We start from the raw sequence: 54,510 nt of genomic DNA, 5'->3' as shown, positions 1-54,510 counted from the left end.
GGCCGCCGCGCCCACCGCGCCGTGTGGACGCTGGTGTGCCGCGGCATCGTCCAGCCCGCCGCCACCCTGTTGGGGGACGGACCCCTCTACCGCCATCTGTGGCGCAGCGTCGTCCACTTCGACCCGGCCGACCGGTTCGCCGCCCGCCTCCACGAAGCCGGCTTCGAAAGGGTCCGCGTCCTGCCCCTGCCGGGCTGGCAGACCGGCATCACCCACACCTTCGTCGCCGCACGCCCGGAAGACCCCCGGTGACCGCCCCAGCGCACCGGCCCCCCGCGCGTCGTGGCAGGGACCGACGAGCACGCATCCTGCTCGCCCGCCCAGGCGCCCGTCACGCAGCCGGCCGCCACACGGCAGCCGTGATCGGCGGCGGGATCGCCGGCCTCGCCGCCGCCACCGCGCTGGCCGAACGGGGTGTCAGGGTGACGCTGTACGAGCGCGAGCCCTACTTGGGCGGCCGCGCGGGCGGCTGGCCGACCCGCTTGCGCGACGGCAGCACCGTGACGATGAGCCGCGGCTTCCACGCCTTCTTCCGGCAGTACTACAACCTGAGGGGCCTGCTCCGCCGAACCGACCCCGCCCTGGCCGCCCTCACCGGACTCCCCGACTACCCGCTCCTGCACGCGGACGGCCTCTGCGACAGCTTCCGGCACGTGCCGCGCACCCCGCCGTGGAGCGCCCTGGGCTTCGTCGCCCTCAGCCCCACCTTCCGACTGCGGGACCTGCGCACCATGAATCCGGCCCCGGCCCTGCCGCTGCTCGACATCCGCGTGCCGGAGGTCTACCACCGGCTCGACCACATCAGCGCCCACGACTTCCTGGAGGCCATCGGCTTCCCGGCACAGGCACGGCATCTGGCCTTCGAAGTCTTCTCCCGGAGCTTCTTCGCCGACCCGCGGCAGCTGTCGGCAGCAGAGATGGCCCTCATGTTCCACATCTACTTCCTGGGCTCCGCCGAGGGCCTGCTGTTCGACGTGCCCCGCTCGCCCTACCCGGCGGCGCTGTGGGAGCCCCTGGCCGCCTACCTGGAGCGGCACCGCGCCGAAGTGCGCACCGGAAGCGCCGTCGAACACGTCGAGCCCACCCCTGCGGGCCCGTTCGAGGTGACCGAGGACGGCGCAACGCGCCGGTACGACGCTGTTGTCCTGGCCCTGGATGCCACGGGCCTGCGGTCCCTGGTGGCCCGCTCCGACCGGCTGGGCGACCGAGCCTGGCGGGAGCGCGTGGCGCAGTTGCGCGTGGCCCCGCCCTTCCTCGTCACCCGGCTCTGGCTCGACCGGCCCGTCGATGCCGGCCGCCCGGGCTTCCTGGGCACCAGCGGCTTCGGCGGCCTCGACAACATCAGCGTCCTGAACCGCTGGGAGGACGAGGCCGCCCGCTGGGCGGCACGCACCGGCGGATCCGTCGTGGAACTCCACGCCTACGCCGTGGATGCGGACCTGCCGCGGACCGTCCAGGAGCAGCAACTCCTCCAGCAGCTCCACCGCGTGTACCCGGAAACCCGTGCCGCCGAGGTCGTCGACGTCCGCCACGAATGGCGCGAGGACTGCCCCCTGTTTCCCGTCGGCGGCTACTCCGACCGCCCCACCGTCCGCACCCCCGACCCCGGGCTGGTCGTCGCCGGCGACGTCGTCCGCACCGACCTTCCGGTCGCGCTGATGGAACGGGCGGCCACGACCGGGTTCCAGGCCGCGAACGCCCTGCTCGAACGCTGGGGCCTCCGCGGGCAGACCCTCTGGACGGTGCCGGACCGCGGCCGCGTTCCTGTGCTGCGGAAGGCGGCCGCATGGGCGGGGCACCGAGCCAGGTGACGCTCGGTCACGGCCGCGGCGTGCGGCACACGGCTGCGCCGTCCCAGGACTCACGGTCGGCCGCGGCCGCCGGCCCGCGGCCGCCGAACGGGCCCCAGGCCTGACCGGCCGGCTTTTTCCAGGTCGGCTGGGACGCGCGCGCGTCGCCCCCCCCCGTCGCCCGGCCACCGCCGCAGTCGTCGGCCCCGGCAGCCGCTGGAGGCTGCCGGGGCCGGCTTCTCGTGCGCGGTCACGCAGGGCGGCCGCCGAAGGGGGCTCCGGTGCCGTAGTACGTGCCCAGCTCCTCGCGGTAGCCGGGGTCGCCCAGGTGCTTGTCCCGGTGGAACTCGGGCGCGTCCTTGACCTGCTCCTTGGTACGGTCGACGTACACCTTCTCCTCGGCGTCGTCGATCCGGATCACGGTGCTCGCCGGGAGCAGGACCTCCTTGCCGAAGATCCACACCCCGGTGTCGACGACCAGGTAGGCATCGCCGGCCTCATCGGAGTGCTTGTCGACCTTGCCGATGCTGCCGTCCGTCGCCTCGACCTTGTAGCCGGTCAGGTCCGTGGTCGAAAGGCGGCCGACGGTCGACTTGTAGCTCCACACGTTCTCGGTCATGCGAGACAACTCCTTCGAGTATGCGAAGGCGGAGAACAGTTCCGTCCCTCGAATTCCGTGCTGTGGCCCTTCCGCCCGTGCCCCCGTCGTGCAGTTTCATTCATGGGGCGGAAGCCGGGATGCGAGGCGGCGCCTGCCTACCACCGGTACCAGCGGCCGCCGCCTGTCTTCGGACGGGCGAGGAATCCGAGCAACCACACGACCAAAAGCGCGGACGGCCCCGCTGCGCGCGACGCGACGGCATGTCAGCCGACAGTACGTGCCTCCGCCTTGCGGCACGGGGCGACGGCCCGCACGGACGCTGCCCGCCTCCGCTCCATACAGGAACGGGCTCCGAGCAGGGCCTTCCGATGCGCCCTTTAGCCGAAGTTGCTTAACCGGCTCCGTCCTGGGATCGGCAGCACTATCGTCCACATCCCGTCTGTGCCGCCGCTGACGACCGCCACTTCGGAGACTGACTGTTCATGCGCCTTGGATCGCCTCACGCGAGGACCTATCTGACGGTCCTGGCGCTGGTCGCCGCCCTGCTCGCCCTGGTCCTCGGCGGCGCGGGCCCAGCCGTCGCGCACGCCGGCCTCAAGGGCTCCGATCCTACGGAGGGCAGCATCCTGGGCACGGCACCCAAGCAGGTCACGCTCACTTTCACGGAGTCGGTGGGCTTCTCCGACGACTCGCTGAGAGTGCTGTCCCCGGAGAACGAGCGTGTCAACCCGCGCCCGGCCCAGCACGTGGACGGCAAGGAGCACACCGCACGGGTGGAGCTGGCGAACGAGCTCGCCCAGGGCACCTACACGGTGGCCTGGCGCGTCGTCTCCGCCGACGGCCACCCGATCTCGGGCGCGTTCATCTTCTCCATCGGCAAACCGTCCGGCACCGCCGCCGTGGTGGAGACAGGCTCCCTCGAGGCCACGGCGGCCGGCCGTCTGTACGGCCTCCTTCGCTACGTCGCCTACGGCGGACTGGCCCTGCTGGTCGGGGCTGCCGCCTTCGTCCTGGTGTGCTGGCCCGCCGCAGGCGCGGTTCGCCCGGTACGGGGGGTGCTGGCAGTCGGCTGGGTGGCCCTGGTGGTGTCCACCGCGGCCCTCCTGCTGCTCCGCGCCCCGTACGAGACGGCCGGAGCGCTGACATCGGCGTTCGACCCGTCCCAGCTGGGTCGAACCATCACAGGGCGACCCGGGATGGCACTGGTCGTACGGCTCGTGCTGCTCGTGAGTGCCGCGGTGCTGCTGAAACGGTGGGCCTCACGACCGGACCGGTTCGACGACGGAACGACGCCGGGTGACCTCGGTACCCGTGTCCGAGCCGTGGGGGTGGGACTCGCCCTGGTCATGGCGTTGACCTGGGCCGCCGCGGAGCACGCCTCCGCGGGCATCCAGGTGCCGCTGGCGATCCCCGTCGCCGTGCTGCACCTGCTGGCGATGGGAGTCTGGCTGGGCGGCCTGATCACACTGGTGACCGTCCTGCGCCGACGAGACCCCGGCGGCCTCGATGTGCCCGCGTCCGCGATCGGGCGATTTTCCACCCTGGCCTTCACCGCCGTCGCGGTTCTGGTCGGCACGGGGATCTACCAGTCCTGGCGGCAGGTCGGATCGTGGGAGGCGCTGTCCACCACGTCGTACGGCAGGACGCTCGCCGTCAAGCTCGCCGCCGTGGTTCTCGTGCTGGGGGTGGCGTTCCTCTCCCGCCGTTGGACGGCCCGCCTCGATCACGACGAGCCGTCGGCCGCCGCGCAAGGGCAGGCGGTGCCCGAGCCCGAGCGGGTGAAAATCGTGGAGACGGTCGGCGCACCGGCGCCGCCCCCACCGGTGGCACCGGCCTCCGGCAGTACGCCGCCCGGCGAACCCGCCGCGGGAGAGCGGGACGGCACGGAGCCGCCGGTCCTCACCACCGGCGCGTACCGCCGCAGGCTTCGGCGCACGGTGGCCGTGGAAGCCGTACTCGGTGTCGTGGTCCTGGGGATCACGACTCTGCTCACCGCGACCCAGCCCAGCCGCGCCGCCGACACGGCGGCGGCCGGCGCTCCGGAGCCACAGGCGAAGGTGGTCACGGTCCCGTTCGACATGGGCACGGCCAACCAGAAGGGTGCCGTCCAGGTCACGCTGGAACCGGGACGCGTGGGACAGAACACGGTGGAAGCCGTCGTGTACACCGCGGACGGCGGCTTCGCCACCGTCCCCGAACTCCGCCTGTCCCTGACGCAGGACGAACTGGGAATCGGCCCGCTGGACGCCAAGCTCAAGAACCAGAAGGGGTATTGGGCCGCCTACGATCTGCAGCTGCCCATGCCCGGTGCCTGGACGCTCAACATCACCGTGCGCACCACCGACATCGATCAGGTCACCGTGCGCGAGACCATCCGCATCACGTAGCCACCTCCGTCGCCGCAGCGGGCTGGCCCCACTGTCCACCGACGGAGATCCGCAGGCGCGGTCGGCGTCGCGGACGGCCCCGGCCACCCGGACCGCGCTCGTCGATCCGTAGCGGTGCACCGGGACCGGGAATCGGGGATCGGTACGGGCGTCGTGGGCCGCCGCACTGCACATGCCGTGCGACGGCCCCCTGTCGTTCGCGTCAGGTCCGGCTCCGGCTACGGCGTACCCACCAGAAGGTGCCGCCGGCGAGTAGCAGCAGGGCCGCGACCACACCGACGGTGGCGCCGGCCGCGCTGCCCGCTTCCTCCGAGCTCGCCGCCTGTGCGCCAGGGGACGCGCCCGGAGCCGAAGGAGCTGCGGACTGCTCGGGAGACGGAGCGCTGCTCGGGGTCGGAGTCGGAGACGACGCCGGGCTCGGGGCGATGGGCCGGGCTCCGGGGGCCGCCGGCTGAAGCTTCAGCACGGGGGCAGGGTTGTCGACCTTCTCCCCGCTGGCGGGCACTTCGATCCAGCGGGAGATCTTCCCGTCGCTGTACGTCTCCAGCGTCTTGAACACCAGGGACCTCTCATCGGGCAACTGGCGCACGGTGATGCTGTACTCGGCATCGGTGCCGGTGTCCAGGGCAGGCCCACCGATTGCGTAGCCATCCGGGGTGGCAGCCAGCTTCCACTCCGCGGGGGCGGCCTTGAGCATCACGGCGTCCGGAGCGATGCCCTTCGGGAGCACGACTCGCAACTCCGCGATACCCGCGGTGTCCGACTCCGCCTCGGAGGTGAAGGACAGCGTGACGTTCTCGGCGAGCGCGCGCGGGTCGGAGGCGGTGACCCCGGCGTGTGCAGCGGCCGGCCCGGCAGCCACGCCCACGACCACCAGTGCGCATGCCGCCGCGAGGACCGGCCTGGAGAGCTCGAGACGGGTGTGCGACCTGTTCATCGGGACTCCTCGGGTGAAGCGAAGCGCCCGCATAGCGGGGCAGGGGTGATGGCCTACGACGGCGAAGGCCGAGCCGAGCGGTGCGGACACGGCAGCCCGCAGCCGCCGACCGTCCCGCCATGGGGGCTGGGGACGCGAGCGCATCCCTGCAGGGGCTCCGGCCATATCGGGGTCATCATCCCTCGCAAGCCGGTGCGGTCAGACCCCAACTGTCAATTGCGGAGCACTTTTCCAGCTCCCGCGTGGTCCCGTTCGCCGCCAGGGTCGCCGGCCCGGGGCCGGCGTGTCCGGCGGGGGCGGGGTGCTGTCCCGGCGGCCGGTGTCCTCCGGTGATGTCGCCGCGCTGGGGTCGGGCCGCCGAGCGGGGGTGGCCGCAGCACCTCCCGGCCGCCGAGCGGGGACACCGAGGACGGACACGGCCCGGTGTCGGGACACCGAGGGCCGGGCACGCGCTGCCCCCGAGCACGACCCGGGGTCAGGGGGCGGGAGGGCGGCCGGCGGGGGCGGGGAGGGTCGCGATGATGGTCTTTCCGTTGCGGTGGGAGCGGACGAAGGTGCTGGGCGCGAGTGCCTTCACCACCCGCCATCCGAAGCCGCCGGGAGTGGGCGGGGAGGACGGCCGAAGGTGAGGCAGGAGCGCAGAGCCGTCCGACACCTCGACGACGACCTGGTCCGCCCGGACGGAAACCTGGAAGCCGGTGACCCCGCCTGCGTGCCGCACGGCGTTGGAGACGAGCTCGCTCACCACCGTCAGGACGTCGGCGACCAGCGGCGGGGGCGCGCCCTGCTCGGCCAGGACACGGCGGGCGTTCTCCCTCGCCTGCGCGCAGCTCATCCCGGCCGGCACATTCGGCTTGCCGATGTTGGCCCTCATACCTCTCGGCTTCCCCACGCGCAGCAGGAGATGCCGGCTCCGCTGCATGCAGCGGTTCATCTTGCCTGTTCGGTGGTGTCGCGGATGTCGAACAGGGGCAGCGCCCCGGTCATCTCCATCATCCTGCGCAGCTGCTTCGGGAGCGGGCCCTGGAGGGCCAGGGGGCGGGTGTTGCGCAGCCGGATCAGGGCGTTGAGGAAGCTGGAGTCGCCGAAGGCCACCTGTCTCACGTCGACGACCAGGAGGGCGGCCGGTACCGGCCTGACATCGCAGGCGTCCATCAGCAGTCCCGTGCTGTCCAGGTCGAACTCGCCGGAACAGACGACCACCCGCACACCGTCGGCCTCGGCCCTGACCGTCACCTGGGGCGTCTGCACACTGCCTCCTGGAACCCGAGCGGATCTGACCGGACTGACCGTACGAGGCGTACCGCCTCCGCCGAAAGCCATGAAACGAAGATCACGTGTTCGCAAACGGACCTTCGACACTGGTACCTGACGGGCACGGCCTGCTCGCGCGAGAGGCTCACACGCACGGGGGCCCGGCGCGGAGGGTGAACAGATGACGGGTGCCGGTGAGGTCCAGCAGGCGCAGGGCCTGATCGGGCAGGCCTGCCAGCGCCAGGGATCCGCCGGTGAGGCCGATGCGGTGGCGGAGGGCGAGGAGCGTGTTGAGGCCGCAGGAGTCGATGAACGTCACGGCCGACAGGTCCAGGGTCAGGTGCTGCTGCAGGTCGAGGAGATCGAAGGCTTCGGTGAGGTGCGGCGCGGTGTCCATGTCGAGTTCACCGCTCACGGTCAGGACCGTACTGCCGGAACCGGCGGCAACGCCGAGTTCAAGGGTGGGGTACATGGCGTGACAGCCCCGTTTCCATCGGAGCCCATTACGGTCGGCTCCCCGTTCGGGGCGCGGAAGGCCGTCAAGCGCACGGTATACGGGCCGCGCACAGCCGATCGAGACCACCCGAACCCTCCGGGCGGCCACTCGCCGGTGACCGTCCGGCAGCGCGGGGTTTCCCACCGACCAGGCTGGATACCTTCGAGGGTGGCACGTCCTCACCTGAAGGACCAGGGGAACGCCGCACACACCTCACGCGGAACGCCGCACACACCTCACGGGGAACGCCGCACACACCTCACAGGCCCGCGGCAGATCACGGTCCCATGGGCCCCTGCCGGCGTGCTCGCGGCCGTCGACCTCTGAGCGGTTCGGGCCGCCGTCGGCTGCTGAGGGTGACCGGACTCCCCGACAGGACCTCCTGCCGAGCGCAGCGTCAGTCGATCACGCCGAGAGCCGTGTCGGGGCGGCAGTGCGTGCAGGCCCTCACACCCTCGGACAGCGCCTGGCGGGCCTCCTCGGCGGTCAGCGGACGCCAGCGCCTGCCGCGGTCCCAGCAGTCCCCGGCGTGGATGCTGACCGGCGGGCGCCCGCCCCCGATGCCGTGCTCGACCACCCACGCCGGCGGTTCCGGAAGGGGGCGGCTTCGCGCAGCCGCGGCTGCCGTGGCTTCCGCGGCGGCCAGCGCGCGCTCGGCGCGTCCCAGCTCGTAGCGCAGATAGGTCACGATCGTCCGCAGGCGCAGCGGATCAGGCGGAAGTTCGGACACGTGTTCTATTCTATATCCGCGGCCTTGTCGAAGTTCGGGGCTCGGGCCCTGGGAGCTGGGCGACGGATCCAGCAGGGAGCGGCCCGGCGGGTCGCCATCCGGGCCGCCCCGCAGCCTGCCAGCCCCATCCCGCCCCGCCGCGGCGTCTCCGCCTCCGGGCAGACCCGGCCCGGCGCGGCGCTGGGGGCAGGCCCCGCGACCACCTCGTTTCCCGCAGTGGTGACAGCGGCGGCCGCGCGCCCACAGGGCGAAGCGTTGCTGGTCGCCCTGTCCCGGATGACAGTCGGCCCGCGGCCCGGTCCCGTGGCTGAGGCTCGACCGGGTCGTCCCCGTCGAAGGCGCCCTCCTCGAACCGGCCCGTCCCCGCGAGCCGTGTCTCCAGCCACGCCGCGAGGCCGGCGGAGTGGAGGAACCAACACCGCTCCCACGATCCGCCGCTGTGCGGGTTCGGTTCGAACACGTCGGAGCCCGCAGACATGTCGGCGGGCCGGCCCGGGCAGGGCCGGCCCGGGCAGGGGATCACGCGTGCCGGTGCGAGCGCCGGTTGCCGATGACGAGGCGGTAGAGGGCCAGCAGGATGATCGAGCCGATGACGGCGGCGATCCACGTGGACAGGTCGAAGAATCCGTCGATGGAATCGACCCCGAAGATGACCTTGCCCAGCCAGCCGCCGAGCAGGCCGCCGGCGATGCCGATGAGCGTGGTGACGATGATCCCGCCCGGGTCCCTGCCCGGCATCAAGGCCTTGGCCAGAAGCCCGGCCAGCAGACCGATCAGGATCCACGCGATGATGCCCATGATGTGCTCCTGCCTTTATGTCAGGTATCTGTCATGGCGCTTCTGCGCGCTCTGCCGCATCCCAAACAGGCGTTGTCGGCCAGTCCCTCGTCCGCGAGTCCGGCGCCGGCGGCAGGTGGCGCAGGCCCGGTTCCCGTCCGTGCTGCGCTGCCCGGCATGAACCGCCGGCGTGGGGGAAGGCGCTCCGGACACGCTCGACGTGTGCGAGGCGCACCGGTGCAGAGCCGGACGACGGATCCCAGAGGTGGACCATGACCTCGAAACGAGCGGGCGGAAGCCCGACGGGCCCTTCGGCGGACGAGCCGGACCGTGCGGCGTCTCCGTGGAGCGACTTCCGGAAGGTGATCGACGAGATGTTCGGTCTCCTGGAGGGGGCGCGCCCGGCGGGCGGGGTCACGGCGCCGGTCAGGGCGCCCCGGCGCGCACCCGCCGACGGCGGCGGAACGCCGTGAAGGTGCGGCAACGGCGGTGATGAGCTCGCGCCCGCTCGTGCCTCGCCGGGCAAGCGCCCGCTTACGAAACTCCAGGCCGGGCAGACGCCGTACAAGTCGACCGCCCGTTCGGACCGGCTCGCACGTGCAGGCCGAACCGGCAACAGGAGTGCAGACGCATGGTGTACGCGACCTTGTCCTCTGTGAAGAGTGGGGCCCACCGGACGCTCCGAGGCGCCGAGGCGCGAGGAGGTGCCCCGTGTGCGGCCTGAGCGGGGAGGTGCGTTTCGACAGCAGACGGCCGGACCTGGCCGCAGTCGAACGCATGACCGATGCGCTGGAGCTGCGGGGGCCTGACGGCAGGGGGGTGTGGTCCCAGGAGGCGGTCGCCCTCGGGCATCGTCGCCTGCGGATCATCGACCTGTCGGAGCGCGGCGCACAGCCGATGACCGACGCGCAGCTCGGCCTCACCGTGGTCTTCAACGGTTGCATATACAACTTCCGTGAGCTGCGCACACGCCTCGAGGGGCTCGGGCACCGGTTCTTCTCGGACTCAGACACCGAGGTCGTCGCCAAGGCGTACGCGGAGTGGGGACGGGAGTGCGTCCGGTCCTTCGTGGGCATGTTCGCCTTCGCCGTGGTCGAGCACCACACGGGCCGAGTCGTCCTGGGCCGTGACCGGCTGGGCATCAAGCCCCTCTACGTGACCGAGGACTGCGACCGGCTCCGCTTCGCCTCTTCGCTGCCCGCCCTGCTGGCGGGCGGCGGAGTCGATACCTCCATCGACCCGGTGGCCCTGCACCAGTACCTGAGCTGGCACGGCACGGTGGTCGCGCCCCGCACGGTGCTGGCGGGCGTACGCAAGATCCCGCCGGCCACCGTGCGAGTCGTCGAGCCCGACGGCACCAGCCGCGACCACTGCTACTGGCAGCCCTCGTACACCCGGCACTCGGGGCTCGGGGACGACCCCGTTGCCTGGCGGGAGGCCGTTGAGGCCGCGCTGCGGACCGCCGTGAGGCGGCGTACCGTCGCGGACGTTCCTGTGGGCGTGCTCCTGTCGGGCGGCCTGGACTCCAGCCTGATGGTGGCGATGCTCGCCGAGGACGGACACGACGACATCCCGACGTTCGCGATGGGCTTCGAGGAGGAGAACGGCGAGGACGGCGACGAATTCCGGTACTCGGACCTCGTCGCCCGTCGCTACTCCACCGACCACCACCAGTTCCTGATTCCGTCGGACCGGCTTCCCACCGCCCTGGAGGCCGCGATCGGAGCCATGAGCGAACCCATGGTCAGCCATGACGCCGTGGCCTTCCACATGTTGTCCGAACAGGTCTCCAAGGAGCTGAAGGTCGTGCTGTGCGGCCAGGGCGCGGACGAGGTGTTCGCCGGCTACCACTGGTACCCGCAGATCGCCTCGGCCCCCCGCACGGGCGCGGCCGACGCCTATGGCCGCGTCTATTTCGACCGCTCGCACGCCGACCTGACCGCCATGGTCCACCCGGACCTGGCCGTCGCCCACGACGCTTCGACAGACTTCGTCCGCACCCACATGGCCGCCCCCGGAGCCGACACGGCCCTCGACGCCGCCCTGCGGATGGACGTGCACGCGCTCATGCCCGACGACCCGGTCAAGCGGGTCGACAACATGACGATGGCCTGGGGGCTGGAGGCACGGGTGCCGTTCCTGGACCAGGACCTCGTCGAGCTGGCAGCGGCCTGTCCGCCGCGGCTGAAGCTGGCGCAGGGCGGCAAGGCCGTGCTGAAGGACGTCGGACGCACGGTGCTGCCCCGGGAGGTCGTCGACCGCCCGAAGGGCTACTTCCCCGTCCCGGCGGTGCGGCACATGGCTCAGCCCGTCCTGGCCCGCGTGCGGGCGGCCCTCACGGCCCCGGAAGCACGCCGGCGCGCCATCTTCGACGAGCACCTCGTGGACGAACTGCTCGCGGCGCCCAACCGTCACCGTGCCCGGCGCGGGGCGAACACCTTGTGGCAGGTGGCGACGCTGGAGATCTGGCTCCAGGCGCACGGCATCCGGTGAGTGGATCCACCGGGTGGTGGGAAGACCCCGGAAGCGGAAGCCTGGGAGAGGTGGCCATGCCCCTGGAGCAGACGAAGCCCGTGATTCACGCATGGGGTACGGCGGGCCCGGCGGCCGCTCCGTCGCCGGCGCCCGTGCCGGTGCGGCTGCCCGACCATCTCAGCGCCGACCCGCCGACCCTGCTCACCGCCCACGGCTGCTGGTACCCGTCGGTCGACCCCACCGGTGAGCACGTCGCCTTCATCTGCGACCGCGCCGGAGTCCCCCAGCTGTGGAGCGGACCGGCCGGCAGGCCCGAAGCCCACGTTCTCGACGGAGATCCCGACCCGGTGACCGAGGTCTCCTGGTCTCCCGACGGGCGTTGGATCGCCTACACGTCCGCGCCGGGCGGCGGCGAGCACACACGCGTCCTCGCCGTGCGCCCGGACGGCACCGGACGGCAGGTGCTCGCGGGCGCCGAGCCCGGGAGCTCCGCCCACCTCGGATGCTGGACCCGCGACGGCGCCGCCCTCGCGGTCACGGTCGCCCAGCCCTCCCTGTCGGGCTCGGAACACACCGGTGCGGGCCACCTCGCGCCGGACGCCGACGCTGCCCCTTCGACGCCCGCGAGGACCCCCGGCGCGGCCTGGTCCGAACGCGGCGGCCCCGCGACCCTGCTCGGACCACCGTCCGCGCAGGCGGCCGTCCGCCCGCTGCCCGATCCGGGCCCGGTCCGAAGCGGCGGGCTGGCCGCCTACCTGGTCGATCCGGACGGCGCCCGCGCGCCCGTGCTGCTGTACGGGGAGGAGGGCGCGGCTTCACTCCGCGTGTGCGACACGAGCCCGGACGGCCGCTTCGCGCTCATCCGGCGCGGCCCGCGCGGCAGGCGCGAGGCCCTCGTGCTCGACACGGCCTCCGGCCGCACCACCTTCTTCCTGCACGTCGCCGACGGAGACCCCTGGATCGGACGGTTCTCCGCAGACGCCCGCACCCTGTGGCTGCGCAGCGACACCGAACGCGAGTTCGCCGCCCTCCTCCGGGTGGGACTGGACGAGGAGGGCAGCGGCCGGGGAGTGTCCGTGGCGGCCGAACGCGACACGTCCCCCCTCGACCTGCTGAACCTCCCCGACCACGGCCGGTGGGCCGTCCTCGCCTGGAACGTGCACGGCGCGACCGAGCTGGAGAGCGTGGGGCTCACCCTCACCGACGCGGACGCGGACGCCGGACCGCGGGGCGTCGGGCCGGTACACCGAGCGGTCCTGCCCCACGAAGTCGTGACACGCGTCGCACCGCTGGAACGCGGCGGCCTGTTCGCCGCGCTGGCGGGCTCGCGGCGCAGGCCCGGCATCTGGGAACTCGACCAGGTCCTTGCGCCCGCACGCGCGCTCTGGTCGGCGCGGGACGAGGACGCGGTCCCGCCCGGGCGGCCTCCCGTACGCCCCGTGCCCCTGCGCTGCCGCGCGCGGGACGGGCTGGAGCTCGGAGGGTGGTACTACAGAGCGCCGGAGCGGGACCCGGGCCGGCCGGGCCCGTGCGTCATCCACCTGCACGGCGGGCCGGAGGAACAGGAACGGCCGGTGTTCAGCCCGCTCTACCACGAGCTCCTCGGCAGAGGCTTGGACGTGTTCGCCCCCGACGTCCGCGGCTCGTCCGGCTGGGGGCGGTCCTTCGTGGACGCCGACCTCGGCGCCGGCCGGTTCGCGGCGATCGACGACGTGGCCGACTGCGCCGCGCACGTGGTCTCGCTCGGCTACGCCGACCCCGTACGGCTGGGGGTGATGGGCCGCTCATACGGCGGCTACCTCACCATGGCCTCCCTCGTGTGGCATCCCGACCTCTTCCGCGCGGGGGTCGCCGTCTGTGGAATGTCGGACTTCGCCACGTTCTTCGCCGGGACGGAACCCTGGATCGCGCAGTCCGCCACCGCCAAGTACGGCCACCCGGAGCACGACCGGGAACTGCTGCGCGCGCTGTCCCCGATGAGCCGCATAGATCAACTGCGCACTCCGGTGCTGGCGGTGCACGGCGAGCACGACACCAACGTGCCGCCGACGGAGTCGGAACAGTTCATCCGCGCGGCACGTGGCCGCGGGGTACCGGCGCGACAGCTGACGCTGCGCGACGAGGGCCACGAGTTCCTGCGTGCGGACAACAGGAGGCTCTACCGGCGGGCCGCCGCGGACTGGCTGGAGCAGTACCTCGGCCCCAACCCGGCCCCCTGACGTCCAGGGCCGCCGCCACCGGTCGTGGCCCATGTGCGATCCGGCCATGGGGTCCCATCCGCAGCATGCCGGCGTCCACGCTCCACGACGCCCCGAACACGTACGACGCCTCAGTCCGGCCAGGAAGACGAAGACAGCGGCGACCTCACGGGCATCGCCGGGCAGTCGCGGGCGGAGCTGCGGCGTGCTGGTGCGCTCAGGAGTGCCGACGGCGGGGCCGGGTAGGCGCCCCGCGTAGGCCTCGGGCGAACAACCACCCGGAAGAGCAGGTGATGATCATGAGTGGAAAGTCGGACAAGGACACGTCGCAGCACAAGGCGAGCCGGCATGAGGGGGCTGAGCACGGCTGGTCACCGGACATCGACGAGGAGCGACAGCAGGACAACCCCAGTGCCCACCGGTCCTTCCACCCCGACCGGTACGCCCCCGCGGCGGGCCCGGGCAGGACCGTGTCGAAGGAGGAATCCGGCAACCCCCACGGCAGGCCCACCGAGAGCAGCAGCCGCGGCGGAGAGGAAGTGGCCCGGAAGGGCGAGGACGGGATGCGTGACAAGGGGCCGAGGGGCAAGTCCCAGCGCCCGAGCGGCGACAAGGACGCCTCCGCGTTCACCGGCGTACGTCCCGAGGACCACCGGACGGACGGGCCCGCCGGCCGGTGAAGGCCGTTCTGCGCGCCCGCCGGTGCCGCGCCGGTGACTGACGCGGTACGGACCGCATGGCCGGGAGCGGGCAGGGCAGGTGCGGTGCGTACGACACGTCGAGCCGCGGACGGTGACATGCGAAGTGTAGGTGTGGAGGAAGAGCTGCTGCTCGTGGATGCGCACAGCGGTGCCCCACGGGCCGTTTCGGGGGCGGTCCTGGCCTCCGCCGACCGTCCGGCCGGGCAGCGTCCCGCCGCCGGGAGGCGGGAGCACGAGTTCGAGAAGGAACTGCACAAGGAGCAGCTGGAGTTCGCGACGAAGCCGGTCACGGAGATGGCCGAACTCCACGAGGAGATCGTACGCATCCGCGGCGAGGCGGCGCGCCACGCGGCGAGCGCCGGTGCCATGGTGGCGGCGGTCGCGACGTCACCGCTGCCCGTGCAGCCGTCGCTCAACGTCGGCCGGCGCTATCGGTGGATCGGCGAGCAGTTCGGGCTCACCGCGCAGGAGCAGCTGACCTGCGGGTGCCACGTCCACGTGTCGGTGGCCTCGGACGAGGAGGGCGTGGCGGTACTGGACCGCATCAGGCCCTGGCTGGCGGTGCTCATGGCGATGAGCGCGAATTCGCCCTTCTGGCAGGGGGAGGACAGTGGCTACGCCGGCTACCGCAGCCGGGTGTGGAACCGCTGGCCCTCCGCGGGCCCCGTCGGGATATTCGGCTCCGCCGACCGCTACCACGAGCAGGTCCGCGCGATGATCGGCACCGGCGTACTGCGCGACGCGGGCATGATCTACTTCGACGCCCGACTGTCGGCCACCTACCCCACGGTGGAGGTCCGGGTTGCCGACGTCTGCCTGGAGGCCTACACCCCGGTCCTGCTCGCGGCTCTCATTCGGGGCCTGGTGGAGACGGCGTCCCGCGCCTGGCAGGACGGACAGCCTCCGCCACGGGTCGGTACGAGTCTGCTGCGGCTCGCCTCCTGGCGGGCCGGCAGGTCCGGTCTGGACGGGCCCCTGCTCCACCCCGAGACCATGCAGGAGACGTCCGCCGAGCACGCGGTCGAAGCCCTGTACCAGCACGTTCGGGAAGCACTGAAGGACCACGACGACGACGAGCGGGTCCGCGAAGGCATTGCACGGCTGCACGAACGCGGCAACGGCGCGCGCGTGCAGCGACGACTGCATGCCGGCGGGCAGGGTCTCGAGTCCGTCGTCACCCGCTGCGCGGAGATGACGGTCGAGCCCTGACGGCGGGGCCGACGCCGGCCAGGACGACGCCGAGGCAGACGATCGGAGCGCGCGATGAGCAAGAAGAGGCAGCACACCCGGGCCGCCGCCGCGGCGCCGCAGGTACCCGGCGAAAGCGGCGATCCGCACCCCCGCCAGGCAGCGCAGGAGGCGATGCCCGCCGACACGAACGAGGGCGAGGCCGCCGACGCCCTGACTCCGGACACCGCCGCCCAGCGCCGGGCCGCCGAGAAGACGGGGGAGCCCGCCGTACCCGAGTAGGAGCCCCCGGCCGACTGCTGCGCACGGGTCGGGCCCGTCATAGGAGTCGGCCCGGTCGGTACATGGTCCGCTCCGTCGCGGGCAACCGCACGTAGGACCGAGGACCAGGGGAGGGGCCGATGGCCGGCAGCGAACTGACGCCGCGAGAGACGGCGGCCTGGGACCAGCTGCTCGCAGAGCTGGACGGCGGACGGCCGCAGGCCGACCACCGGCGCAGACGGCGCGCGGCCGGCCGCCGTCTCGTTTTCACGGCGGCTCTCCTGGTGACCGCGCTTTCCATGCTCATGGCAGGCAGCTTCGCCGGGTCCGGTCTCCTGGCCTGGAGCGGGGTGATCGCCTGGGTGAGCGCCGTACTGATCATCTCCCACCACCAGGGTCACGGCCCTCGACGCCCCATGCGCCAGGCACCGGACCATCCGCCGTGAAAGCGTGCTCCCCTATATTTGTCGCCCTTCTGGGTAGGCGCGTGGCGTGAGTGATCCGAAATCGAAATCGCGGCCGCAGGAAGCCGAAGACCTGCTCTCCGGCCTGAGTGTGGACGACCGCCGGCCGGAGCAGCCGGTCCTGCTGGACGCCTCCGGGGCGCCGATCCGCACGTGGCGCGAGAACTATCCGTACGACCGCAAGGTCAGGCGCCGGGAGTACGAGCGGACGAAGCGAGTCCTGCAGATCGAGCTCCTCAAACTGCAGCGCTGGGTCCACGACACGGGCGCGCGCCTGGTGGTGATCTGCGAGGGCCGGGACGCCGCGGGCAAGGGTGGCACGATCCAGCGGTTCACGGAGCGGCTCAATCCCCGCGAGGCGCGGATCGTGGCCCTGGACAGGCCGACCGAGCGGGAGGAGGGCCAGTGGTATTTCCAGCGGTACGTCCCGCACCTGCCGGCTGCCGGTGAGATCGTCTTCTTCGACCGGTCCTGGTACAACCGGGCCGGCGTGGAGAAGGTCATGGGGTTCTGCACGCCGGAGCAGTGCGAGCAGTTCCTGCGGCAGTGCCCCGCTTTCGAGGCCATGCTGGTGGAGGACGGGATCCTGCTGGTGAAGTTCTGGTTCTCGGTCTCCCGTGCCGAACAGCGCACCCGCTTCGCGATCCGGCAGGTCGATCCGGTGCGCCAGTGGAAACTCTCGCCCACCGACCTGGCCTCCCTTGACCTGTGGGACGCCTACACCGCGGCGAAGGTCGAGATGTTCCGTGCGACCGACAAGGCTCGCGCTCCGTGGACGGTGGTCAAGACCAACGACAAGCGCCGCGGCCGGCTGGAGGCCATGCGGAGCCTGTTGTGGCGCATCGACTACGACCGCAAGGACGAGGCGGCGGTCGGCCGGCCCGACGCCCTCATCGTCGGCGCCGCCGACACCCTCCTCGAGGCCGGTGAAGAGCCGACCGACCTCTCACCGACACCTCTGGCCGGGCCGCCCCTCGGCCCCGGCCTGCACCCCGGCCCGTAGCGGTACCGGCGACGCGGGCCGGCAAGATCCGCAAAGGACGGCCTAGATGCCCGCTTTCGGGGTAGGCGCCGGACGAGGGCCCCGGACGGACGGTGTGGCCGTGCAGCTCTGCGGAGGCGTCCGGGGCGCCGTCGGACACGACAGTCGGCCCCGGTCGGCCGGGACCGCCCGAGTATCTGGTCAGGCTTATGGACATCACTACTGCCGCGCCGGTTGACGACGGCGCCACCGCCAAGACTCTCGTCTCTCCCGTCGCTTCGCACAACGAGTGGGATCCGCTGGAGGAAATCATCGTCGGCTCTCTGGACGGGGCGACGATTCCCTCCAGCCACCCGGTCGTGGCCTGCAACATCCCCCCGTGGGCGGCCCGCCTGCAGGGGCTCGCCGCCGGAGCGCGGTTCCCCCGGGCGTTGACCGAACCCGCACAGGAGGAGCTGGACGGATTCGTCGCCCTGCTGGAATCGTCCGGGGTGACGGTCCGGCGCCCGGAGGCGGTGGTGCACCGAAGGCGGTTCGGCACCCCCGACTGGTCCTCCCGGGGCTTCTGCTGCAGCTGCCCCCGGGACAGCCTGCTGGTGGTCGGCGACGAGATCATCGAGACCCCGATGGCCTGGCCCTGCCGGTACTTCGAAACCCATTCCTACCGGCCGGTCCTCAAGGAGTACTTCCGCCGCGGCGGGCGCTGGACGGCAGCCCCCCGCCCGCAACTCACCGACGAGCTGTTCGACCCGGAGTACCGGATCCCGGAGCCGGGGGAGCCGATGCGGTACATCCTCACGGAGTTCGAGCCCGTCTTCGATGCGGCCGACTTCGTCCGTGCGGGCCGCGATCTGTTCGTGACACGCAGCAACGTGACCAACGCCCTGGGCATCGAGTGGCTGCGGCGCCATCTGGGGCCCGGCTACCGCATCCACGAGGTCCGCAGCCGCTGCCGCACGCCGATGCACATCGACACCACGCTGCTGCCGCTCGCCCCCGGCAAGGTGCTGGTCAATCCGGAATACGTGGACGTGGACGACCTGCCCGATGCGCTTCGCTCCTGGGACGTGCTCATTGCCCCCGAGCCCGACCCCATCAAAGGGCCGCTGCTCAATGTCACCTCGATGTGCGGGAAGTGGCTGAGCATGAACGTGCTCGCGATCGGCGGGGGCCGGGTGATCGCCGACCGGCACCACACCGGCATGCTCCGAGCCCTCGAACGCTGGGGCTTCGAGCCGGTCCCCTGCGATCTGCTGCACTACGCCCCCTTCGGCGGCTCCTTCCACTGCGCGACCCTCGACATCCGGCGGCGCGGCACCTTGGAGTCGTACTGCGACTGAACGGGCAGCGAGACGCCGTGTAAAGCCCTCGGGTGTCGTTTCCGGATCTGTCGGGTGCCCTCGCGGGGGCGTGTGGCACGGCCGGGCCCGGGAAGGTGCTAGACATATCTCCCTCAACCGGACATGGAGGATATTCGTGGCGGCACGTGCACGCGCTCCCCGGCAACAGCAGCAGGCCGGTCCACCGGCCACCGACGGCTCCAACCGCTCGCACGTCGCGCTCCGCGTCAACGGCCGGACGTACGCACTCGACCTGGACAACCGCGTCACACTCCTCGACGCCCTGCGCGAGATGCTCGACCTGACCGGTTCCAAGAAGGGCTGCGACCACGGGCAGTGCGGGGCCTGCACCGTCCTCGTCGACGGCCGCCGCGCCAACAGCTGCCTGCTGCTGGCCGTGACGCTGGACGCATCCGAGATCACCACCGTCGAGGGACTTGCCGCCTCCGACGGCGCACTCTCTCCTCTCCAGGAGGCCTTCCTCGAGTACGACGCCTTCCAGTGCGGCTACTGCACTCCCGGCCAACTGTGCTCGGCCGTCGGCGTGCTGAGAGAGGCCGCCGCCGGACATCCCTCGTTCGTGACCGACGCGGCCACCGCGGCGGACGCCGCCCGACCGGCTGTCCTGACCGCCGAGGAAATCGGGGAGCGGCTCAGCGGCAACCTCTGCCGCTGCGGCGCCTACAACGCGATCGCCGAGGCGGTAGCGGCCTGCGCCGCCGCTGAAACTCCCGACCGGACCCCGCCCCCGCCCACGGACGTGACACCGTGAAACCCTTCGCCTACGTACGGGCCACCAGCCTCGAGGAAGCGACCGCTGCCTACGCGAGCCACCCCGGCTCCCGCTACATCGGCGGCGGCACCAACCTGGTCGACCTCATGAAGCACGGCGTGGAGACCCCCGGCACGCTCATCGACCTCACCCGGCTGCCCCTTCACGACTTGCTGGAGCCGCCCGCGGGAGGCCTCCGGGTCGGAGCCTGCGTCTCCAACACCGATCTGGCCGTTCACCCGCTGGTCCGGACCCGCTACCCGGTCCTGTCCCAGGCCCTCCTCGCCGGTGCGTCCGGACAGCTGCGCAACGTCGCCACCGTCGGCGGGAACCTGCTCCAGCGCACCCGGTGCCCGTACTTCCAGGATCTGTCCAAGCCCTGCAACAAGCGGGAACCCGGCGCCGGCTGCGCGGCCCGCGACGGCCTGCACCGCGACCATGCCGTCCTCGGCCACTCGGCACACTGCATCGCCACCCACCCCTCCGACATGGCGGTGGCACTCGCCGCCCTGGACGCCGAGATCGAGCTCCACGACGGCGAACACGGCACCCGCCGGGTGGCGGCGGCCGACTTCCACCGTCTTCCCGGCGAGCACCCCGAACGGGACACCGTGATCCGCCCGGGCGAGATCGTCACGGCCGTGCTCCTGCCCCCGGCCGCCCCCGGAGCCGTCTCCCTCTACCGCAAGGCCCGCGACCGCGCCTCGTACGCCTTCGCCCTCGCCTCGGTGGCCGCCGTGCTCCAACTGGGCGACGGCCGCGTACGCCACGTCGCCCTCGCCTTCGGCGGCCTCGCCCACCGGCCCTGGCGGGCCGCCGCCGCCGAAGAGCACCTCACCGGCGCCGTACCCACCGACGACGCGGTGCGGGAGGCCGTCGACGCCGAACTGGCCGCGGCCCGGCCCCTGCGGGACAACGCCTTCAAGGTCGGCCTCGCCCGCAACCTCGCCCGCGACGTCCTCGCGACGCTGGTCCGCTCCGCCTCCGCCTCCGCCGGCTCCGCTCCCGCCGGCGGACGGCCGTGACCGCCTCCGGCCCGAAAGGGGATCCCGCGATGCCCACCCTTCCCGACGGCCCCTGCGCCCTCGGCGCCCCGGCCCGCCGCCGTGAGGGACGCGAGAAGGTGACCGGAGCGGCCCGCTACGCCGCCGAACGCGCCCTCCCCGACTGCGCCTACGCCTGGCCCGTTCCCGCCACGGTCGTCCGCGGCCGTGTCACCTCCGTCGACACCGCCCCCGCCGCCGCGCCCGGCGTGATCGGCGTGCTGACCCCGTACGACGCGCCCCGCCTGGGGCCGGCCGACGACCCCACCCTGCAGGTCCTGCAGGACCTGCGCGTGCCCCACCGCGGCTGGTACGTGGCCCTTGCCGTCGCCGACACCCTGGAGGGCGCGCGGGCCGCCGCCGCCCGAGTACGGATCACTTACGAGACGGACCCCCACGACGTCACCCTCAGCGCCGACCACCGGGACGCCTACACCCCCGAAGAGGCCAACGGCGGCCACCCCGCAGACCGCCGGCAGGGGGACCCGGACGCGGCGCTCGCCGCCGCCCCCGTGCAGATCGACTGCGCCTACGCGGTGCCGCCCCTGCACAACCACCCCATGGAACCGCACTCCGCCACCGCCGACTGGGACGCGGCACGCCACCACCTCACGGTGTACGACTCCAGCCAGGGCGCGGGCGCCGTCCGTACCGCGCTGGCCGCACTGCTCGAGCTGACGGAGGAAGAGATCACCGTGGTGTCCGAGCACGTGGGCGGCGGATTCGGCTCCAAGGGGACGCCGCGCCCCCACGTGGTTCTCGCGGCGATGGCCTCGCGTCACTACGGCAGGCCCGTCAAACTGGCCCTTCCGCGCGCCCACCTGCCCGCCACCGTCGGCCACCGCGCGCCCACCCTGCACCGCATCCGGCTCGGCGCCCGGACCGACGGCACCCTGACCTCCCTGACCCACGAGGTCACCACCCACACCTCGCGCGTGCGCGAGTTCGTAGAACAGGCGGCGGTGCCGGCCCGGGTCATGTACGCCGTGCCCGACATGCGCACCACCCACCGGGTCGTCGCACTCGACGTACCCACCCCGTCCTGGATGCGCGCCCCCGGCGAGGCGCCGGGCATGTACGCCCTGGAATCGGCGATGGACGAACTCGCCGACGCCCTCGGCGTCGACCCGGTCGAGCTGCGCATCCGCAACGAACCCCGCGTCGAGCCCGACAGCGGCCACCCCTTCAGCAGCCGCCATCTCGTCGAGTGCCTGCGCGAGGGCGCCGAGCGCTTCGGCTGGGCGGGCTGCCGGGAGCCCCGCCGAGAGGGCCCGTACCTCATCGGCAGCGGAGTGGCCGCCGCCACCTACCCCGTCCTCGTCATGCCCTCCACCGCCCGCGCGCACGCCCGCCCCGACGGCCGCTACCTCGTCGAGGTCAACGCCACCGACATCGGTACAGGCGCCCGTACCGTCCTGGCCCAGGTGGCCGCGGACGCACTACGGGTTCCTCTCGACCGGGTATCCGTCGACATCGGCCACACCGGCCTGCCCGCGGCCCCGCTCGCCGGCGGCTCCTCGGGCACCGCCTCCTGGGGATGGGCCGTCCACGACGCGTGCGCGGCCCTCACCGCACGCCTGGAGCGCCACCACGGGCCGCTGCCGGCCGGCGGACTGGCCGCCTCGGCCGACACCACCCAGTCCGCCAAGCAGAAGTCGCCCTACTCCCGGCACGCGTTCGGTGCGCACTTCGCCGAGGTGCGGGTCGACACGATCACCGGGGAAGTCCGCGCTCGACGCATGCTGGGCGTCTTCGCGGCCGGACGCATCCTCAACCCGCTGACCGCACGGTCGCAGTTCAAGGGCGGCATGGTCATGGGACTCGGCATGGCGCTGACCGAACACAGCACGATCGACCCCCGGTTCGGCGACTTCGTCGAGAGCGACCTCGCCGCCTACCACGTACCGGCCCACGCCGACGTACCCGCGATCGAGGCCCACTGGATCGACGAACACGACAAACACCTCAACCCGATGGGCAGCAAAGGGATCGGCGAGATCGGCATCGTCGGCACGGCGGCGGCCGTCGGAAACGCGTTCCACCACGCCACGGGGCGCCGTCTGCGTGAACTCCCCCTGACGCCGGACCGCGTACTGCTCGCACTCGGCCGGGCCGGTGACTGACCCGACCGACGGGTCGAGCACGCACGCGCTCTGCATACGATCGGGCCCCATGCGGCCCCATGCGGCCTCATCCGCGGCGCATCGCCGCACGGTAGCGGGACGGCGCGATCCCGAACCGCTCCGTGAACGCCTGCCGCAGCGCCTCGGCACTGCCGAAACCACAGCGCGCCGCGACGCCCGCCATCGGCAGAATCGTCGAGGCGAGCAGCTGCGCCGCGGCTTCCGTGCGGGCCCGCCTGACGTAGCGGCCCGGTGCCAGGCCGACCTGCTCGGTGAAAAGACGGTTGAGGTGGCGCACCGTCACCCCGGCCCGCGCCGCAAGTGCCGCCGTGCTCAGGTCGTCGTCGGGGTGGGCGGCGATGTGCTCGGCGAGCGCACGGACCACGTCGTCCCGAGCCGGCGCAGCCGCGGTGAACAGGCTCATCTGCGCCTGGTTCCCGGGACGTTGCAGATACACCACGAGGTCCCGCGCCACCTGGCGCGCCAGCTCCGGGCCGTGGTCCTCCTCGACGAACGCGAGGGTGAGGTCCAGCGCGCTCGTCACGCCGGCCGCCGTGTAGACGTGGCCGTCGCGGACGAAGATGGGTGCAGGGTCCACAGCCACCTTCGGGTGCCGCTCGGCGAGCAGACGGGCGAAGCGCCAGTGAGTGGTCGCACGCCGGCCGTCCAGCAGCCCGGCGGCGGCCAGCACCCCCGCACCCGTGCACACCGACGCGACCCTCCTGCTCTCCCGAGCCAGCCGGCGCACGTGCCCGACGAGCCGCCCGTCCGCCGCCGCCTGCTCGAACCCCGTCCCCCCGGAGACGATCAGGGTGTCCAGGGGGCCGGTCAGCCGCTCCAGCGACTGCTCACTGTGCAGGACGAGACCCGAGCCGCAGACGACGGGAGCACCGCCCGGCCCCGCGAGGAGCACCCGGTACGGGACATCGGGCGCACCTATGCCGTTGGCCATGGCCAGGGTCGTGGTCACGCACGCGATGTCCAGCAGCTCCGCTGCCTCGTAGCCGACCACCGCCATCAGCCGCTCCGCCATGCGCCAACCCTAGGCCGAGCGGACGGGTATCCCAAGGGGTACGGACACGCCCGCCGGACACTTCGTGCCGGACCGGGGGTCCCCCTGGTTCCACCCCCACCGCCCGCCCGGCTTCGGTCCGGCCGTCCCTCACCCCGCCCGCACCGAACCGGACTCCGAGCCGTCCGCAGCGCCTCTCCCCGCAAGGAACTCCCACGGCCTGCGGGGGCATGGGTGCGCTGTGAGTGGACAGGCGCCGCACAAGGGTGAACGCGCACGTGACAGAGGAGGCGTGATGAGAGCCGTGACCTGGCAGGGCCGCCGCAAGATCGAGGTGGCCAGTGTTCCGGATCCGCAGATCGTCGATCCCACGGACGCCGTGATCGAAGTGACGACGACCGGCCTGTGCGGATCCGACCTGCATCTGTACGAGGTACTCGGGCCGTTCCTGGACGCGGGGGACATCCTGGGACACGAGCCCATGGGCGTCGTGGCCGAGGTGGGGCCCGAGGTCCGGGAGCTGAAGGTCGGTGACCGGGTCGTCGTACCGTTCAACGTGTCCTGCGGCACCTGCTTCATGTGCGAGCGCGGCCTGCACTCGCAGTGCGAGACCACCCAGGTCCGCGAGCACGGCAGCGGGGCGAGCCTCTTCGGCTACACCAAGCTCTACGGCCAGGTGCCCGGAGGACAGGCCGAGTACCTGCGCGTCCCCTTCGCCGACACCCTCCCGATCCGTGTTCCCGAGGGGCCGCCCGACGAACGGTTCGTGTACCTGTCGGACGTCCTGCCGACCGCCTGGCAGGCCGTCGCCTACGCCGACATACCCTCCGGCGGCAGCGTGGCGGTCCTGGGTCTCGGGCCCATCGGCGACATGTGCACCCGCATCGCCGCCCACCGCGGGGCCGGCAAGGTGATCGGCATCGACCTGGTGCCCGAACGGCTCGCCCGCGCCGCCGGACACGGCGTACAGGTCTACGACCTGTCCGAGTACGGCGATCAGCTCGTCGACGCGGTCCGCAGCGCGACCGGCGGCCGCGGACCGGACGCGGTGATCGACGCCGTCGGCATGGAGGCCCACGGCAGCCTCGGCGTCAAGGCCGCGCAGACCGCGACCGGACTGCTCCCGGACGCCCTGGCCTCCGCGCTGATGAAGAAGGCGGGCGTGGACCGTCTGGGCGCGCTGAAGCTGGCCATCGCGCTCGTACGCCGAGGCGGCACCATCTCGCTTTCCGGCGTCTACGGCGGAGCCGCCGACCCGCTCCCGCTGCTCACGATGTTCGACAAGCAGATCCAGCTGCGCATGGGACAGGCCAACGTCCACCGGTGGGTCGACGACCTGCTGCCCCTGCTGACCGACGGGGACCCCCTCGGCGTCGAGGGCTTCGCCACCCACCACCTGCCCCTGGACGACGCTCCGCAGGCGTACGCGGACTTCCAGGAGAAGCGGGACAACATGGTGAAGGTCCTCTTCCATCCCTGACGCCCGCGCGGTCCGATTCCGTCAGACGCGCTGGGCACGGTGGAGCAGGCCGTGCAGGCCATGGGAGCGCAACGCTGCCCGCGCGGCGTTGGCTCCCGGCGCGCCGTGGACCCCGCCGCCGGGGTGGGCGGCCGCGGAGGCCAGGTAGAGCCGCTTGACGGGCGTCTCGGGCCGGCCGGTCCCGGGGGTGGGGCGGAAGACCGTCTGCTGGTGCAGGGCAGTGGTGCCGTTGTTGATGGCGCCGTTGCGGAGGTTCTCGTCCATCGCCTGGAGGGTGGTGGGGGCGAGGATCCTGCGGGCTGCGATCAGCCCGCGGAAGCCGGGAGCGAAGCGTTCCACCTGGGCTTCGATGCGGTCGGCCATGGCCTGCTGTTCCCGGGGGTCCCAGCGGCCGGAGATGCGGTCGGGGCCGGCGTCGGAGGCGATGTCCTGAGGAAGGTGGGTGTACGCCCACGCCGACTCCGTACCGGCCGGGGAGCGGCTGGGGTCCGCAGTGGTCATCTGACCGAAGAGGACGAACGGCTCGTCGGGGACCTGCCCCGCAGCGATCTGGGCGGCGAAGCGGGTGAGACCGTCGACGCCGCGGGCGAGGTGGACGGTGCCCGCGCCCGCCGCCCCCGCCGAAGTCCACGGCACACGGCCTGTCAGCGCCCAGTCGACCTTGAAGGTCGCGAAATCCCACTGGAAGCGTCCCAGGTCCCGCACGAGCCGGGAGGGGAGGTGTTCCTCACCGACCAGGTCCCGGTAGAGGGCCGGTGCCGACGTGTCGGCCAGTACGGCCCGGCTCGCGTCGACGGTCTCCCCGTCCGCGGTCCTGACTCCGGTCGCGGTGCCTGCACGCAGGACCACGGCCGAAACCCGTTTCCCGCAGCGCAGAACGCCGCCGCGGCGGCGCAGGCGGCTCACGAGCGCCGTGGTGAGGGCACCGGCCCCTCCGAGAGGGACCGGGAAACCATGGCTCTGTCCCAGCATGGACATGAGCCAGCCGAAACCTCCGCTGCCCGCCGCCTCGGGGGCCAGGTCCGCGTGCAGGGCGTTGCCGGCGAGCAGGAGGCGGCCGCCCTCCCCGGTGAACTCCTCCTCGCCGAGGCGGCGTACGGGCAGGGCGAGTTTCCGGGCCAGCCGCAGCCCCCCGCAGGCGCGGAACTCCGCGGCCAGCCGGAGGCCTGACCGGACGGGAGGGAAGGGGGTGAACAGGGCCGCGACGAGGTCCGGCCCGACCCTGCTCCACGTCCGGTACATGTCCAGCCAGGCGTCGGCGTCCGCAGCGGCGAAATCGGCCAGGGCGGTGCAGGTGTCCTCCACCCGCCGTTCCAGCACCGCGCACCGCCCGTCCAAAAGGGGATGGGCCAGGACGGCGGGGGCGTGGCTCCAACGCAGGCCCTCGGCGGCGAGGTCCAGGCGGGCCAGGACCGGGGAGGCGGCGGCGAGCGGGTAGAACGCGCTGAAGAGGTCGGACACGTAGTCCGGATGCACCCCGCGATCGCTTCGTACAGCGCCGCCGGGCGCCTCCTGCGCCTCCAGCACCTGCACGCTCCACCCCGCGTCGACCAGCAGGTTCGCGGCCACCAGTCCGTTGGGGCCTGCGCCGATCACCACCGCGTCAGGCACGGAGCACCTCGTCGGGCTGCTCCTCCACGAGCCTGGCCAGGCGGGCCAGCATGCCGCGGTGCCGCAGCTGGAGCGCCGCTTCGCTCACCGGGTTGTGCAGGGTCCCTCCCAGGCCGCGCAGCGGGTGCTCGTCGCAGACGACGAGGGTCTCCTCACCCCACGGCCTGAGCTGCAGGAATATCCGCGCCGTGCCGAGGGACTCGAACGAGGCCTCCAGCTCCAGTTCCCTGCCGGGCTCCTGGTGGCGCACGGTCGTCGTGCCCCCGGCGGACCAGGGGCCCAGCCGGACCGTGTAGCGCAGCCGGGATCCCGGGGCGGGCCAGGTGTCATCGAGCGGCGTGGATTCGGAGGGGCCCACCACCCACTCCCCGTACAGGGCCGGATCGGCGAGTACGGCCCACACGACGCGGGGCGGACGGCGGACGAGCCGGTGACGTACTGCCACAGTTCCTCCTTCTCCGAGATATCGCACTGTCGCGGAAATGCCACGATCACCCTGCGCGTACCCGAAAAACTCCACATTGCACCTCAAAGCGGACCTGTCCCGAAGGCGGCCGGTTACGCTCCGCAGGGGCATTCTGGAGGGAACAGGAGAAGCGAACCGGCGGAGGCGCAGGTGAGGACGCGGACGCAGAGCGGGCCCTTGGCGGGCCGTACGGTGGTGGTGACGGGGGCGGCGCGCGGGTTGGGAGCGGCTCTGGCGAGGGCGTTCGACGAGCGGGGCGCACGGCTTGCCCTGCTGGGCCTCGAAGGCGGCCGCCTCCACGACGTCGCCCGCTCCCTGCACCACGAGTCGGCCTGCTGGGAGGTCGACGTGACCGACGATGCGGCGCTCGCCGACACGGCCCGGGAGGTGCGCGCACGCCTCGGAGCCGCGTCCATCGTGGTGGGCAACGCCGGCATCGCCGAGGGCGGCCCGTTCGCCGACTCCGATCCCCGGGTCTGGCGCCGCGTCATCGAGGTCAATCTGATCGGCAGTGCAGCGACAGCACGCTCCTTCCTGCCCCACCTCCTCGACACCCGCGGCTACTACCTGCAGGTGGCCTCCCTGGCGGCCCTGGGGACGTCCCCCCTCATGAGCGCCTACTGCGCCTCAAAAGCGGGAGTCGAGGCGTTCGCCCATGCCCTGCGCGCGGAAGTCGCCCATCGCGGTGTCGCAGTCGGGATCGCCTACCTCAACTGGACCGACACCGACATGATCCGGGACGGTGACCGCCACGCAGTCCTGCGCGAGCTGCGCGCCCACATGCCGCCGCCGGCACGCAAGGTGTACCCGGCCCCCCGGGTCGCGGACCGGCTGGCCGTCGCCGCCGAGCGGCGCTCGACCGCCGTCTACGTACCCGCCTGGCTGCGTGCGGTGCAGCCGGTGCGGGCTCTGCTGCCGGCCGTCGTCACTCACATCGCCCGCACCGAGCTTCCACGCCTGGAACGGGCACAGGGTTTCGAGCCGACAGGTCTGCTGGGCGCCGGCGGCCGCGCCGCCGACCCGCGCGGTGAGACGGGGCGCTCGTAGGGCCGCTGCCGACCGAACCCGAGGGCCGTCCCGCAAGCCCGGTCGGTCAGCGCGGCGTCGGATGCGGTGCATCGCAAGGCGGAAGAGCATCCTCACACCCGGCGTATCCAGGCGTTCCGACAACGCCGCGAGGCGCCGTGGCCGTCGTCGTGCGACGCCCGCCGGAGATGACCGGAAGCCCTCAGCCCAGAGCGGCGTTCTCGCTGTCCAGCAGGTCGGACAGGAGTTCCCGGTGGAGAGCGGCGACGGGTTCGAGCAGGTCGGGGTGGCGCAGGAGGGGCGCGGCCTCGTGTTCGTTGTCGCCGGGGTGCGTGAGACGGGTGAGTTCGCCTGCCCGGCTGCGATCAACGAGGCGGTGGGCCACGACGGAGAGAGCGGGGTCGGCGAGGAGGCAGGCGGCCCAGCTGACGACGGTTTCGTCCACCCAGCTTCGCCAGTCGGCATCGGCGCCGCCTTCGGCGCCGGTCAGCCGGTCCAGCCGGCCGCTGCCGCCCGGGCCGAGCAGGTGCAGAAGCTCCGCGTCGAGAGACGCCGGGTACCGCAGGGCGGCGGCGAGCGTGACGGCCTGGCGGGCCTGAGCCTCGGCCAGGGCCCGGCTGAAGGCGCCCGGGGCGGGCGGGAAGGCGGTCAGCAGCCAACGGGTGCCGGCGGCTATGACGGGAGCGAGATCGGCGGACACAGCGGCTTCCTCGGGGGCGTGCCCGCTGGGGCCCGTGCCGGGCCCCGCGAGCTGCGGCGCGAAGCTGCGCCGCTCCGCTCGTGAGCGACCAGGCTAGCCGGAAGCGGCAGCCGTGCGGCATGACGCACGTCACCGTCCGTCCAGGGCGGCGGGCCCGGAAGGGTGCCTGCGGGCCGCCGCCCCGGGCGGGCTTCAGGACTTGCCGCGGCCGGTCACGAAGTCGCGTGCCCGGTCCACCAGGCCGGCGCCCGGTGCGAGGAGCTTGCTGGCGGTGGGGCTGCTCGGGGCGGCCGGGTGGGGGCGTGTGGGTGCCATGGCCTTGGCGCGGCGGATCTTGTCACCGAGGTCGTCCAGCTGCTGCGGGGTGCAGGCTCGCTGCAGCATGGGAAAGAGATTGGTCTCCTCGTCCTGGACGTGGGCGGCGACCTCGTCCATGAGCTGCTGCAGGAGCGGGCTCATCTGCGCGTCGTCGGTGCTCATCTTCTCCAGCTGCTTCAGCATCTTCTCGACGCGGCCGTGGTCCTCGATCTCCTTGTCCGCCATCCGGCCGCCGCCCTGGACGTGCTCGCGTACCGCCGGGTAGAGGTACTGCTCCTCGGCGACCGAGTGCCGCACCAGTTCGATGGTGATCTCGTCGATGAGATCGCGAAGCGCCTCCCCGCCGCCGGTCATGGCCTGGAGACGGCTGAACATCTCCTCCACCTCCCGGTGGTCGGCCATCAGCTCGTCGATCACATTCCCGCCGTGTCCCATCTCGCCTCCATGCGTGTTCGGGGTGGGGCCGCTCCGGCCCGCTCCGATCGGTTCCCCGTCGGGCCGGGGGGCGCCCGGCCGCACAGGGCGTCTCACCCGATCGGAGGGGGCCAGGCAGCCCTGTCACCGCAGGTACGGCGCGGCGGCACGCAGGGTGGGCCCTCACGGTCGGCCGCTTCTGCCGGTCAGTAGCCGCCCGAGCGGCCAGGTCGTGATGAGCCGGTCCGCTCCGAGGCCGACCCGGGCCGCGCGTGCGTAGCCGATGCTCTGCCAGTGCAGCTGTTCGGGGGCGTGGGCGTCGGTGTCCACGGCGAAGAGACAGCCCGCGGCGGCGGCCTGCGCGAGCAGGTCGTCCGGCGGGTCGCGCCGCTCGGGCCGACAGTTGATCTCCACCGCGGTCCCGGCCTCCGCGCACGCGGCGAACACCGCCTCGGCGTCGAAGCGGGACCGCGGGCGCCCCCGGCCGGTGATGATCCGTCCCGTGCAGTGGCCCAGGACGTCGACGTGCGGGTTGCGGACCGCGGCCACCATGCGGGCGGTCATGGGTTCGGGTTCCGATCGGAGCTTGGAGTGCACGGACGCCACGACGATGTCCAGCCGCCCGAGGAGGTCTTCCTCCTGGTCGAGCGAACCGTCCTCGAGGATGTCGCACTCGATGCCGGTGAGCAGCCGGAAATCCGGCCCGACCTGTGAGTTCACCCTGGCCACGGCTTCCAGTTGGGCTTCGAGCCGCTCGGCGCTCAGTCCACGGGCGATCGTCAGCCGCGGCGAGTGATCGGTCAGCACGGCCCATTGGCGGCCGAGGGCGCGGGCCGCGTCGGCCATGTCCTCGAGCGGGCTGCCGCCGTCCGACCAGTCGGAGTGCAGATGGCAGTCCCCCCTGCTCGCGGCCGCGAGGTCCCAGCCCGCGCGGGCGTCCGCGCCGGCTTCGGCCTGCAGCCGCGCCAGATAGGCCGGCACCTCGCCCATAGATGCCTGGGCGATCACTTCGGCGGTGACCGGGCCCACCCCGCGCAGCCGTCCGGCCTGCGAGGCGTCCACCGGGCCCGCCGGCAGGTCGCGGACGGCATCGGCCGCGGTGTGGAAGGCCCGCACCCGGTACGGGGACGCCCCGCGCCATTCGAGGAGGAAGGCGATGCGGCGCAGAGCTTCGCCGGGCGTCATGGCAGGGGCGTTCCGCCGGTGGCGTTGACGATCTCGCCGGTGATGTAGGAGGCCTGGTCGGAGGCGAGGAAGACGTACGCGGGTGCCATCTCCGCCGGCTGGGCGGGCCGGCCCAGGGGCGACTGCTCGCCGAACTTCGTCGGGTCGGGCATCGTCGCCGGGATCAGCGGGGTCCACACAGGTCCCGGGGCCACGGCGTTCGCACGAATGCCGCGCTCGGCGAGCATCTGGGCCAGGCTGTGGGTGAAGGAGACGATCGCGGACTTGGTCATGGCGTAGTCCAGGAGGTGCGGGCTCGGCTGGTAGCCCTGCACCGAGGCGGTGTTGATCACCGAGGAGCCGCGCGGCATGTGGGCCAGCGCGGCCTTGGTCAGCCAGAACATCCCGTAAAGGTTGGTCTTCATCACCCGGTCGAACTGCTCGGTGGTGATCGCCTCGATCCCGTCCGGCTGGGCCATCTGGTAGGCGGCGTTGTTGACGAGCAGGTCGATGCCTCCCATCTCGCCCACTGCCTTGTCGACGAGGGCGGTGCACTCGCCCTCGTGCCGGATGTCGCAGACGACGGCCAGCGCCGTGCGGCCGGCCTGGCGGATGAGGCGGGCGGTCTCCTCGGCCTCGTCGGCTTCCTCGGGCAGGTGGCTGAAGACGACGTCGGCGCCTTCCCGTGCGAAGGCCAGGCAGACGGCCCGGCCGATTCCGGAGTCCCCTCCGGTGACCAGGGCCCTGCGGCCGTGCAGCAGGCCATGACCCTTGTAGGTGTCCTCGCCGTGGTCGGGGCGGGGATCCATCGTTTCGGTCGACCCGGGGTGGTCCTGGTCCTGTTCGGGAAAGGGCGGCCGGGGGTACAGCCCCACCGGATCGGTGAGGTGGGCCTGTTCGTGCGGGGGCATCGGGGTCTCCTTTCGGCACGGCCGGAGGCGGGTGTCAGGTAGAGGGCGGGTAGGGCGCCGCCTTGAGACGGCGGGCGAGGTGGGCGGTGTTCGCTGCGAGTGCGGCGGTCGCGGAGGCCGTCTTCTCGGGGGTTTTGTCCAGGTCCTGGTAGTCGGTGCCGTGCATGGCCTCGCCGACCCAGTAGGTGACCGCGTTCGGGGCGAGGGAGAAACCGACGTCGTTCAGGCCCTGGAAGAGTTCGGCGCTGACGTGGTGGGCGCCGTCCTCGTTGCCGACCACGCACACCGCGGCCGCCTTGCCGTAGGTGAGCATGCGGCCCTCGTCGTCGCTTTCGCCGAGTTCGGCGTCGAGGCGCTCCAGGACGCGCTGGGCGATGCTGGAGGGGTGGCCGAGCCAGATCGGCGTGGACAGGACCAGGATGTCGCAGCCCAGGATCGTGTCCCGGATCTCCGGCCAGGCGTCGCCGTCTCCCATGTCGACCTTGACCCCCGGTTTGACGTCGTGGTCGGCCACCCGGATCACCTTGCCGGTGACGCCGTGATCGGCCAGCGCGGCCATCGTCTGCTCGGCCAGCAGCTGCGAACTGGACCGCTGGGGCGACGGGGAGAGTGTGCAGACCAGCGCGACAGCGCGCAGCGGCGTGGTTTCGGTGGTGGTGTCCATGTGATCCGGCTACCCCGACGGTCATTCCGTATCCCCTCCACGGGGGCGCCTGCCGATCCACGCCTCGGCCCCGGACCTGCTGTCCAGCCTGCTCCGGTGAGACACCCCGCGCTACCGGGGTCGACTGAAGGTGGCAACGTGACGCGGCCGGCGAACGCGGCGCGGCGCCCCCGAGCGCCCGCCTCGTGTTTCACGGCGGCAGGGAAAGCGTGGCCCACACCGTCTTGCCGCGGCCGTTGGGCCGGGTGCCCCAGTGCTGGGCGAGGCGGTCGATGAGGAAGATGCCGTGACCACCGACGGCGTCGGGCCGGTGTGAGCGCAGCAGCGGGGGGTCGGGGCTGGGGTCGGTGACGGTGATCTGCAGCAGGCCGTCGTGGTGGGCCAGGGTCAGGCTGCGGATGCCGCCGGCGTGCTTGGCGGCGTTGGAGAGCAGCTCGACCGCGATCAGGAGTGCGTCCTGGCCCCGCTCGAGCAGGCCCCAGTCGGTGAGTGTCTGGCGTACCCAGGCGATGCCCCTATTGCATGCCTCCAAGTCCGCCGTCTCGCCGAGAGCGAGTTCGCGGTGGTGTGCTGCGCAGGGCGGTGGACCCATGGCCGGTCCCGACGGCTGACGTCGTATCGTGCTGTGCACCTGCCCGTCCTCACCCCCGGTACTCCGACGCCGCCCGCACGGATCACGGCCCGTACCGGGCGCTGGCTTCCGCGAAGGTGGAGCAGACGGTGAACGCCCGGGCTGCGCCGGTGACTTCGAGGACGCGGCGGACCGCGGTACTGGGGGAGAGGAGGACGAACGGTACATCGCGGGCGTGCGCGGTGTCCTGCAGGGCGAGGAGCAGATTCAGTCCGGCGGCGGTGAACAGCTCCACCGCATCCAGATCGACCGCCAGCAGCGCCGGACGACACTCCAGTGCCTCGTTCAGAGCCCGGTCGCCGATGGTCTGCGTGCCGGTGTGCAGGTCACCGGCCAGGACGCACACCACGGCGTCGCCGACGCGCAGGGTATCGGTCTTCAGCCCCGGGGCAGGCATCGGAAGGTCCGCCGGGGTCATGCTCATGGCCGCCTCCTCGCCCGGTCCCTCCCACCGTGGCCTTGAGTGGAGTGCCCTCCTGCGGCGGCCGTCCTGGGGTGTTTCCACCGTACGCCCACCGACACCGGGTGCGCTGCCCTGCCCAGTACGGGCCCGCCGGACACTCGTGGGACATAAGTCGGCCGCCCGGGGTGAGAAGCACGGTGTGAGAATGCGTGATGCGGTCGTCGTGGTGACCGGAGCCTCGAGCGGAGTGGGCCGGGCCACCGCCCTGCAGTGCGCGGGGCGCGGGGCCCGCGTCGTACTGGCCGCGCGCAATGCCGCAGTCCTGGGCGCGGTGGGGCGCGAGTGCCTGCGGCGGGGCGGCGAAGGTTACGTCGTCCCCACCGATGTGGCGGACGAGCGGGAGGTCCTGGAGCTGGCCGCTGCCGCCGTGGCGAGGTTCGGCCGCATCGACGTCTGGGTCAATGCGGCAGGGATGGGCATCCCCGCGCCGGTCGTCCGGGCGCCCGCGCGGGACCTGCGGCGGCTGCTCGGCGTCAACGTCCTCGGTGCCGTGCACGGTGCCCGCGCCGCGGTGCCGATCATGCAACTGCAGGGCGGCGGCGTCGTCATCGACGTCGCTTCCCTGGCAGGCACGGCGGTCGAAGAGCTCTACGTGGGCGGTTACGCCATGTCCACGGCAGCGCTGGTCACGTTCGACGAGGTACTGCGCCAGGAACTGGCGTCCGTGGGCGAGCACCGGATCGCGGTCTGCACCATCCTGCCCGGCGACCCGCACGTGCCGTTCTCCCCTCACGCGGACAGCGGCTCAGGCCGTGCCCGGTCCAAGGCGCCCGTCGGCTCTTGCGAACGCGTCGCCCGAGCCGTCGTGCGGACGGCCGTCAGGCCTCGCAGCCGGGTACTCGTGGCGCCGTACGCCGGGCCGATCGACGCTGCGCGCGGGGTGGCGCCCACCCTCCTGCGTCGGGCCGCTGTGTGGCGTACCACCCCGACATACCCAGGTGCGCGCGGCGGTCTGGTGACCCTCGGCCGTCGAGCCGGCAGGGCCGCCGCGATGCTCGTCGTGCGGGCGGCCGTACGCCACCGTGCGAGGCCCCGCCGCTGAACAGGGCGCCGTGTCATCGTGGTCGCCGTTGTCGTCCTACTCCACCACGAGGACCGGAAGTCCCGTTTCCGGGCCGTCCGGGGCGGGCACGACCGCGTGGGACGGGTTGCCGACCGCCTCTTCCCACACGCGGACGTACAGGGCCTTCGCGGCCCAGTCACCCAAATCCGAGGTGTCGGCGCTGTAGGTCTGCCAGGTCTTGCCCCGTTGATCGTCGCGGAGCATCCACATACCCGGCCTCCGGCTCCACACCGTCACGTTGACGCCACGGCGGAGCTCCTGCCTGAAGGGGTTGTCCGGGTCGGCCGGCACGAAGGGGGCCCGCAGCGAAGCCAGCCGTCGCAGGCCCAGGCGGGCGAGCGAATACGCCCTGAGCTCCCCGCCCTCGTGCCCGCTGTCAGGCAGCACCGTGACCGTGGTCCCGCCGAAATCCGTGGCGTCGCACAGCGTCGCCGCGACCCGCACGCCGAGGTTGTCGCCTGCCACGACGCCACCTCCCGACGAGGCGAGCAGCCGGAAAAGAATGCCGTACCCGGCCCCTACCCGCACGTGATTCTCTTATGTCACGGCTGGTAGCGGGTTAGGGATTCGACGTGAGGGAATACGGGTGGCACAGGATTCATGTGAAAGAGGCGTGTCATGGGCATCATCAGCTGGATCGTGCTGGGACTGCTCGCCGGGATCATCGCGAAATTCCTGATGCCGGGCAAGGACCCTGGCGGCTGCATCGTTACGCCGCTGATCGGCATCGCCGGTGGTCTTCTGGGCGGATGGCTGGGGAAAGTCATCTTCGGAGTGGACTCCATCGACGGATTCTTCGAGTTCTCCACCTGGATAGCCGCCATCGTCGGTTCCCTCATCCTCCTCGCCCTCTACCGCCTCGTGGTCCGCGCCAGGGATTGATCCTCGGGACCGGAGACCGGGGAATGCGCGAGTGCCTAATCGCGAGGTGGAAGCAGCGGGCCGAGGGGACCGAGGTCGAGATTGAGGTCCTCCAGGGAGTAGCCGTGTTCGGCGCAGAGGTCGGAAAGGCGGTCGTGGAGGGCGAGCAGAGTGGCTCCGAGCTCTTCCTCCTGCTCGTCCGTGAGGTCGCCGGCGTCCACGCGGCGCAGCGCCTGCCTTTCAATGAGCTGGCGCAGGAGTTCCACGAGCGTGAGAACGAGTTTGAGGAGGTCCTCCCCGACGGTGTCGCGGTCGGCGCGGATGCGGTGCGCGGCGCCGGCGGGTTGTTCCTGGCGCGTCGGGGGCGACCGTACGAGCCGGAAGGCGCGGCCCATCGTCTCCCCGACCTCGTCCAGGCTCCCAGGGCTGCGCGGCGGACGGCGGCGGCTTTCATCGGTCATGTCCGGCCCCGTCCTGTGTCGCGCCGGAGCCCGTCTCCGAGCCGACGGACACGATGAGGGCCCTCAGCGATATGCGGACGAGGTCGATGTCCGCTATGGACAGGACGATGTCGCCGGCGATGACCACGCCGCCGCTGAGGAGCCGGTCCAGCAGATCGACCAGGGCGACCTGGCGGCCGGGAAGCGGTTCGTCGTATCCCGTGAGGCTCACGGCGCGCGCTCGCCCTCGGCCGGCACGGAGGGTTCGGCCGGCGGCATCGCGAAGGAGTACGGCGCCCACGGGCCGGTGAGTTCGATGCGGATCTCGGGGAAGTCCCGAGCGGCCTGCTCGATGGCGGCGCGGAACTGCTGGGCGTCCTCGTCGGGAACCAGGTAGGCGTCATTGAGGACGTTCTCCTGCGGGCCGGTCAGGGCGCCGGTCTGCGGGGCGTGACGTACGCGCTGGGACGCGTAGCGCGCTGCGATCGCATCAAGGGCGGCAGCGGCCCGCTGAGCCCTCTCGTAGGTCCTTTCCCGGGCGTGGTGCTGCACTCTTCGGCGCTGCAGGTATGCCTTGCCGGGCGAGGCGGGTGGGGCCGCCGGGTCCGCCTCGGATCCGGACGCTCCGGCGGACGGCTCCGTCGAGGCGGGCGGCGCGGGCGGCGGGAGGTAGATCTTGACGCCGTACTCGGTGTGGGCGTCGAGCGCGACCATGCGCTGGGCGAAGGTCCTGCACTGCTCGCCGAGGGCTTGCCGGGCGCGGGGGTCGTCCTGGTACACGGTGGCCATCCGCAGCGGCAGGACCGTTGCCTCGGCGGCCACGGCCTGTACGACTTCGTGGTGGGCACGGGCGACCTCCTCGAGCCACTCCAGGTCTTCGAAGTGGGCTTTGAGGGCGGACTCGTTGAAGGCCTGGTGAGGTACGTGGCTTATGACGAAGGCCAGGGGGGCGGGACTGCTGTCGCCGGCCTCGGTCAGCAGCGTCACGGGGGCGTGATCGACGCCGCGGAGGCCCGGGAGGAGTGCCGTCAGGCGCTCGGTCCGCCGGGCGACGGCGTAGACGTAGGTGAGGGGTTCACGGCCTGTGCTCACTGGGGACGCTCCCGTGCCGTGGGGCCGGACGGGTCGCGTCGCTCTCCGCTGCGCTCTGGAGGTGGCGCCCCGTCTGCCCGGTCCCGGCGGAGAGCCTCCAGCTCGGCGCGCAGGCGGCGGTTCTCCTGCTCCAGTGGGCTGCCGGTGTGGCGGGACGACAGAGAGGGGTCGTGTTCCCACCAGTCGATGCCCATTTCCTTCGCCTTGTCCACGGACGCGATCAGGATCCGGAGTTTAATGGTCAACAGCTCGATGTCGAGCAGGTTGATGCGGATGTCACCAGCTATGACGATGCCCTTGTCCAAGACCCGCTCGAGGATGTCCGCAAGGCTCGATGACGAACTGCTCCCGTAGGGCATCGGGGCGCGGGAAGGGAAGGCTCCGAACCGGTCGGGAAGGGGTTCGGTCACGATGGCGGCCTCGTTTCTTCGGCGGTCATGACATGCCGCGGCGGAATTCTTCGATCTCGGACAACCGATCGAGCAATTCGTTCTCCCGGAGGTCGAACTCCTCCTGGTCGATGTCCCCTCGCAGCAGACGCTGCTCCAGGTCGCCGAGTTCTCGCCAGATCGGGGCGGGGTCGTAGTACTCCTCCTCGGCCTGTTCGACGACCCGCTGGGCGACCCAGGTGACCGCTCGGACCGGCGCGGCGGGAAGTGTCAGCAGATAGGTCAGCAGTCCCATGGTGTCCTCCCTTCGGGAGAGTGGGCGGACGGTGCCTACACGAAGCTGTACGGGGGCAGGGGGCCGGTGAAGCGGAGGCCGACGCCGCCGCCGATCTCGCGGACCAGGTTCGCCTGCGCCGTCAGGAGGTCCTCCTTCTGCTCTTCGGGCACGAGGAGCGAAAGGTTGAGGAAGTCGCTTCCCGTGGGCGGGTGGGCGAGGTGTTCGCGAGCGAAGGGCAGGAGCGCCTGCACGAGGCCGGCGGCGAGAGACTCCTGCCGGGCCTCGACCTCGCGCGCCACCATCTCACCGAGTGCGAGCGGCAGCTGTGGGTCCGGTTCCCCCGCGCGGATCCGCTCGTTGAGCTCCCTGGCCTGGGGGGAGTCCTGAAGGATCTGTTGGAGCAGCGGCTCCTCATCTTCCTGGGACGCCCGCAGGTGGTACTCGGCGCAGCCGTCGAGCCGCTCGAGCGCGGCGAGGTAGCCGCCGGCGTTCGTATCCAGTACGTCCCGAACGGCGTCCTCGTCAGAAGCGATGTAGCCGAACTGCAGAGGCAGAATGGGGCCGTCGGCCATCAGGCGTTCTTGGACCTCCTGGTGCGCGAGGAGGTCTCGGCGTTTGGGCCGGATCTCCTCCGATATGTCGCTGACGACTGCACTCAGGGGTCCGGCTGTGACCGACCGCAGAGGTGCCGGTCGTGCGCCCACTCCGTTCAGGCCGTCGAGGCGCCGGGGGTGGCCCTCGCCGGCGATCGAGTACACGTAAAGTGCCATCGCTCACTCCTTCTCCCGGCGTACCGGGCGCCGGGCAGGGCGCCGCCGCCTGGGAGCCTCTTCTTCCTCCACCTCCTCCTCCGGCTCCTCTTGACGGGACTTCTTTCCCGTCAAGGAGTCCGTAACCGCGTCGACGGCCCCGCTCAGGGCGCCCTTGGACTTGCCCCGGGCACCGCCTTCCACCATCTTCCCCACGACATCGGGCAGCTGAGCAGGGGCGTTGCGGCCGGCTTCCAGATCGAGCCGGTTGCAGGCCTCGGCGAAGCGGAGGTAGGTGTCGACACTCGCCACCACGATGCGTGCATCGATCTTGATGAGCTCGATGCCGACGACGGAGATGCGGACGAATACGTCGATGACCAGACCGCGGTCGAGGATGAGTTCCAGGACGTCGTAGAGGCTGCTCGTGTTGCCGCCGCCTCCTCGGGCGATGGCGCTGCCGCCCTGCGGCACCATGGTCATGGCGCCTCCTTCCATCGGTGGCCTGTTCTCACGTCGGCCGGTCGATCATTCCTCGGGTGTAGCGGCGGGTGCGTTCGTAGGAGATCAGCTCGCCGTCCTCGTCCAGAACGACTCTGTAGCTGGCCATGACGCTTGTCGTGTCCGGGATGCGCTCCAGCTCCACGACCTCCACCTGGGCCACCCAGCCGTCCTCACCCGGTTTCAGCGAAGAGACCGAGTCGGGCGGACGGCCGAGGAGCTGGGCCAGCTGCTCGGCCGCCGACCGCATCGCCGACGCGGCGCTGCGCACGCCTGCACGCGGCCTGGAGCCGGCTCGTCGGGAGGGCTGCCGGTCCTGCTCTTCGCCTTCGCCACCGCCGGTGCGCGGAGTGCGCCGCCGCGGGTGTGCGGGTTCTGCTGCGGTCATGTACCACTCCTGTGGACGTCCGCCTTCTAGAGACAAGAATGTCACTAAATCTGCGCATAAGTCCGGGATCGGGGGCAGGAGCCTTTCAGGACCGCCCGAGCAGGACTGATTCGCCGGCCGGCAGAGGAGGACGTCCCGACGCATCGGCGTCGGGGCGGTGACAGGTCCGCGGCCCCCGGCCAAAGGGGATGATCATGCAGGACACGACCAAGATTGCGCTCGCAGCCGCGCTGGCTGGGGGCTACGTACTCGGCCGAGCGAAGAAGGGCCGTATGGCTTTTGCCGCGGCGACCTACCTTGCCGGCCGTCGGTTCGGCCTCGAGCCGGAACAACTCCTGAGACAGGGCCTCGCCAAAGTCAAGGAGATGCCCCAGTTCGCGGACCTCAGCGACCAACTGCGTGGCGAGGCCCTCGATGCCGGCCGCCAGGCTCTGAGCGCCGCGGCCAACCGCCAGCTCGCCAGCTTCGCCGACTCCCTGCACGAGCGCACGCTCGAGTTGGCGCGGGGCGGCCGGCGGGACGAGGACGAAGACGAAGAACCCTACGAGGACGAGGCGGAGTACGAGGAAGGGGACGAGGAGGACGAGGACTACCCCGAACCCGAGGAAGAAGAGGAAGAGGAAGAGGAAGAAGAGGAACAACCGGAGGAAGCGGTAGAGGAGGAGCCGGAGGAAGAAGCGGAGGAGGAGCCGGAGGAGGAAGCGGAAGAGGACGAGGAAGAAGAAGGGGCAGAGGGAGAAGAGGAGGAGGCGGAGGAGGAAGAGGAGAAGCCCGCACGGCGTCGCCCGGCCCGTCGTCGCGCCGCTCCGAGCCCTGCCGCACGCCCTCGTAGAACCGAGCAGCGGCCCAGTCCCGGCAAGAAGACTGCGGCGTCCAGGAAAACCACTACCGCCAAGCAGGCCGCTCCCGAGAAGAAGGCGAGCGCGAAGAAGGCGACCGCGAAGAAGACCGCTGCGAAGAAGACGGCTGCGAAGAAGACGGCGAGTGGAGGGTCGGCCGCAAAGGCGCCACCCAAGAAGACGGCTTCCAAGGCCGCATCTTCCAGGCCCGCCGCGAAGAAGTCCAGCACGGCGGCCCCCAGGAAGCGGACCGCGGGCCAGAGCGCGCCGCGCAAGACGGCCGCCAAGAAGGCCTCGAGCCGCAGCCCCGCACGCAAGACGGCCGCCAAGAAGACGGCGTCCCGCAAGCAGTCCGCGCGGAGGTAGGCCATGGCAACCTCAGACCGCGACAGTGCCAAGGAATCACCCTCGGGGCTGGACCAACTGCTCAACGAGGTGTCCCAATACCTCGCCGCCCAGGCGGAACAACTGGCCGGGAAGGCGACCGACAAGCTCGGTGACCTCACCGACCAGCTCTACGACGTGGCCGACAACGGTGGCAAGCTCTCGGACGTAGGGGGCATAGGCGCACGGCTGCTCAAAGGAGACTCGCCCCTGAAAGCCATCGCCGGCCAGACCATGGGAAACCTGAAGGACAAGGTGACCGACACCGCATCCCAGGTCTTCGGCAAGGGCCGAGGCCGCAAGGGAAGTGGTGGCAAAGTCGTCAACATCGTCGAGGCGATGGACATAGGCCTGCCGCTGCGTACGACGTACGACCACTGGACGCAGTACGAGAACTTCAGCAGCTTCACCAAGGGCGTGCGCGACGTTTCCCGTAATGACGACACCACCAGTGACTGGAAGGTCAAGGTCGGCCCGTCGACCCGCGGTTGGAAAGCGACCGTCCAGGAGCAGATACCCGACGACCGCATCGTGTGGAGTTCCGAAGGAGCCAAGGGCACCACCCGCGGCTGTGTGAGCTTCCACGAGCTTGCTCCGTCCTTGACCCGCATCGTCATCGTCGTCGAATACCACCCTGCGGGCCTCTTCGAGAAGACGGGCAACATCTGGCGGGCTCAGGGCCGGCGCCTGCGCCTGGACCTCAAGCACTTCCTGCGCTACGCCACTTTGAACACCGAGGAACCAGAGGGTTGGCGCGGCGAGATCCGGGACGGCGAAGTCGTCCGCACCCACGAAGAAGCGCTCGAGGCCGAAGAGGAAGAACAAGGTCCCGACGAGCAGGGTGACGACGAGGACGGCTTCGAAGACGAGTACGACGAAGAGGAATACGGGGAAGGAGAAGAACCGGACGCATACGAGGAAGACTCCGGCTATGCCGAAGAGCCTCAGGAGGAGGCGGCAGAGGGACAGGCCGACGAGGACGAGGACGGCGGCGAGGAAGAGGACGAGGACGAGGGCGAATACGAGGACGAATACGAGGATGAGGGCGACGGCGACGGCGAGGACGAGGACGAGGATGAGGAAGAGACCTCCCGTCCCCGTGGTCGACGCGTCCGCCAGGCAGCCTGAGCCGGCTGGCAAGGAGGCTTCGTCATGTCCACCGTGAACCGGCGCCTGCGGCGCGTCAGACGTAGGAGGCGCAGACGCCGGTTCCTTGCCCGCTGGAGCCCTCGATCCGTCGTCCGCCGGATGCTCATGCGCATGGGCGTGTGGGGGGCGCGCCTGACGTTCTGGGGAATGCGTCTGGCGGTACGGCGTCTGGTGCGCGCCATATTCTGATGCGCTCCGGGCGTGCGCGGCCGGCGGCCGACCGAGCCCGGGTCGACCTGGAGGAACCCACCGGTCAACGACCGGGGCATCGGTCGGCCGACGTGCGCGACAGGTGGCTCGGAAGGGTCAGTGGAACTTGTCCTTGCCCTTTTCCTTCAGCCGTCGCGCCTCTCCTCGAGATTCCAGAGCCGCGCCCTTGGCCGCCAGGGTTTCCTTTCCCATTGCGTGGGCCGTCTTCCTGACCGCCTTTCCGGCAGCTCGCTCGATTTCGGCTTTTGCCTTCTCCCTCATGCTCATCACGCCGCTCCTTCCGACGAGTGCCGGCAGGACGCGCGTCCTGCCGGCACTCCCACACGCCACGGCACCCGATGCCCGGCAAAGGGTCAGTGCTTGAACGTGTCCTTCGCCTTCTGTGCAGTCTGCTTCGCGTCGCCCGCGATCTGCTCGCGCCGGCCCTTCATCTCAAGACTCTCGTTGCCGACAGCCTTTCCCGTGGTCTCCTTGACTTTTCCCTTGCTCGCCTTGGCCGCGTGCTTCATCTTCTTGCCTGCGCCCATGCCTCTCACCTCCACCGTCGCTTGACACCGGGCTTTTACCCGTAATCGCGACAAAAACGCCCAATTCGGTTCGTCATCCTTGCGCCGCAGGAGCGCCCGGATCACGGCATGCGCCTGCGGATCGCTGGTCCGAAGCCGCACGTGCAGGTCAGTCCTCGGCCGGGTGCGACCGGGTGCGCAGCTTTCCACTGCCGGGGCCGTCGGACGGGGCCGGGCCGCCACGCACCGGCCCGGATGCCGCGGTCGTGGGGGCGGGGGCTGGGCCGGGCAGCTTCGACACCCGCGTGACGCGCGCGGCGCCTGTCTTGAACAGCGGCTGTTTGGAAGCCGGATCCCAGGACGTGGGCGTGAGTTCGTTGGCCGCTCGGTGGTGGCCGTCCTGCCCCGGCGCGTCCCAATAGCCGTAGTGGAACGGCAGGAAGACCACGCCCTCCCGGATACCCGTCACATGGACCCGCGCCCGGACGGAGCCGCGCCGGGTGGACACCTCGGCGAGGTCGCCCTCGCCGAGGCCGGCGGCCGCGGCGTCCGCTTCGGACATCTCGATCCACATGTCCGGTGCGGCGCCACGCAGTTCGGGAACGCGGCCGGTACGCGTGCGGGTGTGGAACTGGTACAGGGTGCGCCCGGTGGTGAGCCACAGCGGATGATCGGCGTCGGGCGGTTCGGGCGGAGGAAGACAGGCGGCTGCGCGCAGGACTGCCTTGCCGTCCGGGTTGAGGGAACGGTAGGCCTCGGCATCGAGCGCGGCCCCCGTGAGGAGGTCGCGACCGTAGCTCTCGCAGTCGTCGGGACGGCTGCGGAAGTCGCCCTGGGTGTAGAGGCGTTCGGTGCCCCCTGGCTGTTCGGCGGTGCAGGGCCACTGGACTCCGCCCCGTTCGCTCAGCAGGCCGTAGCTCAGTGCGCTGTAGTCGCAAGGGCGCCCGCGGCTGCAGTCCTTCCATGCCTCGAAGACTTCCTCGGGGGCCTGCCAGGGCAGGAGCGGCGCGCCCGAGAGGTCACGCAGGTCCATCCGGGTGGCGAAGTCCAGGAAGATGTCGAGGTCGGGGCGTGCGCCGCCGGGAGGGTCGACCGCCTTGAGTGAAAGGTGGACCGTACGGTCGGCGTTGGTGAAGGTGCCGGTCTTCTCACCCCAGCCGGCGGCGGGCAGCACCACGTCGGCGAATGCGGTGGTCTCCGTCGGGAAGAGGTCCTGGACGACGAGGAAGAGGCCGTCGCGGCCGAGCACCGAGCGGATGCGCTCCAGGTCCGGCAGGGACACGGCGGGGTTGGTCCCGCAGACCCACAGCATGCGCAGCGAGCCCTCTTCGGCGAGGCGGATCATCTGCATGAGGTGGGTGGGCGGCCCGTCGTGCGGGATGCGCTCCGGCGGGACGTTCCAGATCCTGGCGAGCTCCCTGACGTGCTGGGGGTTGGCCCAGTTGCGGAACCCGGGCAGGTCGCCGTCCGCTCCGCATTCGCGGGTGTTCTGGGCGGTGGGCTGGCCGTTCATCTGCAGGACACCGCAGCCGGGCCGTCCGAGCATGCCGCGGATCAGGTGCAGGTTGTTGACCTGGACGGCGGCCGCTGTCGCCTGGTGTGACTGGTAGAAGCCCTGGAGGACGGTGGACAGCAGCCGTTCGGCCTGGCCGAGCAGGCGGGCTGCGGCACGGATCTGCTCCGGGGGCACCCCGGTGGCCGCAGCGGCGGCCTCGGGAGGGAAGAGGGCCACCTGCCGTTCGAGAGCGTCGAAGCCGACGACGTGCGCCTGGATGTACTCCCGGTCCGTCCGGCCGCTCGCGATCACCTCGTGCAGCAGTCCGTTCATGAGCGCGAGGTTGGTGCCCGGTCTCGGTTGCAGGTGGACGGTGGCCGCTTCGGACACCGGCCCGGGACGGGGGTCCACGCACAGCAGGACGGGCGGGTCCGGTCCGGCGAGACGGTCCAGGACCCGACTCCAGGAGACGCTCTGGGTCTCGGCCATGTTGTGCCCGAACAGCGCGATGGTGTCGGCATGGTCGATGTCGGCGTACGACCCGGGCTGGCCGTCGCAGCCGAAGGACTCCTTGAGGGCCTCGGCGGCGGTCGACGTGCACAGACGGGTGTTCCCGTCGAGGTGCTTGGTGCCCAGCCCGCCGCGAGCGAGGACGGCCAGCGCGTAGTACTCCTCCAGGAACAACTGGCCGCTGGTGTAGAAGCCGATCGACGACGGGCCGGGCCCGTCGAGGAGCGCGCGGGTCCGGTCGACGATGCGGCCCAGGGCGGTGTCCCAGTCGACCGGCCGCCGGATGCCGTTCTCCCGGACCAGCGGGCGCGTCAGCCGGTCCGGCGAGCCCACGGCCTTCCATCCGTACAGGTCCTTGGGATCGAGGCGGCCTCGGTTGACCCGGTCGCCGGCCACCCCGCGGACACCGACGAGCCGGCCGTCGCGGACGGCGAGTTCCATCGCGTCGCCGTTTGAGTGAAGGTTCGAGGCGGTCGGAACCCACCGGTCGACTCGGTCGCAGCGATCGCCTCCGGCGCTCTCCGGCAGGTACGAGTCGACGCGAACCGGCCAGCGGTCCCCGCGCCCGTACGGGGTCCTGCGGCCCCACGGGTCGTCGATCCGGTCTGGATCCGGCTCGGATTCCTTGGACACGCCCGGCACCTGCCCCCGAGGCGGGCTTCCCATGCCCGGCGGGCCGGGCAGGAATGGCTGTCCCGCCGAGGCAGCCGGAAGTACGGGCCTCCGCCCAGGGCCCAGGTCCCGGTACACGGGCCGCGTCAAGGCGCCGGCGGCCGGCTTCGCCGTAACGGGCGGGCGCTACCCGAGAGGTCCTGGGCGGGCCGTGGTCTGCCGCCGCGGCCCCGCCGGCGTCCGGCGGAGGCAGGGTGCTCGTGCTGCGGGTCGACCGACGGAGCACTCTCCCTGTGCGTGCACGTGAACGGAGAGCGTGGGGGGAGCCCCGCGGCAGCGGGAGCGCGGCCTCGGCCGCGCGGTGCGGTTCCCCCGGTCGGGGGAAGCGGGGTCTGCGGGGGTGACGCCGTGCGCCTCTGTCGCAGGTGCTTCTGTCGGGAAGCAGCAGTTCAGGGGCGCCCGTACGGTTGTGCGGCTCGGCGGGGCCGCCCGTTCCGGTAGCCTGCCGACGTAATCGGCAGGTGCGGGCCCAGAGCCCGGTGGGATGGAGATCGGCCATGGCCCTTCGTTACGACTGCTCCACGGATTCGACCCGGGCCGACGGCCTGAACGCGGCCGCCCTGGCGGTCCGACGGGGCGAGCTCGTGGTCCTCCCGACCGACACCGTCTACGGCATCGGTGCGGACGCCTTCGACCCCGACGCCGTGGACAGGCTGCTGGGAGCCAAGGGCCGCGACCGCGCGATGCCGTCGCCGGTCCTGGTCGCCTCCCCGGACGCCCTGCACGACCTCGTCGCCGATCTTCCCAAGCAGGGGTGGGCCCTGGTGGAGGCGTTCTGGCCGGGCGGGCTGACCCTGGTCGCCCGCCACCTGCCTTCGCTGACCTGGGACCTCGGGGAGACCAACGGCACGGTTGCCGTCAGGATGCCCTCCCACCCGGTCGCCCTCGCCCTGCTCTCCGAGACCGGACCCATGGCCGTCTCCAGTGCCAACCTGACCGGTCGGCCCTCCCCGCAGGACTGCGACGCCGCACTGGCCATGCTGGGGGACTCCGTCTCCGTCTACCTCGACGGCGGGCCCACCGAGGCCGCCGTCGCCTCCTCGATCGTGGATCTCACCGGCCCGGCACCGGTCCTCAAGCGAGCCGGCGCCATCAGCGCCCAGACCCTGCGCAGCGTCGTGCCCGACCTGCTGGAGACGTGACCCCTCAGCCCGACCCTCGGCAGGTGGCTGTCAGGGCGGCGTCGTAGCCTGCGGTCATGAGTACATCGCTGTCACCGACCCCGTCCGAGGCCTTCGAGCTGCTGCTGGCCGGCAATCGGCGTTTCACCGAGGGCGCGCCCGAGCACCCGAACCAGGACGCGGCCCGCCGTACCGAGATCGCACCGGCTCAGCGTCCTTTCGCCGTCCTCTTCGGCTGCTCCGATTCGAGGCTGGCCGCCGAGATCATCTTCGACCGCGGTCTGGGTGACCTGTTCGTCGTACGCACCGCGGGCCACGTCGCTGGCGCGGAGGTCCTGGGCAGCATCGAGTACGGGGTGAGCGTGCTGGACTGCCCGCTGGTCGTCGTGCTCGGCCACGACACCTGCGGTGCGGTCGCCGCGACCCGCGCCGCCCTCACGGACGGTGTCGGTGCCACCGGGTACGTGCGCGACGTCATCGAACGCGTCACCCCCAGCGTGCTCGCGGCCCGAGCCGCCGGACTCACCGACGAGGACGACATCATCGCCGAGCACATACGACACACCGTCGACCTTCTCCTGGACCGCTCCCGCGTCCTCGCCGGCCAGGTCGCCGCGGGGCGCGCCGCCGTGGTGGGCCTGTCCTACCGACTGGCCGACGGCAGCGCCCGGGTCGTCACCACCCGCGGCCTCGCCCACGAGGTGCCGGCCTGACCGTCCGGTGACGGGGCCGGGCGGCGCCGCCGCCGCCCGGCGATCCGGCCGTGTGCCGATGCGCAAAGGCGCGGCCGGTCACCGAGCGCCCGGTGATCCGTAGACCGCGGCCATCGGGGAGACGCCGGTGGTGACGTAGTCGCGGATCCCGGCGAGGTAGGCATCGCGTTCGACGAGCCCGTCGTCGTCGGTGTCGAGGGCGTCGAACGCGCGGTCGGCGTCCGAGGCCGTGTTCCGCGAGGCGACGCGCAGACGGGTGAACTCCTCCCGGGACAGCCGGCCGTCACCGTCGAGGTCGGCGACGTCGAACAGCGAGCCCAGCGCGGGACGGCACGAGCGCTCGAACGCGTCGTGGCCGGCCCACGTGCGGTACTCCTCGAACGTCACCCTGCCGTCGCGATCGGCGTCCATGTCCGCCCACACCACCTCGTGAGCGGTGCGCGCGGCATCGACCACAAGGTGGTCGGACTCGCGGCCCATCGCCCTGGCCGCGCGATCCACCCTCTCGAGGTACTCCGCCCGCGAGACGACGCCGTCACCGTCGACGTCCAGCATGGCGAAGATCCGCCGTTTGGCCGCATCGCCGATCGTCCCTGTGGTTCCCTGAGACATTTCCCTGCTCCTGCCTGATCGGTCGAGGATTCCGACGACGCACGCGTCGGACACGCCGAAGCGCCCGCACAGAGGCCGACGACGTGACGCGCACAAGATCATCACAAGCCGGCGGTGCGTCGCCACCGACCGCACCGGCCGTCACCCGGACGTCCGAACGCCCTCGGCAGGCAGCGGAATCCCGCAGGGCCAGGGGGTCACCGGGCCACCACCCGCGCGGGCCGGGCGGACTCGTCGGTGCCGCGGCGGGACGTCGGCCGTCGGCCGACGGCCGACGGCCGACGGCACCGCTCACCAGGCGCCGACCATCGGCGTCTCGCCCTCGTACTGCGCCCAGGTCTCGTTGAGGCGCGCGAGCCGGTGCGTGGCGGCCATGCCGCGCAGAGAGGCGACCTTCCCGTCGCTGACTTCGAACGCGACGGCGCCCACGACCCGGTCGCCGACCACGGCGATGACGGCGGTGCAGCCGTTGACCCGCGCGATGTGGAAGGCAGGGGAGCCGCCGGCCAACCGCCGCTTCGCCGCAGTGGGCCGCAAACCGGACCGTACGGCCGAGGCGATGCGCTCAGGCGTCCGGTGCCGCAACAGCCGCCTGGCCAGTCCGGCGCCGTCCGAGACCGCGGTCGCGTCGGCGGTGAGCAGCGCCACCAGCCGTTCGGTGCGCCCGGACATGGCGGCTGTCAGGAACTCCGCGACGATCCGGCGCGCAGCCGCGGGGTCCACTTCGCCGCCGCCGCGACGCTCGGCGGCGACCCGGCGCCGGGCCCGGTGGACGTGCTGCTGGCTCGCGGACTCGGTGATGTCGAGGATTCCGGCGATCTCCGCGTGGGGGTACGAGAAGGCCTCGCGCAGGACGTAGGCCGCCCGCTCGACCGGCGAGAGGCGTTCCATGAGGGTCAGTACCGCCAGGGACACCGATTCGCGCTGCTCGAAGGTGTCGGCAGGACCGAGCATCGGGTCCCCGTCGAGGAGCGGCTCGGGCAGCCAGTCCCCGGCGGCGCGCTCGTGGCGTGCCTGCGCCGAGCGGAGGCGGTCGATGCAGAGGTTGGTGACGACCTTGGTCAGCCATGCCTCCGGCACCTCGATACGCTCCCGGTCGGCGGCCTGCCAGCGCAGGAACGCGTCCTGCACGGCGTCCTCGGCGTCGGCTGCCGAGCCGAGCAGACGGTACGCGAGCGAGGCAAGCCGGCCCCTGGCGGCCTCGAACCGGTCGATCGTTGCCATGTCCATGCAGATCAGCCTATGCGGTGGCGCCTGCGCCGATCCGGTCGGGCGCGCCGGCCGCAGCGGTCAGCCGACGCTTGCGCTTCGGGATGCCGTAGGTCGGGTGGACGATGCCGAGACCGGCCCCCTTGAGCACGCCCGCCTTGAGCCGGGCTGCGTTCCGGCCGCCCAGGTACCAGGTCTTCGACCGGCCGTCCCCGTCCACCATCTGGAAGATCGCGTCTCGCCGCCCGAGGCTGATGTGGTTGCCGTGGTACTTCAGCCCGATGTTCGGGACCTCGGCCCCCGTGAGTCGCGCGATGATCGCGGCGGTCGCCTGCATGGTGGTGAAGCCGGCCGAGGCGCACGACATCGGCAGCGGCCGGCCGTTGTCTCCTATCGCATAGGCGCAGTCACCGGCGGCGTACACGTCCGGGTGCGAGACCGAGCGCATGGTGCGGTCCACGACGATCTGGCCCGTTCCGGCGACCGTCAGGCCGCCGGCGGCCGCGATGGGGTGTACGGCGAACCCGGCGGACCACACGGTCACATCGGCCGGCACGACCGCACCGCCGACGACGACCGCGCGTGTCGGCTCGACGGCTTCGACGGCGGTGTGCTCGTGGACGGTGATCGCGAGCCGGTCGAAGGCCTGGCGCAGGTGCCGGCGGGCCTTGGGGGAGAGCCAGGCACCCAGCTCACCGCGGGCGGCGAGCGCGACCGAGAGGTCGGGCCTGGACTCGGCGAGCTCGGTGGCGGTCTCGATGCCGGTCAGCCCCTCGCCGACGACCAGTACGGTGCCGCCCTCGCCGAGGCGGGACAGCCGCTCGCGCAGCCGCAGGGCGGACGACAGGCCCGCCACGTCGAAGGCGTATTCGGCCACGCCCGCCGCGTCGTGGCCGGCTGCGGCACTGCCGAGCGCGTAGAGGAGCGTGTCGTACGTGAGCTCACGGTCGCCGTCCTCACCGGTCAGGCCGACCGTCTTGCGGCCGGGGTCGACGCCGGTGACCCGCGCCAGGCACAACCGCACCCCGGTGCCGGCGAACACGTCGGCGAGCCGGCGCACCGCGAGGTCCTGGCCCGTCGCGAGCTGGTGGAGCCTCATCCGCTCGACGAAGTCGGGCACGGCGTTGACGACGGTGATCTCGACATCGGCGGCGGAGAGCCTGCGGGCCAGGTTCCCGGCGGCGAAGGCCCCGGCGTATCCGGCGCCCAGTACGACGATGCGGTGCTTCATGACGTTGCTCCTGTCTCGTTCGCGTGCCCCTTGAACGGGACGGCGCCCCGATCCCTGACAGGATTCGAATGTGATGTGGCTCACGGGCCGACGGCCTGGCCGCGGCGGGGGAGGACGGCCGGGTCAGTCCTTCCCGAGCCCGGCCGGGGCCGAGCGGCGGCACACGACGCCGATCCCGAGCAGGGCTGCCCGCACCGCGCCGGCGTTCCGTACCTCCGCCCTTGCCCTCCGGTGTCGGGGAGCGGCCGGTCCCGGACGGTAGACGCGCCCGCTCAGTCGTCCTTCCCCCCGGTGCCGGTGAGCGAGGCGACGAGGAGGCCTGCGAGTGCCGCCCACAGCGCTGCGGTGGGTCCGGCCGTGGCCCAGCCGAAGGCGGCCAGCACCACGGCTGTGCCGGCCCCGATCGCCCATGCGCGCCGGTCGGTGAGGAAGGCCCACTGCCTGCGTCCGCTCCCGGGGACGCGGAGCTCTGCGACCGCGGTCCTGATGACCAGGGCAGCCACGATGATCGCGACGGTGAGCAGGGTGACCGCCATACCGCCTCCGGAAGGAAGACCGCCGGGAGTCCCGTTGGCAGCCCAGTGTCCCACGGACAGGTGCGCATGCGCCGACCGCGTCGCCGCGCTGCGGCCTGCCGCCGAGAACGGTCCGGCCCGTCGAAGTCGCCTCTGAGCGCCTGCCGTGGTTCCCGGCCATGAACACGAACGCCCGGCGCGATGCGACCAGCCCGATGCGACCGGGCCGATCCGGCTGGCCCACCCCACGCAGTGCGTCCCTTCGCCTGCCTTCGACCGAGCCCGCCCCCGAAAGCCCGGGCGTCCGGCGCTACGCCGCGGAGGCCGTCGTCACCGGCGACTTCATCCACGGAACCGTCCATCCCGGGGTCACCTCCGAGGACCTCTCGGACGGGAGCCGGCTTCGGAACGCCATCGAGGGAGCCGAGCAGGAGGCCGATCGCGACGAGCCGTCCACGGCGGTCCGGCCCCAGCAGGGCCGCGGCCCATCTCCGATTCATTGCCGCAGACCCCTGCGTGGTCCAAGTCCACGACGGGCCCGGCACCCAGGCCGTCGTCCCGGTGCCGCTCGATCCGGGCGAAGAGTGGACAGCCGAGTCCAGGGAACGCCCGGCGGCGGCCCGAGCCGTTCTCGGCGCCGGCGCCGAGGGCCACCCTCGCGCACGTCCCTGACGGCGAGTCCGCCCTCCCGCACCGCAACGCGACCGCTTCACGAAGACGACGGGGGATCGGTCATGTCGCTCCGTTTCCTGTTGCATCAGCACCGGGCTCAACTGTGCGCTGCGACCCGGCCCGTGACGCCACGCCAGTGGCGCCGTAGCATCACTGGGTCTTGCCCCGCACGATCGCTCTGGAGTTCCCCCCCCCATGAACCATCCCTCCGGTTTCCCCCTCACCCGCCGCGGCCTCATACGTGCCGGTGCCGGTGCCTCGCTCGCCGCGCTCGGGCTCGGCATCGGAGCGCAGACCGCCTCCGCCGCGGTCACCGCCACCAAGCGGTTCGACCTGACGCAGCCGTCGCACGACCTGTTCCGCTCCAAGGACACGCACGGCGCACGGGTGCAGCAGAGCTTCGCCTTCGACTGGGTGAACAAGTTCCTGTTCGTCGCGACGAAGCGGAGCGGAAGCACCGAGGCCGACGGTGACCTGTGCATCAACAAGATGGACTTCGACGGCAATTACATCTCGTACATGCACCTCAACGGCTTCGGCCACGGCGTCGCCTTCGCCGCCCTCCCCGACGGTTCCGGCACCGAGCTGTGGATCGAGTGCGCCGCGAACACCAAGGGGTACGGCACAGCGCTCGCCCCCATCCCCTACATGGCCAACACCACTCTGGGCTCTCCGGCCGCCTCCGCCGCCCACCGGCCGATCTCCGGGGCCCTCGAGTACACCTGCTCCGTCGACCCGGTCTACCAGCGCATGATCGTGCGCTACCACACCAGCGAGGGCAAGCGCATCGCCGTGTACCCCCTCTCCGCCTTCCAGACGCGCAACTTCGGCGCGCCTCTGGTCGACTTCAAGCAGCCGGCGATCCCCGGAACCCCGCAGGGCTACGCCCTCTACGGCTCGTACATGTACTACCTGACGGGTGACGCCTACCCGGAGCCCGGCGTGCCCGTCGGTGACGGAAACACCTACATCACCAGTGTCGACATCAACACGGGCACCGTGAAGCAGGGCCCCGTCCTCACCAAGGCCGGCTCCACCCTCCACCACCGTGAGCCCGAGGGCCTCGCCGTCTACCGCACCGACGCCGGCGAGAGCCGCCTCTTCCTCGGCTTCGCCACCGGCGTGGAGGGCGACCGACGCTCCAGCATCTTCTACAAGAACGCGCTGGTCTGATCCGTCTCCGCCCGGTGGCCGGTCCAGGTCACCGGGCGCCGTGCGGCTCACGCAGCCGGACGGCCGCCACGGACGCCTCGCACCGGGCCGCCCGAAGCCCGGGCGGCCGCGGAGGAGGTTCGGGCTGCCGCCGGCGAGGTTCGGGCGTGTCGGGCCGTTGCGATCCGGCTCCGGATCAGACCCCGTCGGCGCACCGGCCGATGCCGGGGACGAACCGGCCTGCCCGCGCGGTGTAGTCGGCGTACGCGGGACCGTGCACTCGGGCCAGGTACGGCTCCTCCACCACACGGACCTGGAGCTCGACGGCGAGGACGAGCACGAGCCACGCGATGACGGCGGGGGCGTTCGGAACCATCAGGGCGAGCCCCGCGGCCGTCACGGTCATGGCGGTGAAGACCGGGTTGCGCACGTACGCGAAGAGCCCGGAGGTCACGAGTTCCGTGCGCTCGGCGGCATCCACACCGACGCGCCAGGAGGCGCCCATCCCGCTCTGTGCGACCAGTGTGGCGGCCATTCCCGCCAGGGCCAGGGCGAGCCCGGTCCCGCGAAGGCCCGCACTGTCGGCCGCGCCGGGCAGCCCGGGCATTCCGGCCAGTGCGGCGGCGGGAGCCGCGGCGCCGCCCAGGAGGGCGAGGGCGAACAGGATGCCCGCCCACCACGAGGCGGACCCGGGTCGGCCCGATATTCCCCTGAAGCCGGCGTCCCCGGTGCGGCGGCGCTGCACGGCGGCTCGAATGCCGAACGCCGTCCCCGCCCACACGGCGAACAACGCCAAAGCGGTCCAGGCCCAGTTGTTCACCGCTCCTCCTTCGTCTTCCGTGTGTCGGTGGTGCTGCGGCACATGCGGCGCGCAGGCACATCACGCCGCGCGGGCGACGGGCCGGGCGCCAGGGTCATGAGCAGCACCCCTTCTCGTCGGCCTGGGCGCAGGTGCGGTCGGCGGCGACGGTGACGACCGCTGAGCGGAGGTCGTCCAGGGCGTGGCCGAGGCGAGCGTCGGCCAGCTCATAACGTGTGCGGCGGCCTTCGGGGACGGCGACCACAAGGCCGCAGTCGCGCAGGCACGCGAGGTGATTGGACAGCCGGGTGCGGGAGATGCCCAGCCTGTCGGCGAGGTCGGAAGGGTGCGCCGGGGCCTCGCGGATTTCGAGGAGCAGACGGCAGCGGATCGGATCGGCCAAGGCGCGCCCGAAGCGCGCCAGGACCTCGATGTCTTCGGCGGTGTTCAGCACCCCTCGACAGTACATCGATTCATGAATTCAAGAAAGCCTGAACTATTGCGGCGACGGGGCGACGATGTCCGCGCCGCCACCTCTGCCGCCCCCGCCTGCCCGAACGGCTCACCGGGCGGCGTGTGGTGCACCGCCCTGAGCGCAGCGGCGCGGCGGCGCGGCGGCGTGCGGTCGCACCCGCGAGCGATCCGGACCCGGGTCCACCGCATCGGCGCCTGACACGCCGCCGGCCGGGCCTTCAGTCGCGGATCTCCAGGACATCGGCGACGGGGCGACGCGGTGTCTCGGCGCCCTGCGGTCCGTAGCCCAGGCGCAGGACCATCTGGACGTGGCCCATGGCATCGAGCGGATCGCGGGCCGTCCAACGCAGTTCCGGCCATTCCAGCGGCTGGGAGGTCATCGAGGTGGCCAGGCCGTCGGCGGTGGCCTGGAGGAGCACGCGCTCCAGCGCCTGCCCGGCCCGCAGCCAGTCGATCCGCGTGTCCGTCGTCGTGCCGAGCAGAGCGAGCTGCGGCCGCTCCTCGAACACGGCCCAGCCGCGGTCCGCCACGGATCGGTCCCGGCCGAAGTCCCGTACGGCGGAGGGTCCTCGGGCGCTGCGCGGGCCGAACGCTTCGGCGGGCACGCCGTCGCGGCGTTCCCCGGACGGGGCGTGCGCGGGCGATACCCAGGCGGAGGTCTCCGCCCGGACGAGCGGGTCGGTGTCCTCCCGGTGTTCCGCGTCGCCGACCAGCCCGAGCAGGGTCTCCAGGTGCCAGTCGCCCGCGACGGTCAGTCGGCAGCCCTCCCACCGGGCCGCGCTCCTCAGGCCGTCCAGGAGAGCGTCCGGCACGGGTTCGTCACTGAACGGGAAGCGGCTGGTGTGCCGACGCCGGAGAGCGGTGTGCAGGGCGGCCAGCTCGTGCTCGTCGTCGGGGAGCTCACCGAACGCCGCTGTCGCCAGCAGCCACGGCTGCGACTCGTCGGGCAGCAGGCGCACACGGGCCCGAAGCCCGTGCCGGGCCGCGGAAACGCGCAGGTTGAACAGGGCTGCCGCACAACCGATGTGGAGAGCCCGGTGATGCGGATCGGTGCGGGTCATGGCACGTTCGGTATCGCCGTGCACCTCCATGACGTCGTCCGCCCGGC

Annotated in this window: 59 protein-coding genes and 1 pseudogene (2 of these 60 cut by a window edge); 23 read left to right on the top strand and 37 right to left on the bottom strand. The window is 71.9% G+C overall.

Annotated features, from left to right (window positions below; all coding sequences use genetic code 11):
- Together ACZ6JS_RS29575 and ACZ6JS_RS29570 are read left to right on the top strand one after the other, a co-directional pair.
- On the top strand, window positions 1-252 hold the end of the coding sequence (locus tag ACZ6JS_RS29575) for a class I SAM-dependent methyltransferase (RefSeq protein ID WP_469302412.1). Its footprint begins 468 nt before the window's first position; only the last 252 of its 720 coding nucleotides appear in the window; its start codon lies off the left edge, out of view; the stop codon is at window positions 250-252.
- Window positions 253-305: 53 nt separating this feature from the next.
- Complete coding sequence (locus ACZ6JS_RS29570) at window positions 306-1,811, top strand: FAD-dependent oxidoreductase (protein WP_469302647.1); 1,506 nt, start codon at window positions 306-308, stop codon at window positions 1,809-1,811.
- A 229-nt stretch (window positions 1,812-2,040) separates the two neighbouring features.
- Here the strand turns inward: ACZ6JS_RS29570 and ACZ6JS_RS29565 are convergent, their stop codons facing one another.
- On the bottom strand, window positions 2,041-2,409 hold the full coding sequence (locus ACZ6JS_RS29565; RefSeq protein ID WP_469302410.1) for a PRC-barrel domain-containing protein: 369 nt from the start codon (window positions 2,407-2,409) through the stop codon (window positions 2,041-2,043).
- 464 nt (window positions 2,410-2,873) lie between these two features.
- On the opposite strand from ACZ6JS_RS29565, the gene ACZ6JS_RS29560 reads away from it, so the two are divergent.
- Complete coding sequence (locus ACZ6JS_RS29560) at window positions 2,874-4,778, top strand: copper resistance CopC/CopD family protein (RefSeq protein WP_469302409.1); 1,905 nt, start codon at window positions 2,874-2,876, stop codon at window positions 4,776-4,778.
- Window positions 4,779-4,980: 202 nt separating this feature from the next.
- On the opposite strand, the gene ACZ6JS_RS29555 is transcribed toward ACZ6JS_RS29560, so the two are convergent.
- From ACZ6JS_RS29555 to ACZ6JS_RS29530, 6 genes are all read right to left on the bottom strand, one after another.
- The gene (locus ACZ6JS_RS29555) at window positions 4,981-5,715 is read right to left on the bottom strand and encodes a DUF1775 domain-containing protein (RefSeq protein ID WP_469302407.1); all 735 of its coding nucleotides are present in this window, start codon (window positions 5,713-5,715) and stop codon (window positions 4,981-4,983) included.
- Window positions 5,716-6,190: 475 nt separating this feature from the next.
- Window positions 6,191-6,589: an ATP-binding protein gene (locus ACZ6JS_RS29550; RefSeq protein WP_469302405.1), complete on the bottom strand. Its 399-nt coding sequence runs from the start codon at window positions 6,587-6,589 to the stop codon at window positions 6,191-6,193.
- Window positions 6,590-6,645: 56 nt separating this feature from the next.
- On the bottom strand, window positions 6,646-6,966 hold the full coding sequence (locus ACZ6JS_RS29545; protein ID WP_469302404.1) for an STAS domain-containing protein: 321 nt from the start codon (window positions 6,964-6,966) through the stop codon (window positions 6,646-6,648).
- A 148-nt stretch (window positions 6,967-7,114) separates the two neighbouring features.
- Window positions 7,115-7,441 carry an STAS domain-containing protein gene (locus ACZ6JS_RS29540; protein ID WP_469302402.1) on the bottom strand — a complete coding sequence of 109 codons (327 nt, stop codon included), beginning with the start codon at window positions 7,439-7,441 and terminating at the stop codon, window positions 7,115-7,117.
- A 421-nt stretch (window positions 7,442-7,862) separates the two neighbouring features.
- Entirely contained in the window at window positions 7,863-8,195 is a 333-nt protein-coding gene (locus ACZ6JS_RS29535; protein WP_469302401.1) for a DUF6233 domain-containing protein, read from the bottom strand.
- A 519-nt stretch (window positions 8,196-8,714) separates the two neighbouring features.
- On the bottom strand, window positions 8,715-8,993 hold the full coding sequence (locus ACZ6JS_RS29530) for a GlsB/YeaQ/YmgE family stress response membrane protein (protein WP_469302399.1): 279 nt from the start codon (window positions 8,991-8,993) through the stop codon (window positions 8,715-8,717).
- 690 nt (window positions 8,994-9,683) lie between these two features.
- On the opposite strand from ACZ6JS_RS29530, the gene ACZ6JS_RS29525 reads away from it, so the two are divergent.
- The gene (locus ACZ6JS_RS29525; protein WP_469302398.1) at window positions 9,684-11,465 is read left to right on the top strand and encodes an N-acetylglutaminylglutamine amidotransferase; all 1,782 of its coding nucleotides are present in this window, start codon (window positions 9,684-9,686) and stop codon (window positions 11,463-11,465) included.
- 56 nt (window positions 11,466-11,521) lie between these two features.
- Window positions 11,522-13,666, top strand: coding sequence for a S9 family peptidase (locus ACZ6JS_RS29520; protein WP_469302645.1), 2,145 nt, complete (start codon window positions 11,522-11,524; stop codon window positions 13,664-13,666).
- Window positions 13,667-13,672: 6 nt separating this feature from the next.
- Here the strand turns inward: ACZ6JS_RS29520 and ACZ6JS_RS29515 are convergent.
- Window positions 13,673-13,831: pseudogene (locus ACZ6JS_RS29515) on the bottom strand (SDR family oxidoreductase); the annotation flags it as partial.
- A 113-nt stretch (window positions 13,832-13,944) separates the two neighbouring features.
- On the opposite strand from ACZ6JS_RS29515, the gene ACZ6JS_RS29510 reads away from it, so the two are divergent.
- The 9 genes from ACZ6JS_RS29510 (at window position 13,945) to ACZ6JS_RS29470 (ending at window position 22,519) form a co-directional block, all read left to right on the top strand.
- Window positions 13,945-14,325, top strand: coding sequence for a hypothetical protein (locus ACZ6JS_RS29510; protein WP_469302397.1), 381 nt, complete (start codon window positions 13,945-13,947; stop codon window positions 14,323-14,325).
- A gap of 117 nt (window positions 14,326-14,442) precedes the next feature.
- Window positions 14,443-15,555 carry a glutamate--cysteine ligase gene (locus ACZ6JS_RS29505; RefSeq protein WP_469302395.1) on the top strand — a complete coding sequence of 371 codons (1,113 nt, stop codon included), beginning with the start codon at window positions 14,443-14,445 and terminating at the stop codon, window positions 15,553-15,555.
- A gap of 54 nt (window positions 15,556-15,609) precedes the next feature.
- On the top strand, window positions 15,610-15,816 hold the full coding sequence (locus ACZ6JS_RS29500) for a hypothetical protein (protein WP_469302393.1): 207 nt from the start codon (window positions 15,610-15,612) through the stop codon (window positions 15,814-15,816).
- Between the two features lie 119 nt (window positions 15,817-15,935).
- Complete coding sequence (locus tag ACZ6JS_RS29495; protein ID WP_469302392.1) at window positions 15,936-16,241, top strand: hypothetical protein; 306 nt, start codon at window positions 15,936-15,938, stop codon at window positions 16,239-16,241.
- A 46-nt stretch (window positions 16,242-16,287) separates the two neighbouring features.
- The gene (ppk2, locus tag ACZ6JS_RS29490; protein ID WP_469302390.1) at window positions 16,288-17,262 is read left to right on the top strand and encodes a polyphosphate kinase 2; all 975 of its coding nucleotides are present in this window, start codon (window positions 16,288-16,290) and stop codon (window positions 17,260-17,262) included.
- A 188-nt stretch (window positions 17,263-17,450) separates the two neighbouring features.
- The gene (locus tag ACZ6JS_RS29485; RefSeq protein WP_469302389.1) at window positions 17,451-18,581 is read left to right on the top strand and encodes an amidinotransferase; all 1,131 of its coding nucleotides are present in this window, start codon (window positions 17,451-17,453) and stop codon (window positions 18,579-18,581) included.
- A 136-nt stretch (window positions 18,582-18,717) separates the two neighbouring features.
- The gene (locus ACZ6JS_RS29480) at window positions 18,718-19,353 is read left to right on the top strand and encodes a 2Fe-2S iron-sulfur cluster-binding protein (protein WP_469302387.1); all 636 of its coding nucleotides are present in this window, start codon (window positions 18,718-18,720) and stop codon (window positions 19,351-19,353) included.
- Window positions 19,350-20,378, top strand: a complete 1,029-nt coding sequence (locus ACZ6JS_RS29475) for an FAD binding domain-containing protein (protein ID WP_469302385.1) — start codon at window positions 19,350-19,352, stop codon at window positions 20,376-20,378. The genes ACZ6JS_RS29480 and ACZ6JS_RS29475 overlap by 4 nt, the downstream gene beginning before the upstream one ends.
- A gap of 29 nt (window positions 20,379-20,407) precedes the next feature.
- A complete protein-coding gene (locus ACZ6JS_RS29470; RefSeq protein WP_469302383.1) occupies window positions 20,408-22,519 on the top strand; it encodes a xanthine dehydrogenase family protein molybdopterin-binding subunit in 2,112 nt (703 codons plus the stop codon).
- A gap of 67 nt (window positions 22,520-22,586) precedes the next feature.
- On the opposite strand, the gene ACZ6JS_RS29465 is transcribed toward ACZ6JS_RS29470, so the two are convergent.
- On the bottom strand, window positions 22,587-23,552 hold the full coding sequence (locus ACZ6JS_RS29465; protein WP_469302381.1) for a GlxA family transcriptional regulator: 966 nt from the start codon (window positions 23,550-23,552) through the stop codon (window positions 22,587-22,589).
- A gap of 274 nt (window positions 23,553-23,826) precedes the next feature.
- Here ACZ6JS_RS29465 and ACZ6JS_RS29460 point away from each other — a divergent pair, with 274 nt between their 5' ends.
- Window positions 23,827-25,011 (top strand): zinc-dependent alcohol dehydrogenase, encoded by a 1,185-nt coding sequence (locus ACZ6JS_RS29460; RefSeq protein ID WP_469302380.1) that lies wholly within the window; start codon window positions 23,827-23,829, stop codon window positions 25,009-25,011.
- Between the two features lie 21 nt (window positions 25,012-25,032).
- On the opposite strand, the gene ACZ6JS_RS29455 is transcribed toward ACZ6JS_RS29460, so the two are convergent.
- Both ACZ6JS_RS29455 and ACZ6JS_RS29450 read right to left on the bottom strand, forming a co-directional pair.
- The gene (locus ACZ6JS_RS29455) at window positions 25,033-26,622 is read right to left on the bottom strand and encodes a phytoene desaturase family protein (protein ID WP_469302378.1); all 1,590 of its coding nucleotides are present in this window, start codon (window positions 26,620-26,622) and stop codon (window positions 25,033-25,035) included.
- The gene (locus tag ACZ6JS_RS29450; protein WP_469302377.1) at window positions 26,615-27,067 is read right to left on the bottom strand and encodes an SRPBCC family protein; all 453 of its coding nucleotides are present in this window, start codon (window positions 27,065-27,067) and stop codon (window positions 26,615-26,617) included. The genes ACZ6JS_RS29455 and ACZ6JS_RS29450 overlap by 8 nt, the downstream gene beginning before the upstream one ends.
- A 171-nt stretch (window positions 27,068-27,238) precedes the next feature.
- On the opposite strand from ACZ6JS_RS29450, the gene ACZ6JS_RS29445 reads away from it, so the two are divergent.
- Window positions 27,239-28,135, top strand: coding sequence for an SDR family oxidoreductase (locus ACZ6JS_RS29445; protein ID WP_469302376.1), 897 nt, complete (start codon window positions 27,239-27,241; stop codon window positions 28,133-28,135).
- A 181-nt stretch (window positions 28,136-28,316) separates the two neighbouring features.
- Here ACZ6JS_RS29445 and ACZ6JS_RS29440 read toward each other — a convergent pair whose 3' ends face one another.
- The 7 genes from ACZ6JS_RS29440 to ACZ6JS_RS29410 all read right to left on the bottom strand — a co-directional run bounded on the left by ACZ6JS_RS29440 (window position 28,317) and on the right by ACZ6JS_RS29410 (window position 33,340).
- A complete protein-coding gene (locus ACZ6JS_RS29440) occupies window positions 28,317-28,814 on the bottom strand; it encodes a hypothetical protein (RefSeq protein WP_469302374.1) in 498 nt (165 codons plus the stop codon).
- Window positions 28,815-29,006: 192 nt separating this feature from the next.
- On the bottom strand, window positions 29,007-29,567 hold the full coding sequence (locus ACZ6JS_RS29435) for a hemerythrin domain-containing protein (RefSeq protein WP_469302373.1): 561 nt from the start codon (window positions 29,565-29,567) through the stop codon (window positions 29,007-29,009).
- Window positions 29,568-29,729: 162 nt separating this feature from the next.
- Window positions 29,730-30,731, bottom strand: coding sequence for a PHP domain-containing protein (locus tag ACZ6JS_RS29430; RefSeq protein ID WP_469302371.1), 1,002 nt, complete (start codon window positions 30,729-30,731; stop codon window positions 29,730-29,732).
- Window positions 30,728-31,621, bottom strand: a complete 894-nt coding sequence (locus tag ACZ6JS_RS29425; protein ID WP_469302370.1) for an SDR family oxidoreductase — start codon at window positions 31,619-31,621, stop codon at window positions 30,728-30,730. Before ACZ6JS_RS29425 ends, ACZ6JS_RS29430 begins: the two co-directional genes overlap by 4 nt.
- Window positions 31,622-31,655: 34 nt before the next feature.
- Complete coding sequence (locus tag ACZ6JS_RS29420; protein WP_469302369.1) at window positions 31,656-32,285, bottom strand: flavodoxin family protein; 630 nt, start codon at window positions 32,283-32,285, stop codon at window positions 31,656-31,658.
- A gap of 190 nt (window positions 32,286-32,475) precedes the next feature.
- Entirely contained in the window at window positions 32,476-32,877 is a 402-nt protein-coding gene (locus ACZ6JS_RS29415) for an ATP-binding protein (RefSeq protein WP_469302368.1), read from the bottom strand.
- Between the two features lie 82 nt (window positions 32,878-32,959).
- Window positions 32,960-33,340 carry an STAS domain-containing protein gene (locus tag ACZ6JS_RS29410; RefSeq protein ID WP_469302367.1) on the bottom strand — a complete coding sequence of 127 codons (381 nt, stop codon included), beginning with the start codon at window positions 33,338-33,340 and terminating at the stop codon, window positions 32,960-32,962.
- 184 nt (window positions 33,341-33,524) lie between these two features.
- On the opposite strand from ACZ6JS_RS29410, the gene ACZ6JS_RS29405 reads away from it, so the two are divergent.
- The gene (locus ACZ6JS_RS29405; RefSeq protein WP_469302366.1) at window positions 33,525-34,421 is read left to right on the top strand and encodes an SDR family NAD(P)-dependent oxidoreductase; all 897 of its coding nucleotides are present in this window, start codon (window positions 33,525-33,527) and stop codon (window positions 34,419-34,421) included.
- A 36-nt stretch (window positions 34,422-34,457) separates the two neighbouring features.
- Here ACZ6JS_RS29405 and ACZ6JS_RS29400 read toward each other — a convergent pair whose 3' ends face one another.
- Complete coding sequence (locus tag ACZ6JS_RS29400) at window positions 34,458-34,907, bottom strand: hypothetical protein (protein WP_469302365.1); 450 nt, start codon at window positions 34,905-34,907, stop codon at window positions 34,458-34,460.
- A 153-nt stretch (window positions 34,908-35,060) separates the two neighbouring features.
- On the opposite strand from ACZ6JS_RS29400, the gene ACZ6JS_RS29395 reads away from it, so the two are divergent.
- Window positions 35,061-35,324 carry a GlsB/YeaQ/YmgE family stress response membrane protein gene (locus ACZ6JS_RS29395; protein ID WP_469302364.1) on the top strand — a complete coding sequence of 88 codons (264 nt, stop codon included), beginning with the start codon at window positions 35,061-35,063 and terminating at the stop codon, window positions 35,322-35,324.
- Between the two features lie 35 nt (window positions 35,325-35,359).
- Here ACZ6JS_RS29395 and ACZ6JS_RS29390 read toward each other — a convergent pair whose 3' ends face one another.
- From ACZ6JS_RS29390 to ACZ6JS_RS29355, 8 genes are read right to left on the bottom strand one after another with little or no spacing between them, the layout of a single operon-like run.
- Window positions 35,360-35,764: a gas vesicle protein K gene (locus ACZ6JS_RS29390; RefSeq protein ID WP_469302362.1), complete on the bottom strand. Its 405-nt coding sequence runs from the start codon at window positions 35,762-35,764 to the stop codon at window positions 35,360-35,362.
- Window positions 35,754-35,975: a gas vesicle protein gene (locus ACZ6JS_RS29385; protein WP_469302360.1), complete on the bottom strand. Its 222-nt coding sequence runs from the start codon at window positions 35,973-35,975 to the stop codon at window positions 35,754-35,756. The genes ACZ6JS_RS29390 and ACZ6JS_RS29385 overlap by 11 nt, the downstream gene beginning before the upstream one ends.
- Complete coding sequence (locus tag ACZ6JS_RS29380; protein WP_469302358.1) at window positions 35,972-36,835, bottom strand: GvpL/GvpF family gas vesicle protein; 864 nt, start codon at window positions 36,833-36,835, stop codon at window positions 35,972-35,974. The genes ACZ6JS_RS29385 and ACZ6JS_RS29380 overlap by 4 nt, the downstream gene beginning before the upstream one ends.
- A complete protein-coding gene (locus ACZ6JS_RS29375; protein ID WP_469302356.1) occupies window positions 36,832-37,245 on the bottom strand; it encodes a gas vesicle protein in 414 nt (137 codons plus the stop codon). The genes ACZ6JS_RS29380 and ACZ6JS_RS29375 overlap by 4 nt, the downstream gene beginning before the upstream one ends.
- A 25-nt stretch (window positions 37,246-37,270) precedes the next feature.
- Window positions 37,271-37,519, bottom strand: a complete 249-nt coding sequence (locus ACZ6JS_RS29370) for a gas vesicle protein GvpG (protein ID WP_469302354.1) — start codon at window positions 37,517-37,519, stop codon at window positions 37,271-37,273.
- A 35-nt stretch (window positions 37,520-37,554) separates the two neighbouring features.
- Entirely contained in the window at window positions 37,555-38,271 is a 717-nt protein-coding gene (locus tag ACZ6JS_RS29365) for a GvpL/GvpF family gas vesicle protein (RefSeq protein ID WP_469302352.1), read from the bottom strand.
- Between the two features lie 3 nt (window positions 38,272-38,274).
- The gene (locus tag ACZ6JS_RS29360) at window positions 38,275-38,733 is read right to left on the bottom strand and encodes a gas vesicle structural protein GvpA (RefSeq protein ID WP_469302350.1); all 459 of its coding nucleotides are present in this window, start codon (window positions 38,731-38,733) and stop codon (window positions 38,275-38,277) included.
- A 28-nt stretch (window positions 38,734-38,761) separates the two neighbouring features.
- Entirely contained in the window at window positions 38,762-39,139 is a 378-nt protein-coding gene (locus ACZ6JS_RS29355) for a gas vesicle protein GvpO (protein ID WP_469302349.1), read from the bottom strand.
- Window positions 39,140-39,333: 194 nt separating this feature from the next.
- Between ACZ6JS_RS29355 and ACZ6JS_RS29350 the strand changes: the two genes are divergently transcribed.
- Entirely contained in the window at window positions 39,334-40,344 is a 1,011-nt protein-coding gene (locus tag ACZ6JS_RS29350) for a histone protein (protein WP_469302348.1), read from the top strand.
- 3 nt (window positions 40,345-40,347) lie between these two features.
- On the top strand, window positions 40,348-41,490 hold the full coding sequence (locus tag ACZ6JS_RS29345) for an SRPBCC family protein (protein WP_469302346.1): 1,143 nt from the start codon (window positions 40,348-40,350) through the stop codon (window positions 41,488-41,490).
- A gap of 327 nt (window positions 41,491-41,817) precedes the next feature.
- Here the strand turns inward: ACZ6JS_RS29345 and ACZ6JS_RS29340 are convergent, their stop codons facing one another.
- From ACZ6JS_RS29340 to ACZ6JS_RS29330, 3 genes are all read right to left on the bottom strand, one after another.
- Window positions 41,818-41,988 carry a hypothetical protein gene (locus ACZ6JS_RS29340; protein ID WP_469302345.1) on the bottom strand — a complete coding sequence of 57 codons (171 nt, stop codon included), beginning with the start codon at window positions 41,986-41,988 and terminating at the stop codon, window positions 41,818-41,820.
- Between the two features lie 86 nt (window positions 41,989-42,074).
- Window positions 42,075-42,389, bottom strand: coding sequence for a CsbD family protein (locus tag ACZ6JS_RS29335; protein ID WP_469302344.1), 315 nt, complete (start codon window positions 42,387-42,389; stop codon window positions 42,075-42,077).
- A gap of 7 nt (window positions 42,390-42,396) precedes the next feature.
- Complete coding sequence (locus ACZ6JS_RS29330) at window positions 42,397-44,865, bottom strand: molybdopterin oxidoreductase family protein (RefSeq protein WP_469302342.1); 2,469 nt, start codon at window positions 44,863-44,865, stop codon at window positions 42,397-42,399.
- A 536-nt stretch (window positions 44,866-45,401) separates the two neighbouring features.
- Here ACZ6JS_RS29330 and ACZ6JS_RS29325 point away from each other — a divergent pair.
- Complete coding sequence (locus ACZ6JS_RS29325; RefSeq protein WP_469302341.1) at window positions 45,402-46,046, top strand: L-threonylcarbamoyladenylate synthase; 645 nt, start codon at window positions 45,402-45,404, stop codon at window positions 46,044-46,046.
- A 56-nt stretch (window positions 46,047-46,102) separates the two neighbouring features.
- Window positions 46,103-46,738, top strand: coding sequence for a carbonic anhydrase (locus ACZ6JS_RS29320; RefSeq protein ID WP_469302339.1), 636 nt, complete (start codon window positions 46,103-46,105; stop codon window positions 46,736-46,738).
- A gap of 78 nt (window positions 46,739-46,816) precedes the next feature.
- Here the strand turns inward: ACZ6JS_RS29320 and ACZ6JS_RS29315 are convergent, their stop codons facing one another.
- The 4 genes from ACZ6JS_RS29315 to ACZ6JS_RS29300 form a co-directional block, all read right to left on the bottom strand.
- A complete protein-coding gene (locus ACZ6JS_RS29315) occupies window positions 46,817-47,350 on the bottom strand; it encodes an EF-hand domain-containing protein (protein WP_469302338.1) in 534 nt (177 codons plus the stop codon).
- Between the two features lie 291 nt (window positions 47,351-47,641).
- The gene (locus ACZ6JS_RS29310) at window positions 47,642-48,580 is read right to left on the bottom strand and encodes a sigma-70 family RNA polymerase sigma factor (RefSeq protein ID WP_469302337.1); all 939 of its coding nucleotides are present in this window, start codon (window positions 48,578-48,580) and stop codon (window positions 47,642-47,644) included.
- 10 nt (window positions 48,581-48,590) lie between these two features.
- A complete protein-coding gene (locus ACZ6JS_RS29305) occupies window positions 48,591-49,790 on the bottom strand; it encodes an NAD(P)/FAD-dependent oxidoreductase (RefSeq protein WP_469302335.1) in 1,200 nt (399 codons plus the stop codon).
- Window positions 49,791-50,062: 272 nt separating this feature from the next.
- Window positions 50,063-50,326 carry a hypothetical protein gene (locus ACZ6JS_RS29300; RefSeq protein ID WP_469302334.1) on the bottom strand — a complete coding sequence of 88 codons (264 nt, stop codon included), beginning with the start codon at window positions 50,324-50,326 and terminating at the stop codon, window positions 50,063-50,065.
- Between the two features lie 846 nt (window positions 50,327-51,172).
- Here ACZ6JS_RS29300 and ACZ6JS_RS29295 point away from each other — a divergent pair.
- Window positions 51,173-52,150, top strand: coding sequence for a phage baseplate protein (locus tag ACZ6JS_RS29295; RefSeq protein WP_469302333.1), 978 nt, complete (start codon window positions 51,173-51,175; stop codon window positions 52,148-52,150).
- 175 nt (window positions 52,151-52,325) lie between these two features.
- On the opposite strand, the gene ACZ6JS_RS29290 is transcribed toward ACZ6JS_RS29295, so the two are convergent.
- The 3 genes from ACZ6JS_RS29290 to ACZ6JS_RS29280 all read right to left on the bottom strand — a co-directional run.
- On the bottom strand, window positions 52,326-52,949 hold the full coding sequence (locus ACZ6JS_RS29290; protein ID WP_469302331.1) for a methyltransferase family protein: 624 nt from the start codon (window positions 52,947-52,949) through the stop codon (window positions 52,326-52,328).
- A 94-nt stretch (window positions 52,950-53,043) separates the two neighbouring features.
- Window positions 53,044-53,382: an ArsR/SmtB family transcription factor gene (locus ACZ6JS_RS29285; protein ID WP_469302329.1), complete on the bottom strand. Its 339-nt coding sequence runs from the start codon at window positions 53,380-53,382 to the stop codon at window positions 53,044-53,046.
- A 238-nt stretch (window positions 53,383-53,620) separates the two neighbouring features.
- A protein-coding gene (locus tag ACZ6JS_RS29280; RefSeq protein ID WP_469302327.1) for an Acg family FMN-binding oxidoreductase crosses the window boundary here: on the bottom strand, window positions 53,621-54,510 show its 3' portion. The gene runs 103 nt beyond the window's last position; the window shows 890 of its 993 coding nt (coding positions 104-993); its start codon lies beyond the right edge, outside the window — the gene reads right to left on this strand; the stop codon is at window positions 53,621-53,623.

This window comes from Streptomyces sp. NPDC046349 (assembly GCF_055587885.1).
The sequence above is the reverse complement of the archived record's forward strand: the minus strand, read 5'-3'. Positions and strand labels throughout refer to the sequence as shown.

Bases quoted from the DNA above. Each gene is read 5' to 3' on its own strand.
- ACZ6JS_RS29340 (WP_469302345.1), bottom strand. From the start codon at position 41,988: ATGAGCATGAGGGAGAAGGCAAAAGCCGAAATCGAGCGAGCTGCCGGA.
- ACZ6JS_RS29415 (WP_469302368.1), bottom strand. From the start codon at position 32,877: ATGGGTCCACCGCCCTGCGCAGCACACCACCGCGAACTCGCTCTCGGC.
- ACZ6JS_RS29325 (WP_469302341.1), top strand. From the start codon at position 45,402: ATGGCCCTTCGTTACGACTGCTCCACGGATTCGACCCGGGCCGACGGC.
- ACZ6JS_RS29460 (WP_469302380.1), top strand. From the start codon at position 23,827: ATGAGAGCCGTGACCTGGCAGGGCCGCCGCAAGATCGAGGTGGCCAGT.
- ACZ6JS_RS29495 (WP_469302392.1), top strand. From the start codon at position 15,936: ATGGCCGGCAGCGAACTGACGCCGCGAGAGACGGCGGCCTGGGACCAG.
- ACZ6JS_RS29505 (WP_469302395.1), top strand. From the start codon at position 14,443: ATGCGAAGTGTAGGTGTGGAGGAAGAGCTGCTGCTCGTGGATGCGCAC.
- ACZ6JS_RS29430 (WP_469302371.1), bottom strand. From the start codon at position 30,731: ATGACGCCCGGCGAAGCTCTGCGCCGCATCGCCTTCCTCCTCGAATGG.
- ACZ6JS_RS29500 (WP_469302393.1), top strand. From the start codon at position 15,610: ATGAGCAAGAAGAGGCAGCACACCCGGGCCGCCGCCGCGGCGCCGCAG.
- ACZ6JS_RS29395 (WP_469302364.1), top strand. From the start codon at position 35,061: ATGGGCATCATCAGCTGGATCGTGCTGGGACTGCTCGCCGGGATCATC.
- ACZ6JS_RS29550 (WP_469302405.1), bottom strand. From the start codon at position 6,589: ATGAGGGCCAACATCGGCAAGCCGAATGTGCCGGCCGGGATGAGCTGC.
- ACZ6JS_RS29405 (WP_469302366.1), top strand. From the start codon at position 33,525: ATGCGTGATGCGGTCGTCGTGGTGACCGGAGCCTCGAGCGGAGTGGGC.
- ACZ6JS_RS29365 (WP_469302352.1), bottom strand. From the start codon at position 38,271: ATGGCACTTTACGTGTACTCGATCGCCGGCGAGGGCCACCCCCGGCGC.
- ACZ6JS_RS29345 (WP_469302346.1), top strand. From the start codon at position 40,348: ATGGCAACCTCAGACCGCGACAGTGCCAAGGAATCACCCTCGGGGCTG.
- ACZ6JS_RS29485 (WP_469302389.1), top strand. From the start codon at position 17,451: ATGGACATCACTACTGCCGCGCCGGTTGACGACGGCGCCACCGCCAAG.
- ACZ6JS_RS29350 (WP_469302348.1), top strand. From the start codon at position 39,334: ATGCAGGACACGACCAAGATTGCGCTCGCAGCCGCGCTGGCTGGGGGC.
- ACZ6JS_RS29370 (WP_469302354.1), bottom strand. From the start codon at position 37,519: ATGGGACTGCTGACCTATCTGCTGACACTTCCCGCCGCGCCGGTCCGA.
- ACZ6JS_RS29305 (WP_469302335.1), bottom strand. From the start codon at position 49,790: ATGAAGCACCGCATCGTCGTACTGGGCGCCGGATACGCCGGGGCCTTC.
- ACZ6JS_RS29425 (WP_469302370.1), bottom strand. From the start codon at position 31,621: ATGCCCCCGCACGAACAGGCCCACCTCACCGATCCGGTGGGGCTGTAC.
- ACZ6JS_RS29465 (WP_469302381.1), bottom strand. From the start codon at position 23,552: ATGGCGGAGCGGCTGATGGCGGTGGTCGGCTACGAGGCAGCGGAGCTG.
- ACZ6JS_RS29355 (WP_469302349.1), bottom strand. From the start codon at position 39,139: ATGACCGCAGCAGAACCCGCACACCCGCGGCGGCGCACTCCGCGCACC.
- ACZ6JS_RS29510 (WP_469302397.1), top strand. From the start codon at position 13,945: ATGAGTGGAAAGTCGGACAAGGACACGTCGCAGCACAAGGCGAGCCGG.
- ACZ6JS_RS29320 (WP_469302339.1), top strand. From the start codon at position 46,103: ATGAGTACATCGCTGTCACCGACCCCGTCCGAGGCCTTCGAGCTGCTG.
- ACZ6JS_RS29555 (WP_469302407.1), bottom strand. From the start codon at position 5,715: ATGAACAGGTCGCACACCCGTCTCGAGCTCTCCAGGCCGGTCCTCGCG.
- ACZ6JS_RS29360 (WP_469302350.1), bottom strand. From the start codon at position 38,733: ATGACCATGGTGCCGCAGGGCGGCAGCGCCATCGCCCGAGGAGGCGGC.
- ACZ6JS_RS29315 (WP_469302338.1), bottom strand. From the start codon at position 47,350: ATGTCTCAGGGAACCACAGGGACGATCGGCGATGCGGCCAAACGGCGG.
- ACZ6JS_RS29520 (WP_469302645.1), top strand. From the start codon at position 11,522: ATGCCCCTGGAGCAGACGAAGCCCGTGATTCACGCATGGGGTACGGCG.
- ACZ6JS_RS29300 (WP_469302334.1), bottom strand. From the start codon at position 50,326: ATGGCGGTCACCCTGCTCACCGTCGCGATCATCGTGGCTGCCCTGGTC.
- ACZ6JS_RS29410 (WP_469302367.1), bottom strand. From the start codon at position 33,340: ATGAGCATGACCCCGGCGGACCTTCCGATGCCTGCCCCGGGGCTGAAG.
- ACZ6JS_RS29390 (WP_469302362.1), bottom strand. From the start codon at position 35,764: ATGACCGATGAAAGCCGCCGCCGTCCGCCGCGCAGCCCTGGGAGCCTG.
- ACZ6JS_RS29420 (WP_469302369.1), bottom strand. From the start codon at position 32,285: ATGGACACCACCACCGAAACCACGCCGCTGCGCGCTGTCGCGCTGGTC.
- ACZ6JS_RS29295 (WP_469302333.1), top strand. From the start codon at position 51,173: ATGAACCATCCCTCCGGTTTCCCCCTCACCCGCCGCGGCCTCATACGT.
- ACZ6JS_RS29530 (WP_469302399.1), bottom strand. From the start codon at position 8,993: ATGGGCATCATCGCGTGGATCCTGATCGGTCTGCTGGCCGGGCTTCTG.
- ACZ6JS_RS29470 (WP_469302383.1), top strand. From the start codon at position 20,408: ATGCCCACCCTTCCCGACGGCCCCTGCGCCCTCGGCGCCCCGGCCCGC.
- ACZ6JS_RS29310 (WP_469302337.1), bottom strand. From the start codon at position 48,580: ATGGACATGGCAACGATCGACCGGTTCGAGGCCGCCAGGGGCCGGCTT.
- ACZ6JS_RS29565 (WP_469302410.1), bottom strand. From the start codon at position 2,409: ATGACCGAGAACGTGTGGAGCTACAAGTCGACCGTCGGCCGCCTTTCG.
- ACZ6JS_RS29560 (WP_469302409.1), top strand. From the start codon at position 2,874: ATGCGCCTTGGATCGCCTCACGCGAGGACCTATCTGACGGTCCTGGCG.
- ACZ6JS_RS29435 (WP_469302373.1), bottom strand. From the start codon at position 29,567: ATGGGACACGGCGGGAATGTGATCGACGAGCTGATGGCCGACCACCGG.
- ACZ6JS_RS29540 (WP_469302402.1), bottom strand. From the start codon at position 7,441: ATGTACCCCACCCTTGAACTCGGCGTTGCCGCCGGTTCCGGCAGTACG.